Consider the following 54,629-nt stretch of genomic DNA (forward strand, 5'->3'; position numbering starts at 1 on the left):
ATCAGCCCGCGCCGCTTCGTCGATTTGAGCGACGCTTCCCAGGTCGCCGCGCCGACGCCGTCGAGCACAACCTCCACGCCGTCACCGCCGGTGATCTCGCGCACGCTCTCGGCGATGTCATGTTCGCGATACTGGATGACATGATCGGCGCCGGCGCGGCGCGCGCGCTCCGCCTTGTCGGCTGATCCGACGGTGCCGATCACGGTCGCGCCGATCGCCTTGAGCCAGCCGACCGCGAGATGCCCGACCCCGCCCGCTGCGGCATGGACCAGCACGGTCCAGCCGGACTGCACCTTGGCGCAGCGCTCGATCAGGAATTCGGTGGTGCCGCCCTTGAGCAGGATCGCCGCGGCGGTGCGGTCATCGACACTGTCGGGCAATTTGATCAGGTTTTCGGCGAGCAGGTTTCGGTGCGTGGCATAGCTGCCGACGGTCGGCCCAAACGTGCCGACGCGGTCGCCGACTTCGATATCGGTAACGCCCTCGCCCAGCGCCTCCACCACACCGACGCTCTCGGTGCCGAGCCCGCTTGGCAGCTTGAGCTGATAAAGGCCGGTGCGCTGATAGACTTCGATGAAGTTGAGCCCGACCGCGGTCGAGCGGATCCGTACCTCGCCGGGACCGGGATCGGGCAGGTCGACATCGACCCATTGGATCACCTCTGGCCCACCATGCTGCTCGATCCGTGCGACGCGCGCCATGTCCCGTTCTCCCGTTGCGACGAGCCCTCAACTGGGGAGTCTCGTTTCGGGTTGCAACCTACCTCGCCGCGCGCCATCTAGGCGCCAACCATACCCGATATTTGAAAAGTGGAGGCGAGGATGAAGAGCTACCTGAAGCATTATATCGACGGTCAATGGGTCGATAGCGAAGGTGGCGCCCGCCACGAAGTAATCGACCCGTCGACCGAGCAACCGGTCAGCGAGATCACGCTCGGCACCGCGGCCGATGTCGACAAGGCGGTCGCGGCGGCCAAGAAAGCGTTCAAGAGCTATTCGCAGACCAGCGTCGACGAGCGCATCGCACTGCTCGAGCGGATCATCGAGGAATATAAAGCGCGCATCCCAGATCTGGCGGCGGCGACCAGCGAGGAAATGGGCGCGCCGATCGGCTTCGCGCAGATGGCGCAGGCGCCGGCCGGTCTGGGCTATTTCATCGGCACGCTGGCTGCGCTCAAGGAATTCAAGTTCGAGGAGCGCATCGGCAAGAACCGCGTCGTCCACGAGCCCGTCGGCGTGGTCGGCATGATCACGCCGTGGAACTGGCCGCTCAACCAGATCTGCGCCAAGGTCGCGCCTGCTCTGGCGGCCGGCGATACGATGGTGCTCAAGCCGTCGGAAGAAGCACCGGGTAACGCCGTGATCCTGGCCGAGATTCTCGACAAGGCAGGGGTGCCGGCGGGCGTGTTCAACCTGGTCAATGGTGATGGCCCCGGCGTCGGCGCGGCGATTTCGAGCCACAAGGATGTCGACATGGTGAGCTTCACCGGATCGACTCGCGCCGGCATCGCGGTGGCGCAGGCCGCCGCCCCGACGGTCAAGCGCGTCCACCAGGAACTGGGCGGCAAAGCGCCGAACCTGGTGCTCAAGGGCGCCAATCTGCCCGAAGTGCTGCCGCCGACGATCGCCGGCGTGCTGGCGAATAGCGGGCAAAGCTGCATCGCCCCCACCCGCCTGCTGGTCCACGAAAGCCAGGTCGCCGACGCCACCAATGTGGTGAAGGGGATCATGGAAGCGACCCAGGTCGCCGAAGCCTCGACGATGGGCGCGCATATCGGCCCGGTGGTCAACAAGGCGCAATATGAGAAGATCCAGGGGCTGATCCAGTCGGCGATCGACGAAGGCGCGACGCTCGTCACCGGCGGCACCGGACGCACCGATGGCCGCAATGCCGGCTTCTTCGTCAAGCCGACGCTGCTCACCGACGTCACCCCCGACATGCGCATCTATCGCGAGGAAACGTTCGGGCCGGTCGCGACGATCACCAAATATAGCGACGCCGACGAGGCGATCGAAATGGCCAACGATACCGTTTACGGCCTATCGGCGACGATCTCCGGCGACCCCGCCGAGGCCGCCAAGGTCGCGCCGAAACTGCGCGCCGGACTGGTGACGATCAACGCCTGGGCGGGCGGCGGCGGCACGCCATTTGGCGGCTACAAGCAATCCGGCAATGGCCGCGAGGGCGGCAAATACGGCATTGCCGACTTCATGGAATTGAAGACGATCGTCGGCGAACCGGCCTGAGAATTGCGGCGGGCATCCGCTAAAATCTCCCCTCCTCGCTTGCAGGGAGGGGATCAAGGGGTGGGTTGAGCGTTGGGCGAGGCTCGATGCCTCGACCAACGCTGTTTTGCTGAGCGGCTAGTGAGTCTTTGTGGGCGCGCAGACGCGCGCACCCACCCCCAACCCCTCCCTTGCAGGGAGGGGCTTTCCCCTTCCCGCTCAATGCAGCGGCCAGACCATCAGGATCAGCGGCGTGCCGAACAGCACCACCAGCAGCGACAGCGGCGCGCCCAGCCGGGCATAATCGCCGAATTTGTAGCCGCCGGGACCGAACACCAATGTGTTGCACTGGTGGCCGATCGGGGTGAGGAAATCGCATCCCGCGCCCATCGCGGTGGCGATCAAGAAGGCTTCCGGCCGATAGCCGAGATCGTGCGCGAACACCGCGGCGATCGGCGCCATCACCAACACCGTCGCGGCATTGTTGAGGAACGGCGTCACCGCCATCGCCGCGACCAGGATTAGCGCGACCGCGCCCCAGGGCGGCAGGCTGGCGGCAACATGCGCGAGCCAGGTGGCCATGATCTGCGACGCCCCCGTCGTGCGCAGCGTGTCGCTGACCGGGATTAGCGCGCCGAGCATGATCAGGATCGGCCATTCGACGCTGGCATAGGCCTCGGCCAGCGGCAGCGCGCCGATCGCCAGGATCAACGCCGCAGCGGCGAAGAAGGCGACCGCTACCGGCACGTACCCGGTCGCCGTCGCGATCATCGCCACCGCCAGGATCGCCACCGGCAACACCCCCCTGCCCGAATTGCCGAGCCGGAGCGCGCGCTCGGCCAGCGGCAGCGCGCCGAGTTCCGCCAGGCGTTCGGGCAGCAGGCTGAGCGGCCCCTGCAGCACGACGACGTCGCCGGCGCGCAACACGGTGCCGCCCAGCCGATGCGTCAGCCGTTCGCCTTCGCGCGACACCGCGATCAGGTTGATGCCGAGCCGCCGCTGCAATTGCATCCGGCTGGCGGTGCGGCCGATCAATGGCGAGTTGGTCGCGATCACCGCCTCGATCACCCCGATCTCGTCGTCCTTGCGATCCCCGGGCACGTCGCGTTCGGAGCCGGCCAGTGCGAATTTGTTGGTGGCAATCACGCGTTCGAGCACGTCGGGCTCGCCGCCCAGGATCAGCGTGTCGCCGTCGCGCAAGGTCATCCAGGGGCGCGGCTGGCTGCGCATGCCCGCGCGCATCACGCTGGTGACGGTGACGTCGCCATCATGGCGATCGGTGAACTGGTCGACCGTCTCGTCGATCGCCGGCGAGCCCTCGGCGATCGTCACCTCGGTGACATAGTCCTTGATGTCGAGCGCCTCGCCCATGGTCGGTACCCCGCGCCGGTCGCGCGGCAGCAAGCGATAGCCGAAACGCAGAAAGATCAGGCCGACCACCAAGAGGCCAAAGCCGGTCGGGAAATAGTCAAACATGCGGAACGGCTGACCGACCATGTCCTGCCGCACCCGGCTGACGATGATGTTGGGCGAGGTGCCGACCAGCGTCATCAGCCCGCCAAGCAAAGAGGCGAACGACATCGGCATCAGGAAGACCGACGGCGACGCCTTGTTCTTCTTCGCCATCTGGAACGCCGCCGGCATCAGCATCGCCAATGCGCCGACATTCTTGACCAGCGCCGACGTCACGCCGACCGAGGCGGTCAGCACGAACAACTGTGTCCGGATTCGAGTGACACGGCCGGCGATCAGCGCCAGCGCGCGCTCGACCATGCCCGATCGCTGCACCGCGGCCGAAATCACCAGCGCGGATCCGACGATGATCACGATGTCGTCGGAAAAGCCGGTGAACGCTTCCTTGGGTTTGACAATGCCGAGCGCGAGCCCCGCGAGCAGCGCCAGCATCGCGGTGATATCGTAACGGAAGCGGCCCCAGACGAACATCGCCATCATTGCAACGAGCAGGGCGATCGACAGATATTGGGGCGTGGTCATCCGGCCTCGTTCGGTGGCGTCCTGCAAGCAGAAACCAACGAGCCCGAAACAATCTCCCGCTAAAACCGCCTGATTTCGATTAGTGGACGGTACCCACGGCGCGACCCTGCGACATCAGCACGATCAGCCGCTCGATCTGGCGCCAGCGACAGAAATTGACGTGATTGCCAAGGTCGCGGCTCTTGTCCGCGCGCGCGGCCGCCTCGAACCCGGCATCATCGCCAAAGGTTGCCATCAGCTCCTGCGCGGCGTCCACGGATGAGCGATCGGCGAGGTAGAGGTGCATGCGATACTCCGACTGGCAGCACCCGATCGTTACAAGGGCCGTGCCACTCCGAGGTGATCGACGGAAACCGGCGGAACGTAGTGGTAAATCGCCGTGCACCATGGCGTTAGTCACTGCCCCACGCGTGCCATGCCGGGACACTAGCGTCCGATCCTGGAACATGGCAGGCAGCGGACATGAGACCGAATCCGCCGCAATCGACCGCTCCCGCCGCCGGCGGATGCCTGCTCGCGCTCGGGCTGATCGGCGGCGCCATCGCCGGCGTGCTCTATGGCCAGACGACATTGGGCGTGCTGCTCGGCGGCGCCGGCGGCGCGATCGCCGCGACGATCATCTTCCTGATCGACCGGCGGCGCTAGCAAACCGCTGAGGAGTCTATTTTTGCGGTGAAGGCATTATGGCGCCGCGCCTTAGTGCCCGCCTGTATTAGTCGCCCAGACTGGAACTCCTTCCATGTTTACGATCACGACATTGCCATCGTTTTGAATCGACATGTTTGCGCACAAATATGCGCTGGTTCCAGTAGACCATACCGGCACGCCGTCAGAGCGGTACAGGACGAGATTACCATCGGGCTGGAACGAAGCGACCGACGCTCCGCTCCCGACCGTGTTCGATCCCCATAAGGCGCCAGTAGGGCCGTAGTGCACGAGGTTGCCGTCCGTCTGCATGGTAAGATGAAATCTACCGTCGGGTGAAGCTACGCTAGACCCGGCTTGGATCGTCAATGCCGTCTGGATGTGAAGATAGTTTGTCCGATTGCTGGCGGCATCGAATTGATAGTCGGTACGTTCGCCCTGGCTCGCCGAAGCTGTACACGCGTGCGAGAGCCTTCCCAGCGCATCATATTTATATACAACCTGATCCCCGGATACCGGCAGGCCAATGGCAAAGATCGCGAGCAAAACTGAATGGGCTATCAACAATGCGAGTCTCCGATCGTTAGATGTCGGCTGATGCCCATGATTGCGGGGCTCGTCGAGATGATTAACTAGCCGATATGGAACTGTTTTTGCTAAATGATGACGCTGAAGTAAAAGCTTCCGCGAAGATCGCGCCGCACGCTAGTCGTCAGGTAGCAATCCATGACGTCGAACCACAAAGGTGGACAATCCGCTGGCCATCAATTCGGGGTCCGCTTTGCAAAGCAGTTTGAGCTAACACTCCCTATCGAAGAGCGCGCGCCAGCCGCACGACGCGGCCAATGACCGCCACGCGATCGGCGCGGACCGGCGCAATGGCAGGTGTGTCGGGATTGTCGCTGGTCACCTGAACCTCCAAGCCGATCCGGGAGACCCGCTTCACCAGCAGCGCACCGTCGAGCCGGATGACGAAGATGCCGGGGCGCGACGACAAACGGCGATCGGCCATGTCGACGAACAACGCGTCGCCGTCATGGATCAGCGGCTCCATCGAATCGCCATGCGCGGTGATCATCGTCAGCGTCGCGGGCGACACGCCAAGCCGCGCCACCACGCGTGGATCGATCCGTTCCTCCCCGCCATTGCGGTCATCCTCGACCAGCCCGCCGGCGCCAGCATGCGCTTCCGCGTCGATCCGCCGCACCGCCACCATCGTCGCGTCACCGCCAGCGGTCCCGCCCAATGCGCGTTCGTCCACATTGAAATAAGCGGCGAGCCAGCGGCGATCCTCCTCATCGAGCCGCCGGGGCGTTCCGCGCTTCACGAACTGCTGCAGATAAGCGTCGTTGCGCCCGAGCGCGCGCGACAGCCAGGCAAGGCTGGTCCCCGCCTCGTCAGCCAATCCCGCCAGCGTCGATCGCACGTCAACCATGTTTGCCACCATAGTCGTAGGAAATTTCCTAGACAAGTTGGAATTTGGAACAGATCATGAACTTATAGCGAATCGGCAGCAGAAAACAGAGGCCAGACAAATGCATATCGGACGCGAGGTGGAGAAATTTTTGCGGCGGTCGAACATGCCGCCGACGCGGTTCGGCCGGCTGGCCTGCAACGATCCCCGACTGGTCGGTGATCTGCGCAACGGTCGTGAACCCAGGCGCCGGGTCGCCCAGCGCATCGTCGATTTCATCGCCGCGCAGGATGCCGCGCAGTGAGCCGACTCGAGCGCGATCTGATCAAGACGGTGACCGAATCGGCTGCCGCAAGCATGCCCGACGCGGCGGCATCTTTGGTGCGCAGCCGGGATTGGTCGTCGTCGCTATTCAGCGGCGTGCGGCTGACGGTCGAGATCAATGCCGGCGAGGACGAAGCGTTCGAAACCTGGCTGGCGGACCTACCCGAAGCGGAATTCGGTGTCCGTGGCTATTTTGTCGCGAGCGCCGATCTGGTCGAGCGCAGCAACGGGGCGGCGGTTGTCGAGTTCTTGCTGGTCGAGGAAAGCTAGGACTGGCCCGTAAAAGCCCACCCCGGCGAAGGCCGGGGGCCCAGTGTCGATGACGTGGCGATGACATCCCGCCGCCAAGCGATCAGCGCGACAGGGCCCCGGCCTTCGCCGGGGTGGGACTATTTCAATTCTGTTGGATCAAATTCTAGCCGACCCGCGAAGCGAGTTGGCGCAGCACGCCGAGCGTTTCCTCGAGCGATCCCGCGGCGGGAATTTCCACTTGCGGGGCTTCGGGTTCCGGCGCCGGCGCTTCCTTGCGCTTGGCAACACCGCGTTCCAGCCGGTCGAGCAGATCGTGGATCGTCGCCGACGGCAATGGAACCGACGTTTCCGACGAGCGCACCATCGGCGTCAACTCGAACGTCTCGATCCGCTCATGCGACGCGAAACGCGGCGCGGGATCTTCGGCGGGCGGAACAATGGCGGGTGATATTGGATCGATTCGGGCCGGGCGCGGATCGACCGCGATGATTGGCTCCGGAGCGGGCGCTTCCGCGCGGATCGGTGAGGGTGCCGCGACGGGTTCGTCGATCCGGCCGAGCGGCAGCGGATCGGGAGCGGGCAGCGGCGGATCCAGAGGACTGCGATAGGTGGCGAGCGGGGTGTCGAGATCTGCCGGGATGTCACGTTCCTCGATTACCGGCGGCGCGTACGCCACGGCATCGGCGACCGACATCGGCAGCGACGATTCGGCAGTAACTTCGAGGAACGGCGTGCCGAGGTCGCGATTGGCGAAGACCGGACGGCGCGGCGGCGCGTCGGGATGCGCGTCGGCCCGGCGCAAGATGGGAACGCCGTCTTCGCGAGCATTACCGCCGATTGCGACCGCCCGCGTGCCGATCAGCAGGAACAGCCCGAACCAGCTGACACTACCGACCACGAGCGCGACCAGGAAAGCGATGGCGAAATGCGCCGTCATTCCGAGGGGCGGCTGGGCGGCGGTGACCAATGAGGCGATCCCGCTATCGACCACCAGATCCTCGAGCACCGCAGTCGGCATCAGCAGGAACATCAGTCCGCCGAGCGCGGCGAGCACAATGGCGATTGCCGGCGCCAACGGCACGGCGAACCGCATCGCCCCGCCCTCGCCCAGAATCGCGGCGAAGGGCGAGGAGAAATTCAGGCGCTGGCGACCGCGGGTGGCGTCCATTTGAGGTCCGTTTTCCGAGCTTCGATAATTCTTTGGTAAACGGGGGCGTAACGCGAAATGTTTGACGACCAGTTACGATCGCGTTCGACGAACGCCCGTGCCCGGGTCCGCCGCGCTTCCCAGCCGCTGCGATCGGCGAACATCCCGGCCAGCGCATCGGCGATCGCCGCGGGGCTATCGGGCGCGAACAAGGTGCCGGTATCGCCGTCGCGAATCAGTTCGCGATGCCCGCCAACATCCGAGGCGGCGACGAGGCGCCGCTGCGCCATCGCCTCGAGCGGCTTGAGCGGGGTGACCAGGTCGGTCAACCGCATCTTCTTGCGGGGATAAGCGAGCACATCCACCAGGCTATAATAGCGCTCGACGTCATTATGGGGAACGCGCCCGACGAAACGGATCGCGCCGGCAACCGGCGACGCCGCAGCCTGGGCGCGCAGCGCCTGTTCCATCGGCCCGCCGCCGACCAGCAGCAGCTTCGCCGCCGGGCGCTTCGCCACCAGCGCGGGCATCGCCGCGATCAGATCGTCGAGCCCTTCATAATCATAGAAGCTGCCGATGAAGCCGACCACATCGTCATCCGCCGCCAGGCCCAGTTCTGCCGCCAGCGCCGCGTCGCGCGGCAGCGGTTCGCCGAACAGGGTCAGGTCGACGCCGTTGGGCGAGACCATGATCTTGGCCGGATCGATGCCGCGATCGATCAAATCGTCCTTCAGCCCGTCGCAGATCACCGCGACGGCATCGGCCTGACGCACTGCCCGCGTCTCGAGCCAGCGCGTCGCGCGATAGCGCAGCGACCCCTCGCTGCCCGTTCCGTTGCCGACCGCCGCATCCTCCCAGAAGGCGCGGATCTCGTACATCACCGGCACGCCTAGCCTTTTGCCGGCACGCAATGCCGCCACGGCGTCGAGTACCGGCGAATGGGCGTGGATCACATCGGGGCGAAATATCCGCGCCACCTCGGTCACGCGATCGGCGAGCGCGGCGATTTCGCGCCATTCGCGGATCGGACTGCGCGCCGGCGCGGGGACTTCGGTACGGTAGAAATCGAGTCCGTCGACCATCTCCGCAGTGACCTTGGTCTCGCCGTGGCGCGGTCCCGTCACCGCGGCGACGTGCCAGCCACGCGCGATCTGCGCTTTCAGGATGGCGCGGGTGCGAAAGGTGTAGCCGCTCTGCAACGGCAGGCCGTGGTCGAGGACGTGGAGGATATTCATCTCATTTTCCATGCCACGCGACTGTTTAACGGCACGTCAACCCGGCGGCGGTAGGACCAATCCTACACCCGTTCGCCCCGAGCTTGTCGAAGGGCGTGCGCATCGGATGGGCTGGAAGACGGTAGCATGATCGACAATTTCGCGATCGCGATCACGCATGGCCTGATGATGCTCGCCATCTTCCTCCTGCTGCGCCGCCGCGACCTCGACGACGAGCGGCCCGAGCCGCCGAGCAAGATCAAGCGGCGATGATCCACGATCTCGCCTTTGTCGGATTCCTCGGGATGTTCTTCGCGCTGGCGTTTCGCCGGCCGTTTCTGTTCATCCTGAGCTATGTCTATATCGACATCGTCTCGCCGCAGCGGCTGACCTATCTGCTGCTCAATTCGGTGCCGATCTCGCTCATCGCGGTGGCGCTGGCGGTCGGCTCCTGGGCGCTGATCGACGACAAGAAGGACAGCCGGGTCGCGCCGCGCCAGTTCGTCATTGTGCTGCTCCTCGCCTGGTGCGCGATGACCACGATGCGCGCCGATTTCCCGGTCGAGGCGCTGGATAAATGGGATTGGGTCTGGAAGTGCCTGGCGTTTGCCGCCTTCCTGCCGCTGACCCTTCGTACCCGCCTCAGGCTCGAGGCACTGCTGACCTTCATGATCCTGTCGGCGGCCTCGATCATCATCGTCGGCGGGATCAAGACGCTAGCGGGCGGCGGCGGCTATGGCGCGCTCAACCTGATGGTGGATAACAACTCAGGACTGTACGAGGGCTCGACCATCTCGACCGTGGCGATTGCGATCATCCCGGCGATCCTGTGGCTCGAGAAATACGGCACGATCTTCCCCAATGACTGGAAGCGGAAGCTGTTCTGCTACGCGTTGGTATTCGCCTGCCTGCTGATGCCGATCGGCACCTCGACGCGTACCGGACTGCTGTGCATCGGCCTGCTCGGCGTACTGATGCTGCGCGATTCGAAGCGCAAGTTCCTCTATCTCGGCGTCGTCGCCACGCTCGGACTGGTCGCCGTGCCGTTCCTGCCCAAGTCGTTCACCGACCGCATGAGCACGATCAAGTCGTATCAGCAGGACGAGTCCGCCGCGACCCGCGTCGCCGTGTGGAAATGGACCTGGGAATACGTCAAGCAGCATCCGATGGGCGGCGGGTTTGAAATGTACCGCCAGAACCAGATCCGCTACGACATCGTGAAGGCGGAAGGCGACGCCGGCAACGCCAAGCTCGACACCAAGCTGACCGTCGACCGCGCCCGCGCCTATCACTCGGCCTATTTCGAGATGCTCGGCGAACAGGGCTGGCCGGGGCTGATCATGTGGTTGTTCATCAGCCTGAGCGGGCTGATCCGGATGGAAGTGATCCGCCAGCGCTACAAGAAAGCGGGCGAAGACTATGCCTGGGTCGCGCCGCTCGCCGGCGCGCTGCAATCGGGGCAATTGCTCTACATGCTCGGCGCCTGTTTCGTCGCGATCGCGTTCCAGCCGTTCATCTTCATGCTGATCGGCGCGCAGATCGGGCTCGACACCTATCTCAAGCGCCGGCGTGCGGAAGAGAGCTTCCGCCCGATGAAGCGCGCCAAGCCGGCGGCCGACGCACCGCCCAACCCCGCGCTGGCATGACCCGGCCCGAGCTTCGCGCGCTGACCAGCGTGCGCGGCGTGGCCGCGTGGATGGTCGTGCTTTATCATATCCGGCTGACGATCGACGGCCTGCCCGCAGCCTGGGTGCATGTCTTCGCCAAGGGGTATCTGGCGGTCGACTTCTTCTTCCTGCTGTCGGGCTTCGTGATCTGGCTGAGCTGGGGCGAACGCCTCCGCGCCGATGGCTGGGGCGGTGTGCCGGCTTTCCTGCACAAGCGCGTCGCGCGGATCTGGCCGCTGCACCTCGTCGTGCTGGGGGGCGCGGTCGTACTCGCACTGGCGCTGGCCGCTGCCGGACGCCACAATGCAGTGGAATACCCGTTCCGCGAACTGCCGCTGCACGTCTTCCTGCTGCAGAATTGGGGATTCACCGACGCGCTGACCTGGAACGATCCGGCCTGGTCGATCAGCTGCGAGCTTGCCGCTTATCTGCTGTTTCCACTGCTGGTGCGCGCGGTCGACTGGCGCACGCTACCGAGCTGGCTGGTTGTGCTGGCGGCGGCGGCGTTCCTGATCATCCTGGCGGCGGCAACGGCGCATCTGCCGACGCTGGGCCATGATATCGTGCATTATGGTGTGGTTCGCTGCCTGACCGAATTCGCCGCGGGCAGCGCACTTTGTGCGCTGTGGCTGCGATGGCGGGAGGCTCCCGCTTTGCCTGCCGTCCTGGCATTCGCTTTTGCCGGACTGATGCTCATCGGCTGGGCCAGTGGCCTGCCGGAACAGCTCGCCGTGCCATTTGCCTTCGCCGCCTTGCTGCTCGCCCTCGCCCTCAGCTCGGGCGTGCGCGGCAACCCACTCGACTGGGCGCCGCTTCATTATCTCGGCGAGATCAGCTACGCGACCTATCTGTCGCACTTCATGCTGTTCGTGGTGTTCAAGCTCGTGTTCGTGAGTGATGCGCACGCGGTGCCCCCGGTGCTGATCGCGCTCTATCTCGCAATGGTGCTGGCGAGTTCGGTGGCGCTCTATCACCTCGTCGAACGGCCGGCGCAGAAATGGGTGAATGCCGTCAAACTCCCCTCCCGTTTACGGGAGGGGTTGGGGGAGGGCGTGTCGAGCCCGGCCGCGAAGGAACAAGCCCTCCCCTAGCCCCTCCCGCAAGCGGGAGGGGGATCAAGCCTCCGCCAGTTCTTCCGTCAACGCTTCGATAATCGCCTTGTTGAACGCCGGGATGTCGTCCGGCTTGCGGCAGGTGATCAATTTGCCGTCGACCACCACTTCCTCATCGACCGCCTCCGCCCCGGCATTTTCCAGGTCGGTGCGGATCGACGGCCAGCTCGTCACCTTGCGGCCATCGACCACGTCCGCCTCGACCAGCAGCCACGGCCCGTGACAGATCGCCGCGACGATCTTGCCGTCGTCCATGAACTCCTCGACGATCTGCACCGCGCGGCCCTGCATCCGCATCTTGTCGGGGTTGGCGACCCCGCCCGGGATGACCAGCGCGTCGAATTCTTCGGTATCGACATCGCCAAGCGTGATGTCGGGGGCGATCGTGTCGGCCTTCTCGCCGCCTTTCTCGCCCTGGATCGGATCCGTCGAGATCGACGCCAGCGTCACCTTGGCGCCGGCGTCGATCAACGCCTGGCGCGGCTTGAACAATTCGTCATTCTCGAACCCGTCGGTCGCGATCATCAGCACGCGCACGTCGCTCAAATCGGCCATGGCAAATCTCCTTGAAAACCGCACTCCCAACCGACCGCGTGGCCGGGGCGTTCCGGAACGAAGCGATGATCCGCGCATTTCCGACGCCATGCGGAAGGAGGATTGATGCCCCGAATCGTCTATTGCGATGACACCATGCCGGGGATCACTCGGCGCAAGGTACGGCATGGTTGGGGCTATTGGGATCCGCAAGGCAACCGCATCACCGACCGCGGCGAGATCGACCGGTTGAACCGGATCGGTCTGCCGCCGGCCTATCGCGACGCCTGGTTCTCGCCCGACCCCAACGGTCATATCCAGGCGGTCGGATGGGACGAGCGCGGCCGCAAGCAATATCGCTATCACCCCGATTTCCGCGCCGCGCAGGAGAGCGCCAAATATGATCGTTGTGCCGCGTTCGGCCTGGCGCTGCCGAGATTGCGGGCACGGGTCGAGGCCGATCTCAAGACGCGCAGCCACAGCAAGGAGCGCACCGTTGCGGCGATCGTGAGGCTGCTCGACATCGGTTATCTGCGCGTCGGCAACGAAGGATATGCCAGGGCCAACAAGAGCTTCGGTGCGACGACCTTGCGCGATCGCCACGCCGAGATTCGGGGCCAGACGCTGAAGCTGTGCTACCGCGCCAAATCGGGCAAGATGCGAACGCTCGTGATCACCGACCGCAGCCTCGCGCGCTTTGTCAAAAAGTGCCAGGACCTGCCCGGGCAGCAGCTCTTTCAATATATCAATGGCGACGGACAGCCGCACGGCGTCAGCTCGACCGATGTCAACGAGTATATCCGCGAGGCGACCGGCGACGATTTCACTGCCAAGCACTTCCGCACCTGGGGAGCGAGCGCCATCGCGTTCGAGACGCTGGCGAGCGCGGACCATGATATCGGGCTGAAGGCGATGCTCGAGCCGGTCACCGAAGCGCTCGGCAATACCCCGGCGATCGCGCGCAAATCCTATGTCCACCCCGCCCTGATCGAACTTGCCAAGGGCGATCAGACCAGTTTTCGCGAGCATCTCGATCTGCCGCGATCGACCCGCTATCTCGACCGTTACGAGCGCGGTCTGATCGCCTTTCTGACCGGCGAGACGACATCACGCCGCAAGGCAGCCTGAGAGAATCGATGAACAATACCGCCATGCCCAAGGCTGGGACACTGAACGCTCACGACCTGCAGCATCAAGCGCAGGCGATATGGGACACCAGCGTCGCTTGGCTCTCATCGCATTGGCTTCAGGTGATGATTGCGATCGCCGTCGGAATCGTGATCTTCTTCGGCCTGCACTTCATCAAGTCGCTCGGTCATCGCCTGTGTCGCCGCGACACGAGCGGCACCGGTTGGTACACCGTGTTCGGCCGAGCGATCGCCAGGACCGGCAATTTCTTCATCGTCATGACCTCGGCCGAGCTGGTGGCGGGCATCGGCGATGCACCCTACCCGATAGTGGCGATCATCCGCTTCCTGTTCACCCTCGCCGCGGTGTTCCAGGGGGCGATCTGGGCGCGCGAGATTATTCTCGGCGCGATCGAGCATCGCACCGCGGCAAGCGATTACCACGGCGAGACGCTGACGAATGCGATGGGCCTCATCCGCTTGTTCGTGACCTTCGCGCTGTTCGCGATCGCCCTGGTCATGGTGCTCGGCAATCTCGGCGTGAACGTCACCGGGCTGGTTGCCGGTCTGGGTGTTGGCGGCATCGCCATCGGCCTCGCGGCGCAGAGCATTTTTGCCGACCTGTTCGCGGCGATCGCCATCATCTTCGACCGCCCGTTCCGGCGCGGCGATGCAATCACCTACGACAAATCGGCAGGCACGGTCGAATATATCGGCATGCGGTCGACCCGTATCCGCGGCACCAACGGCGAGGAACGCGTCATCGGCAACAAGAAGTTGCTCGATTTCGAGATCATCAACAATTCTCGTCGCGAATATCGCCGTGTCGTCTTCACGCTGGGCATTGCCCAGACCACGCCGATCGCGGTGCTCGAAGACTTGCCACACCTGCTCAAGCAGATCGTGGAGGATCACGGCCAGAAGTTCGTCCGCGCCGGCTTCACCACCTTCACCGCGCAAAGCTATGAATTCGATGTCGAATTCGATTCCCCCACCGCGGTATTCCAGGACATGTACGACGCGCGCCATTCGATCGGTCTCGCGATCATCAGGCGTTTCCAGGAAGAGGGCATCGCACTCGTCTATCCCGCCCAGACCGGCATCCCGGCAGCGGAATCCGGCGTGACCTGGCCGAAGCGCAGGAAGGCCAAGAGTAGCGAGGATACTATCGCGCGACCGCCCTCGTCGGGCGACCGCTCGGTCGCCGATCAAGGGGGCGGCGATTAGTCTCGCCCCGCGGAAGGCGGGCCCTTAGCGAGCATCACCTGCCAAGCCGGGATGGTGAGACCGTCGAGATATTCGCGCTGCATTTCAGGCGTCAGCACCTCGACCATCGATCGACCTTCGATCCACATTTCGAGCACGCCGAATATCCCGCCTCGTTTGCGGTACTTGATCGGCCATCCTTCGCGCGCCGCGATCGCCGTGACCGCTTCGACATCCAGCGCGGTCGCCATCGCGAAATGGGTCGAGGTGAAACGGTCCTTGGGACCGATCCGACCGACCGCGTCGGCATCCCCCGGCGCTTCGTGCAATTCGGCCCCGCGCGGATAGACCTCCACCGTGGTGCCTCGATCATCACCGGCCATCGCAACCCAGCTGCCAGTGAGGACGGGTGGGAATGGAAAGGCCTGGCCACCCCATAGTTCGGCAATCACATTAGCGACATTACGCGGATCGTCGGCATCGATCGATAGGTGGAACAACATCGGAGTCTCCCTGATTCGTGTGTTGCCCGCTCACTACGCATGACACAAAATGTGTCAACCGGAATTTGACACATTTTGTGTCATGCGTATGGGGAAAGCATGCCCGATGCCGCCAAGCCCCGCGAGTCCGTTTCCAGCAACACCCATACGCGCGCGTTGATCGAAGACGCGATGATTGGATTGATGGCCGACGGCGACCGCCTCAACCATGACGCCGTCGCCGAGCGTGCCGGCGTGTCGCGACGTACTGTCTATCGTTATTTTCCCGATCAGGATGCCCTGCGCCACGCGGCCTGGGCGCGGATGAGTCCCGGCGGACGCGTCCCCGACACGCTGGACGACCTGCTGGGCGGACTGGAGGAACGGTTCGCGAAGTTCGACCGCAATGCCGCGGCGATGACGGTGGCGCTGGCCAGCGCGGACGGCCGAGCGATGCGCAACCAGATGAAGGCGGAGCGCGAGACCGCCTATCGCGGCATGTTCGGCCAGGCCGTGAAGGCGCTGGCCGAACCCGACCGCACCTGGGCGATCGCCGCCATCCAGTTGATGTCGAGCGGCTTCGTCTGGAGGGAGATGCGCGACCAATGGGACTTGGACGCGCACGGCATGGCGACCGCCGCCAATTGGGCGATCGACGTGCTGCTGGCGGATCTTCGTCGGCGGGGCGGCAAACCGCTCGCCACCGGCGCCGCCGACCGGGAGGACGCCTCCTGACGATCTGCCGGCTGACCTCGCGCCGGGCACGCGCGAGGTCAGCCGGCAGATTTGCCTCAGATGCCACCCTCGTCGAGGCTGAGTAGCGTGGCGTTGCCGCCTGCCGAAGTCGTGTCGGTGGAGACCGCGCGCTCGGCGACGAAGCGGTAGAGATAGTGCGGACCGCCGGCCTTGGGTCCGGTGCCGGAAAGGCCCTCACCGCCAAATGGCTGTGAGCCGACGATCGCACCGATCATGCTGCGATTGACGTAGAGATTGCCGACACGCGCTTCGGCTTCCATCACGTCGCCGGCGCGCGCGATGCGGCTGTGCAGGCCCATGGTGAGACCATAGCCCTTGGCGTTGACCCGGCGGATTGTCTCGGCGAGCTTGCCCGCTTGCCAGGTGGCGACATGCAGGATCGGGCCGAACCATTCAGCCTGCAGGTCTTCAATCGCGTCCAGCCGGATGAGCGTCGGCGGCACGAACAGGCCCGCGGCCGGGGCGTCGATCGTCTTGACGATGCGCGCCTTCATACTCTCGCGATACGCCATCAATTTGTCATAGGCGGCCTGATCGATCACCGGGCCGATATCGGTCCTGGGATCGGCCGGATCGCCAAGCACGAGCAAGTCCATCGCGCCGTCGAGCATCTTGATGATGTTATCCGCCACATCCGCCTGCACTACCAGCAGCCGCAGCGCCGAGCAGCGCTGCCCCGCCGAGCGGAATGACGAGGTTACGACGTCCATCACCACTTGTTCGGGCAGCGCGGTCGAATCGACGATCATCGCGTTGATCCCGCCGGTCTCGGCGATCAGCGGAACGATCGGACGGGCATCGTCCTCGAGCAGGCTGCGCGCAATCTTCTTCGCGGTCGCGGTCGAACCGGTGAACGCCACGCCCATGATCCGCGGATCGGCGGTCAGCGCCGCGCCGACTTCGGGGCCGCCGGGCGCCAGGATCAGCACGTCCTCGGGCACGCCCGCCTGATGCGCGAGCCTGACCGCGGCGGCGGCGATTTTCGGTGTTTGCGGCGCAGGCTTGGCGACCACGCTATTGCCCGCGACCAGGGCCGCGGCAGTCTGGCCGAGGAAAATCGCCAACGGGAAGTTCCACGGCGCGATCGTCGCCCACACGCCGCGCCCGTCGAGGTGGAGCGTGTTACGCTCGCCGGTCGGTCCGGGGAGCTCAATCGACTTGAGGCCCGACCGCGCCTGCTGGGCATAATAACGACAGAAGTCGGCGGCTTCGCGCACTTCGCCGATCGCGTCGGGGATCGTCTTGAACGCTTCCTTGACGCAGATCGCCATCAGTTCGTCGCGATTGGCTTCGAGCAGATCGGCGAGACGGTCGAGGATCGCCGCGCGTTCGTCGACCGGAGTCGCCGACCAGCCGGGAAAGGCCGCATGGGCGCGGGTGATTACCGCGGCCACATTGATTGTCTCGGCCGTCACCGGCGGCATCGCGGCAACGCTCGCAGCCGTTTTCGCCAGCACGCCCCGATCGCTGAGATCGATCCCGCTCGAATTCTTCCTGTCACCGAACAGGTCGATCGGCAGCGGGATGCTCGGATGCCTGGCCCCGCCAACGGCGGAGATCTTCTCGACCGGATCGGCGAGGATCTCGGCCTCGGTCAGCCGCTCGTCGGCGAGTTGGTGGACGAAGCTCGAATTGGCCCCGTTCTCGAGCAGGCGGCGGACCAGATACGCGAGCAGATCGCGATGCCCGCCGACCGGGGCGTAGATGCGACAATGATAGCCTTGCTCGCGGACCAGCCGCTCGTACAGCCCCTCGCCCATGCCGTGAAGCCGCTGGAACTCGAAGTCGCGATTGTCGCCTGCCCATTCGAGCAAGGTCGCCACCGTCAGCGCGTTGTGGCTGGCGAAGGCCGGGCGGATATTCTTGGCGTCGAGCATGTCGCGCGCCACCGCGAGATACGAAACGTCGGTCGCCGCCTTGCGCGTGAACAAGGGATAGTCCGACAGCCCTTCGACCTGGGTGCGCTTGATCTCGCTATCCCAATAGGCGCCCTTCACCAGCCGCACATTCATCAGCCGATCGAGGTTGTTGGCCCAGTCGACCACCAAGCGGGCGCGCTTGCCATAGGATTGCACCGCCATTCCGAATCCGTCCCAACCCTTCAGGCTGGGCAACGCCGCGACCGCGCCAATGATGTCGAGGCTCATCTCGAGCCGCTCGCTTTCCTCGGCATCGACGGTCAGCGCGATCCCCTTGCCCGCCGCCTGCACCGCCAGCGCTTCGAGCATTGCGGTCAGTTCGGGGACGCAGCGATGATATTGCGTGACTTCGTAGCGCGGGTGGAGCGCCGACAGCTTGACCGAGATGGAATGACCGGCGGCTGGATCGCGCCCTACCGCGTCGATCGCATCGGTATAGGCGTTGAAATAGCGCGCGGCGTCCTCGATGGTCCGGGCGGCCTCGCCCAGCATATCGAAGCTCGCGGTGAAGCCCCGGTTCTCGGGCTTCTTCATCCGATCCATCGCCTCGGCGATGGTGCGGCCCATGACGAAAATCTCGCCCATCATCCGCATCGCTGCGCCGACCGCCTGACGCACGAACGGTTCGCCGGCGCGGCTGATCAGTCGGCGTAGCGGACCGCCCTCGCCTTCGCCGACCAGCGCGCGGCCGACCACCAGCCCCCAGGTCGCGATGTTGACCAAAGACGAATTCGACTCGCCCGTATGCGCGCGCCAATCGGCATCGCCCAATTTGTCGGCGATCAGCAGATCGGCGGTCTCGGGGTCGGGCACGCGCAGGAACGCCTCGGCCAGCGAGAGCAACGCCACGCCTTCTGACGAGTTCAGCCGATATTCCTGCAGGAACTGGTTCACCCAGCCCTTGGTCTGCGCCGCGCGCAAATCCGCGAGCAGTCCGCTGGCATGGCCCAGCACCCGTCTGCGCGATTCGGGAGTCAGCGCGGCGCGGTCCAAAAGCGGTTTTAGAACTTCGGGTTCGGGCGCGCGATACAGCTTTGCCATGGAAGAGCGGGCGGAGGACGTAGCGTCAGCGGTCATTTTCCAGTTTCCGGTCGGGTCGGACTTGCCTCACGGGCCGAGGCGAGCCTAGAGGATGCGGGACGGCCTTAGCGCCAAAACACGCTCAAAGGGAATGTTCTGGCGATGAGCAATGATACAATTTCTATCAACGAGCTGGCGACGCAAATCGGCACGGAGCGCGTTTCCGACTGGGTCGAGGTCAGCCAGGAGATGATCGACAAGTTCGCCGATGCGACCGGCGACCACCAGTTCATCCACGTCAATCCGCAGATGGCGGCGATGACGCCGTTCGGCGGCACGATCGCGCACGGCTTCCTGACGCTGTCGCTGATGCCGCTGCTGTCGTCCAAGGTCCCCGACCAGCCCCAGATCGAGGGCGTGAAGATGGGCGTCAATTACGGCGGCAACAAAGTCCGCTTCATCACCCCGGTGCGCTCGGGCAAGCGCGTGCGCGGCCGGTTCAAGCTGATCGAGCTGGTCGAGAAGCGCCCCGGCCAATGGCAGCAGACCAACGAATTCACCGTCGAGATCGAGGGCGAGGACAAGCCCGCCTTGATCGCCGAATGGATCAGCCAGATTTTCGTCTAGTTTTCTCCCCTCCCTTCCAGGGAGGGGTCGGGGGTGGGTCGCGAGCGCAGCGAGCGTCCCGAACAAGCCCCAAGCGCAGTCGCCGGCGCTGGCGCGCCGGCACCCACCCCCAGCCCCTCCCTTGAAAGGGAGGGGAGATTAAGAGGCCACCCATGCGTTCCGCCGTCATCGTCTCCACCGCCCGTACGCCCATCGGCCGCGCCTATCGCGGCGGGTTCAACAATTTGCCGTCGCCGACGCTCGCCAGCCATTCGATCAGGGCAGCCGTCGAGCGCGCCAAGATCGACCCCGCCGAAGTGCAGGATGTGGTGTTCGGCGCGGCGCTGCAGCAGGGCGTCCAGGCCGGCAATATCGCGCGCCTGGCGCTGCTCCGGGCCGGTCTGCCGGTGACCGTTGCCGGCATGTCGGTCGACCGCCAGTGCGCCTCGGGCCTGATGGCGATCGCGACCGCGGCCAAGGAGATCATCGTCGATAATATGGACATCGCGATCGGCGGCGGCGTCGAGTCGATCTCGATGGTGCAGACCCCGCAGATGCGCGTCGGCCGCGACGACGAGCTGCTGGCGATGCACAAGGACGTCTACATGCCGATGCTGCAGACCGCCGAGGTCGTGGCAAAGCGCTACAATATCAGCCGCGACGCGATGGACGATTATTCGCTCCAGTCGCAGCAGCGCACCGCCGCCGCGCAGCAGGCCGGCTATTTCGACGCCGAGATCGTGCCGGTCACCGCGACGATGGCGATGACCAACAAGGAAACCAAGGAAGTCACCTATCACGAGGTCACCGTCGCCAAGGACGAAGGCAATCGTCCCGAGACGACGATCGAAGGCCTGCGCGGGCTGCAACCGGTGCTCGGTCCCGATTTCACCATCACCGCGGGCAATGCCTCGCAGCTGTCGGACGGATCGTCGGCCAGCGTGCTGATGGAAGAGAAATTGGCCGAGAAGCGCGGCCTGACCCCGCTCGGCCGCTATGTCGGCATGGCGGTCGCGGGCACCGAGCCCGACGAAATGGGCATCGGCCCGGTCTTCGCGATCCCCAAATTGCTCGAGCGTACCGGGCTCAAGATGGACGATATCGGCCTGTGGGAACTCAATGAGGCGTTCGCGGTGCAGGTGCTCTACTGCCGCGACAAGCTCGGCATTCCCAACGAGCTGCTCAACGTCAACGGCGGCTCGATCTCGATTGGCCACCCCTATGGCATGACCGGCGCGCGCTGCACCGGCCACGCGCTGATCGAAGGCAAGCGCCGCGGCGCAAAGTACGTCGTCGTGACGATGTGCATCGGCGGCGGCCAGGGCGCCGCAGGGCTGTTCGAAGTTCTCTGACGCTTGACCGCGGGGATGCCGCAACGGCATCCTCGCGTCATGCGCGTCGATTACGGTCCTAATCGTCTTTCCTTCCGGCTGGCGTTCCGACCCTTCGCCGACGCATTCCAATTCCGCGGGCGGTCGACGCGCACCGAGGTCGTGTCGTTCTGGCTGCTTGGACTTGTCGCCAATGCCAGGACACTGACGGTCGGCGATCCCACCCCGCCAATCTTCTACGCGGCGGCGATTTTGTGGAACCTCGCCTGGGAATGGCCTTGGTTGGCGCTGCTCGTCCGGCGGCTGCACGATCAGGACCGCAGCGGGTGGTGGGCACTCGTTCCGCTATCGATCGCTCCGATATTCCTGCTTGAATGGCTCACCGCGCCGACCGGATCTGGGTCAACCATGGCGTTTCGCCAGGGTCCGTGGGCGATCAGCAGGCATGTGGGGTGGAATGCGTGGACGATCGCTCTTGACCTGATCGCGCTCGGACTCCTCATCGTGAACTTATGTATGTTCCTTTGGTCAGGAACATCAGGTGCCAACCGCTTTGGTCCCGATCCGCGCCTCGGCACGGCGTCCGCTGGCACCAGTGAGGCGGTGCCAGCGGAAACCTGAACCTGATCGGGCGTTCTCTTTTCCACACAGAGGAGAGACGCCATGGCCGACGCCGCCGAGATCAAGCAGCATTTCTGGAAGAAACTGTCCGACAGTCCGTTCGTGATGATCGGCCTGGACGGCGACGGCCAGCATAGCGAACCGCTAACCGCGCAACTCGACAAGGATCAGGTCGACACGATCTACTTCTTCATCGGCAAGGACAATCGCTTGGCCAAGGGGGGTATGGCGATGGCGCAATTCGTCTCCAAGGGGCACGACTTCTTCGCCTGCCTGATGGGCGAGGCGCGGATCGACAACGATTTCGCGATGATCGACAAGCTCTGGAACAAGCAGGTCGAGGCCTGGTTTCCGGGCGGCAAGGACGACCCCAACCTCGCGCTGTTGCGCTTCGACATCGACGATGCCGAGATGTGGGAAACCGACATGTCGATCGCCGGCAAGGTCAAGATGCTGTTCGGTGGCAGCATCAAGGCCAGCGACGAAGGCAGCCATGCGAAGATGGGGACTACGGCCTGAGCGTTTCTCCCCTCCTGCTTGCGGGAGCGGAACCCCGTCTCAACCCCCGTGCGACGAAATCCACTCTTCCAGCACCGGCGCGATCTGGGTGCGCCATTTGCTGCCGTTGAAGATGCCGTAATGGCCCGCATCGGCGACAAGATGCTTCTTCTCCGACGCCGGCAGATTGGTGGCGATGGTCAGCGCCGCCTTGGTCTGGCCGAGCCCTGAAATGTCGTCGCGCTTGCCCTCGATCGCCAGGATCGCGATGTCGGTGATCGCACCCGGATCGACCTTGCGGCCGCGATGCATCATCTCGCCCTTGGGCAAAGCATGCTGCTGGAACACGACCTCGATCGTCTGGAGGTAGAATTCGGCGGTCATGTCGCAGACCGAACGATATTCCTCGTAGAAATCCTTGGTCGCGTCGGCGCCTTCGTCGTCGCCCTGGACGAGATGTTTGAACATCTCCCAATGCGACTTCATGTGGTTGCCGAGATTCATCGTCATGAACCCGGCCAATTGCAGGAAGCCCGGATAGACGCGGCGGCCGGCGCCCGGATAATTGAGCGGAACGGTCGCGATGACATTTTGCTCGAACCAGGCGAACGGGCGCTCGGTCGCCAGCGTGTTGACCGCGGTCGGCGCCTCGCGCGTGTCGATCGGTCCGCCCATCATCGTCAGCGTTTTCGGCCGGCAGGGATTCTTATCCGCGCTCATCACGCAAGCGGCGGCATAGCACGGCACCGACGGCTGACAGACCGCGAGCATGTGCGCACCCTCGCCGATCGTTTCGAGGAATTCGATGATGTAATCGACATAGTCGTCGAGATCGAACGAACCCTCTGCCAGCGGCACTTGCCGCGCGTCGCGCCAGTCGGTGATGTAGACCTCGGCGAACGGCAGCATCCGCTCGACCGTGCCACGCAACAGCGTCGCGTAATGGCCCGACATCGGCGCCACGATCAGTAGCTTGGGGCTGCCGGTCACACCCTTGCGGACGAAGCGCTTGAGCTGGCCGAACGGCTTGCGAAGGACGATCTCCTCGACGACGTCGACGTCCTTGCCGTCGATCGTCGTGCGGTCGAGCCCGAACCCGGGCTTGCCGCGCGGCGCGGAAGCATGCGCGAACACTTCGAGCGCGGAAGCGAGCACTGGCCCGCCGCCGAAATAGGCGAACGGATTGGCGGGGTTGCTCAGCAGCTCGGCGCTGAAATTGGCCCAGGCACTGGCGCCCGCCAGCATGGACCGTTGCATCTCATAGGCGTTGTAGAGCATCTGCTGCCGATACATGTGAAACCGTTTCCCCCGTATGAACCCCTTAGGCCCGTGTTGCACCGCACACAACGTTCTACGCGATGTATTGTTGCGATGGTAGCGGTATCTCCTTGGGACAAGGGCGTTGGCATTGCCGCGCCGCGGCATCGCGCCCCATTGCCGCTGACGCCCATAGGCCTTAGGGCCCGGCAATGGCCGATACCGCCTCAGACGCTCCGACTCCCGGCCGCAGGCTGAGCAGCCTGAAGATGGTCTGGCATTATGCCAGCCGATACAAACTCCAGGCGTTATTCGCGCTGCTCGCCTTGGCGCTGTCCTCGGCCGCGACGCTCTATTTCCCCGTCGCGCTCCGATCAGTGATCGATGGCGGTTTCGTTCGCAACCGCGACATGACGCACGTCAATCGCGTCTTCTATCAACTGTTCGCGGTGGCCGGCGTGTTGGGCGCGGCAACCGCCGTGCGATTCTATTTCGTGTCGTGGCTCGGTGAACGGACAGTGGCCGACGTGCGCATCGCCGTGCAACGCAACCTGCTTCGCCTGGCGCCGCGTTATTTCGAGGAGAACCGGCCATCGGAGATCGCGTCGCGCCTCACGTCGGACACCGCGCAGATCGAAATGGTGGTCGGGACGACCGCGTCGGTCATCCTGCGCAATGCCATTACCGGGTTCGGCGGGATCATCCTGATGCTGGTCTGGGCGCCCAAATTGGCCGGGATGATTCTCCTGGGCATCCCAGTCGTGCTCGGTCCGATCATGCTGATCGGACGGCGGCTGCGCGGCTATTCGCGGACCAGCCAGGATCGCGTCGCGGATATCGGGGCGACGGCCGTCGAAGTCCTGTCGGCAATGAAGGTGGTGCAAGCCTTCGGCCAGGAGCGGCGCGAAGGATCGCGCTTCGCCGCCACCGTCGAGCGCAGCTTCGCGACCGCAAAACGACGCATTCTGCTGCGCGCGCTGTTGACCGCGATGTTCATCACCCTGGTGTTCGGTGCAGTGACGCTGATGTTGTGGAGCACTGCATCGGATGTCGCGGCCGGCCGATTGTCGCCGGGGTCGCTCGGCGGGTTCGTCCTTGCCTCCATCCTCACCACCGGCGCCTTTGCCGCGCTGAGCGACGTCTATAGCGACTTGCTGCGCGCCGCGGGCGCCGCCGAACGGCTGGCCGAACTGCTCGCCGAACAACCCGAAATCGCGGCGCCCGAGCATCCTGCGATCCTGCCCGAGCCGGCACGCGGCGCCATCACCTTCGATCATGTCGTGTTCCATTACCCAACGCGGCCCGATGTCTCGGCGCTAGCCGATTTCTCGCTCGACGTGACACCCGGCGAAACAGTCGCGGTGGTCGGACCCTCAGGCGCCGGCAAGACGACTCTGTTCCAGCTCATCCAGCGCTTTTACGATCCCGCCAGCGGCGAGGTGCGGATCGATGGCGTTCCCCTGCCCCTCGCCGACCCAGCCGACATCCGTCGCCGTATCGCGATGGTGCCGCAGGAAACGGTGATCTTCGGTGCCTCGGCGCGCGACAATATGCGTTACGGCGAATGGGACGCGAGCGACGATGCGATCTGGGCGGCGGCCGAGGCGGCCAATGCCGCCGATTTCCTGCGCAAACTGCCCGACGGACTCGACACATTCCTGGGTGAAGGCGGCGCGCGGCTGTCGGGCGGCCAGCGCCAGCGCGTCGCGATCGCCCGCGCGTTGCTGCGCGACGCGCCAATCCTGCTGCTCGACGAAGCGACCAGCGCGCTCGACGCCGAAAGCGAGCAATTGGTGCAGCAGGCGCTCGAACGGCTGATGGACGGGCGCACTACCTTGGTGATCGCGCACCGTCTCGCCACGGTGCGCGCGGCCGGCCGGATCATCGTGATGGATGATGGCCGCATCGTCGAGCAAGGAACGCACGCCACGCTCAATGCGAAAGGCGGGCTTTATGCGAGGCTGGCCGCGCTGCAGTTCAGCGAGGCGGCGTGAGAATTATCCCTCTCCCCTTGGGGGAGTTCGGGGATCGGCCATGCCCCCGGCATGGCCTAAACAATCCGGGGGATTGTTTATCCCCGTACTGGTTGCGTAGACTTAGGTCGGCGCAGCCGGCCTTAGTCGAAGCTGGGTGAGGGGTAAGCGGTCGCGCAGCGACCGCGCGGAGCTGCGCTCCGCATCACCCTCTCCAACCTCCGCTAGGCAGCAAGCTGCCAAGCTACGGTATCCTCTCCCCTCCAGGGAGAGGAGTTGGAGAGAAACATGGCCCGCGAGTTCGATATCATCGTCTATGGCGCCACCGGCTTCACCGGGCGGCTGGTCGCCGAATATCTCTCCGAAACCTATCCCAACGGCGTCAAATGGGCGATGGCCGGGCGCTCGCTCAGCAAGCTCCAGGAAGTGCGCGACCTGATCGGTGCCCCCGCCGGCGTCACCCTGATCGCGGCGAATTCGGACGATCCCGCCAGCCTGAAGGCGATGTGCGAGCGCGCCAGAGCCGTCATCACTACGGTCGGCCCCTATCAACTCTATGGCAGCGATCTGGTCGCTGCCTGTGCCGAGACCGGCACCGCCTATCTCGATCTTTGCGGCGAACCTGCCTGGATGCGCCACATGATCGATGCGCATCACGAGACCGCCAAACGCAGCGGTGCGCGGATCGTGTTTTCGTGTGGGTTCGATTCGATCCCCTTCGACCTCGGCGTGCTGAGCTTGCAGCAATGCGCGATCGCCAAGCATGGCGGGCCGGCGCCGCGCGTGAAGTGCCGCGTGCGAGTGATGAAGGGCGGTTTTTCGGGCGGCACCGCGGCAAGCCTGAAGGCGACATTGGCCGCCGCCGCGAGGGATCCGCGCATCGTCGCGTTGCTGACCAACCCGTTCGCGCTGACCCCCGGTTTTTCGGGGCCGCACCAGCCGACCGGGCTGCTGCCCGAATATGACAAGGCGGTCGGCGCCTGGGTCGCGCCGTTCATCATGGCGCCGATCAACACCAAGAATGTCCATCGCACCAACTTCCTGCTGGGCGAGAAATACGGCGCCAATTTCGTCTATGACGAGATGATGGTCGCCGGGCTGGGCGATCTCGGCAAGGCCGCCGCCGAGGCGATCGCCAAGGTCAATCCGCTCGCCGGCGACAAGGGCCCCAAGCCGGGTGAAGGCCCCTCCAAGGAAGACCGCGACAGCGGCCATTACGACATATTGTTCATTGGCGAATTCCCCGATGACAGCCGGGTCGAATGCGTCGTCACCGGCGACAAGGATCCGGGCTACGGATCGACCAGCAAGATGATTGCCGAAGCGGCGCTCTGCCTGGTGCAGGATGTGCAAGGCGACGGCGGAATCTGGACGCCCGGCGCGTTGATGGGCGATGCGTTGCGCGACCGGCTGACCGCGAAGGCGGGCCTGACGTTCCGCTCAGGATGAGCCTTCGATTGCACGGTTAAAAATCAGACGCGGCGCCAGGCATCACCCGCGATAAAACAGCACCGCCACCGCCGCGATCACCAGCGAGATGCCGACCGCCCACATCGCGCGGACGCGGCCCGCTTGCTGTTCGCGGTAATGATTGGCTACCAGATCGAGCCAATAATGGCCCGGCAGCGTCTCGCGCACGACGCCGGCTTTCCTCAGCTTCATCAGTTCGGCGACGTCGCCCGGCCCGGGACTGAACGCGATCGCCTGTTCGGGCGCCAGCGCGTGCGCCTGGATCATCGCGCGCGCGATCCGCGAGCGCGTGCGCAACATCGCCGGATGGATCGGCGGCGGCCCCGCCGGTCCCGGCTGCGGCACGATGCCGATCAGGTCGAGCTTGCCGCTCATCCGCCGCCCGCGAGGAAACCAAGCGCAACGCCGATCGCCACGGCGGCGCCGACCGCCAACCCCGCGCGACGGCGACGCGACCTGGTCCAATTGTCAAAGGCCGGAATGTCGAGCCAATAGGTCCCCGCCTTGCCGACATGGACGACGCCTTGCTCGATCAAGCGCTCGAGCAAGCGGCGCTCGATCCCGCGACTCGGGACATAGGAGATGGCCTTGTCGGCTGCGACCGCGTTCTGCGTCATGAAATGCGACATCAGCCTGCGCCGCGCTCGTGCCGCCGCGCCTGCCGCTGCTCCTGCCGCTGCTCCACCCATAAGCCTCACTCCCCCCGGTCTTGTATCCAATATACCATCAACGTCGCCGCCCTTGATGGCGGATGTTGGGCGGACGGCCGCGGCGTTTCAAGACGCGTTCGGGTTTCTTGCACGGCGACGCGGCGTAGCGCCCCTCAGGCAGTTCAAAACGCAGCGCGCCGGAGACCGGATTGGCCTCCGCCAGCCGCAATTGAAGGACCTGGCCGATGGCATATTCGTCGCCCGACGTCTCACCGACCAATTTCCTAGCAGCCTCATCGTAGCGGAAATATTCGCTGCCCAGGTCGCGAACCGGCAGCAAGCCGTCGCCGCCGATCCCGGCGACCGTCGCGAAGATGCCGAAATTCTGCACGCCGGTGATGCGGGTCTCGACGATCTCGCCGACCTTCTCGGCCAGGAAAGCGGCGACATAGCGGTCGATCGTGTCGCGTTCGGCCTCCATCGCGCGGCGCTCGAGCCGGCTGATCGATTCGCCGATCCGCTCCATCCCCGCCGCTTCGTCATCGGTCAGCCCGCCAGGGCCGAGGCCGTAAGCGGCAACCAGCGAGCGATGGACGATGAGATCGGCATAACGGCGGATCGGCGAGGTGAAATGCGCATAGCTGCCGAGCGCGAGCCCGAAATGGCCGTGATTGCCCGGCGCGTAATAGGCTTGGGTCTGCGAGCGCAGCACCTGTTCCATCACTTGCGGGCGGAAGTCGACGTCACCGATCTTGTCGAGGATATGGTTGAAGGTGGCGGGCTGAATCACCTGGCCCAGCGCGAACTTGACGCCCCAGGTTTCGAGATAGTCCTTGAGCGCGACCAGCTTCTCGCGCGCCGGCGGTTCGTGGACGCGGTACATCACCGGCGCCTTCTTCGCCTCGAGCGCTTTGGCCGCCGCGACATTGGCGGCGATCATGTAATCCTCGATCAGCCGGTGCGCGTCGAGCCGCTCGCGCGGCGCGACCGACAGGATGCGGCCCATCTCGTCGAGCACCACCCGGCGCTCGGGCAGATCGAGATCGAGCGGCTCGCGTTTGTCGCGGGCAGTCGCCAGCGCCCGCCAGCAGGACCAGAGGGGCACCAACGCGCCCTCAACCAGCTCGTCATCCCAGCGAAAGCTGGGATCTCGTGTCGCTGTGGCTGACGCCTTCTGAGACCCCAGCTTTCGCTGGGGTGACGACCGCGCATCGATCGCCGCCTGCGCGTCCTCATACGCAATATTCGCCGCGATCCGCACGACCGCGCGAGTGAAGCGCCAAGATTTGAGCGTCCCGTCCCTGGCAATCTGCAAATGACAGGCGAGCGCCGCGCGATCCTCGCCAGTCTTGAGCGAACACACTTCCGCCGACAGGATTTCGGGCAGCATCGGCACGACACGGTCGGGGAAATAGACCGAATTGCCGCGCCGCCGCGCCTCGCGATCGAGCGCCGAGCCGGGACGAACGTAGAAGGACACGTCGGCGATCGCGACCACCGCTTTCCAGCCGTCGGGATTCTTGGGGTCATCGTCGGGCGCCGCCCAGACCGCATCGTCATGGTCGCGCGCATCGGCGGGATCGATCGCGACGATCGGCAGGTCAGTCAGGTCTTCGCGCCCCTCACCCAGCGGCTGCTTCGCGACGCGTTCGGCTTCCTCCAACGCTTCGTCGGCAAAGCGATCGGGAATGTCGTGCTCATGGATCGCGATCAGCGAGAAGCTGCGCGGCGCGAACGGGTCGCCCAATCGTTGCGTGACACGCACGGTGATGCGCGGCGGGCGCCCGGCCTTTTCGGCCAGCACCAAGTCGCCCGGTTCGGCATCGCCGGCATCGGACACCTGATATTGCCGCCGCTCGCGTTTCTCGACACCTTCGAGCCACAATCGATCGCCTTCGCGCCGGAGTACGCCCAGCATCAGCTCCTCGCCCTTGGCGAGATGCTTCATCGGGTGCGCGATCCAGCCCTTTCCGGCCTCTTCGGTGCGGGCGAGAATACGGTCGCCGACGCCGAGCGCGGATCGCTTGCTCCGTTCGCGCACGCGCAGCCGCGGTACCGGCACGCCTTCGGCTTCCCAGCGTTCCGGGACCGCCCAGACATTGCCGCCATCGTCGACATCGGAGATGCGGAGCATGGTCACCTTGGGTAGCCCGCCCATCTTGTGAAAGGCGCGGCCGGGCGCGCTGTCGATCAGGCCTTCGTCGGCCATGTCCTTGAGCAGTGCCTTGAGTGCGATCTTCTCCTGTGCGGTCAGGCCGAAGCCGCGCGCGATTTCGCGCTTGCCCGCCGGCGTATCGGACGAGGCGATGAAATCGAGGATCTGCTGTCGCGTGGGAAGGCCGGGTTTATGCTTTGGTTTTGCCATGTCAGGGCAAGATAGGCCCAAGCGGCCTTCCCGTCACCCCGCCCGCGTCAGCGCGCGAGCAGGTCGATGATGTCGCGTACCAGCCGCGTCTGCGGATCGACGATATAGACGGAATCGTCGCGATAAACGTAGCGGTAGCGCGCATTGTATGGAACGCGGTAGCGATACGCCCGCGGTATCGCGTCGTAGCGCGTCCAGCCGTTATAGCCGGCCGGAATGCGAGCGCCGCGATCCCAATAATATTTGCGCGCCTGCCCCGGCGGCATGCAGCCATTGCCTTTCTTCGCGAGCCCAGGCGGGCATCCCCCGTGCCGGCCCTGGCCGGGATCGGCGCTCGCTGATGTGGCGAGCATGGTCGCGACCGCGACCGCGCTAGCCGCGATGAGGAATTTTCGCATATGGGATGCATCCTGCAGTTGACGTAGACGTGATGAACCGGTGAGACCGGCAACTGTTCCGCCCCCGTGCCGAAACCAGGATTGAACCCGTGACGTACGACCTCCTCATCGCCGGCGGCGGGATCAATGGCTGCGCGATCGCGCGTGAAGCGTCGCTACTCGGGCTGAAAGTCCTGCTGGTCGAGCGCGACGACCTTGCCAGCCACACGTCATCGGCCTCGACCAAGCTGATCCATGGCGGCTTGCGGTATCTCGAATATTACGACTTCCGGCTGGTCGCCGAGGCGTTGCGCGAGCGCGAATTGCTGGTCCACGCCGCGCCGCACATCATCCGCCCATTGCGCTTCGTCCTGCCGCAGGAGAATGCCGTGCGGCCGTGGTGGATGGTCCGGATCGGGCTCTACCTCTACGACATGCTCGGCGGGAAGATGAGCCTACCCCGCTCGCGCGGATTGCGCGCGTCGGACAAGGACTACATCTCGCCGCTCAAGGGCGGCAGTAGCGGGTTCGTCTACTCCGACGCGCAGGTCGACGATTCACGCCTGACCCTGCTCAACGCGGTCGACGCCCATGCCAATGGCGCCGAGATCTGCACCCGGGTCTCGCTCGACAGCGCGCGGCGCGAGGGCGACCATTGGACCGCGACCCTGTCCGATCGCCGCAAGGTCGAGGCGCGCGCGCTGGTCAATGCGGCGGGTCCCTGGGTCCATCTGATGCTCGATCGCCTGGGCCTCGACGGCAAGGCCAAGGTCCGGCTGGTCAAGGGCAGCCATATCGTGGTGCCCAAACTCTATGAGGGCGACCACGCTTATATCCTCCAGCTGCCCGACCGCCGCATCATCTTCGCCATTCCGTGGCAAGGCGGGACCGAGATCGGCACGACCGACGTTCCGGTCGATGCGCCCGAAGACGCCAAGATCACCGACGATGAGATCGCCTATCTGTGCCAGGGCGCGAACCATCATTTCGTCAAGCAGATCACGCCGGCCGACGTGACCTATAAATGGTCGGGCGTGCGTCCGCTGTACGACGATGGCGCGAGCGAGGCCAAGGCGGTGACGCGCGATTATGTGCTCGAACTCGACACTGACGGGCCGCCGCTGTTGAGCGTATTCGGCGGCAAGATCACCACCGGGCGCCATCTGGCCGAGGACGCGATGGGCAAGCTCGGCCCGGAGCTGGGGCTAAAGCGCCGTCCGGTGTCGCGCGCGCGGGTATTTCCAGGTGGCGCGATCGCCGACTTCGACCAGTTCGTCGCCCAGGTCCGCGCGACCTGGCCGTTCCTTGGCGACGATCGGTCGCAGCGAATGGCGCATGCTTATGGCACGATGCTCGGCGACATGCTCGATGGCGTGACTGACGAAGCCGGCATGGGCGCCGATCTGGGCGGCGGCCTGACCGAGATCGAGGCGCGCTGGATGCGCGACCGCGAATGGGCACGGACCGCCGAGGATGCTCTCATGCGGCGCAGCAAGCTCGGGCTGCGCCTGACCACCGCCGAGCGTGATCGCGTCGACCATTGGTGGCAGGAAAACGGCGTTTAGTCAGTCATTAACCGGCCTTGTTGCATAGCCGCTCCAAGGGCAGACGGGGGCCGGACGATGGCTACGACATTTTCGCATTTTCGCCGCCGGGCGACTGACGCCAAGTACGATCTGAAACCGGTCCTTTCGGTCGCGCATGCCAGCGTGAAACGCCACCGAAAAGCCGCGCTTCACCAGCTGTCGATCTACGGCTGCCGCCTCTCAAGCCGTATCGAAGCCGAGCAGGGCGAATCGCTGACGCTCCGGTTCGATCGCAGCGCGCCGATCGCCGCCACCGTGATCTGGTGTGCCGACGGGTTGATCGGCGCGCGCTTCGACGAGCCGATCGAGCGCGAGATGATGCGTTCGCTGACGCTGCGCATCGCCTGAATCGCGCCTGTCGCGTCAGCGCCGGTGCGCGGCGAAGAACTCCCACATCAACGCGGTACCGTCGACCTTGCCGGTATTGCGAGTCACCCCCGGCCTTCCCAGACCGCGTCCCGGCCAGCCATGTTCGGCGCCCTTCATGATGTAGAAGTCGACATCCGCACCGGCGGCGCAGCCGGTCCATGTTTCGCGAACAAAATCGCTCGTCTCGCTCCGCACCGGGCCCTTGGTGCAACGGTTGGCGGCCGCCCAATAAGTCGCGGCGTAGCGCGAGGGCTTGTACGGCATGCCCTGCGACCGCCGAACGATGCCTGTCGTGCTGGTCCCGCCGGCGACGGGCACCTGCTCGTCCTTCTCGGCGTTGACGATCAGCACCGGCACCGCGGCTACAGGCCGCGGCTCGTTGCCGAACAACGCGCCGACAAAGATCGCCGCGCCGGCAATACGATCGCCCAGCTCGATCGCCACGCGCTCGGCCATCATCCCGCCGTTCGACATGCCGACGACATAGACGCGCTTCGGATCGACCGGCTGCGTGCGGTCGAGTTCGTCGATCATCGACCGGATGAAGCCGATATCGTCGATCTTCTCGCGCATCGCATAAGCGCAGCAGCCACCAGCGTTCCAGGTTTCGAGCTTGCCCAGGCGCGACGATCCCTCAGGCAACGCGAGGATGAAGCCTTCCTTCGCCGCCTTGTCGATCAGCCCGGCCGATTTGGCGACCTGCGCGCCATTGCCGCCGCCGCCATGGAGCGCGATGACCAGGGGCCGACGCCCGCTACCGGGCGGAACGAACAATTGATATGTGCGATTGCCGATCCGATGCGACACCAGCGGCCCATCGGCGGCTGGCGCGCTAGTCGGCAGCTGCAGCACGATGCCGGCGATCCCCATCAATACCAAGATCCAACGCATGGTGGCCCTCCTTGCCCTCATGCGCGTTCAACGCGCGAGGGGCCGGCCACCCTTCGCGTCAGGCGACCGCGATCACCGCCAGCGTGATGCGCGACAGGCAGATCAGCTTGCCGGCATCGTCGGTGATGCGGATCGTCCAGATCTGCGTCGTGCGGCCGAGCGATTCGGCCTTGGCGACCGCGGTGACGTAACCCGACATTGCCGGACGGATATGGTTGGCATTGATCTCCATCCCGACCGTGACCTGTTTGGCCGGGTCGAGCGTCATCGCCCCGCCCATCGAGGCGACCGTCTCCGCTAGCGCGACCGAAGCGCCGCCATGCAACCGCCCGAACGGCTGATGCGTGCGATGATCGACCGGCATGCGAGCCGACACCCAATCGTCACCTGCTTCCAGGAATTCGACCCCGAGCAAGCCGGGCATCGATTTTCCGCCCATCGCCGTCATCGCTGCGAGGTCGGGTTTTTGGCCGCCGAACCAGATCATGCTGCCGGCGCTCCTGCGAAAGCAGACGCACCGCGAACGTGAGCGTCCATGTTCAGTAAGCCCGCGCAATCAGCACGCGCTCGACCGCCGGCGCGCCGGTGAAGATGCACGGACCGTCAGCCGGCGCCGAATCGCGCGGCGTATTGCGCAGGGTCAGCTTGAGCGCCTTCAATTGCTCCTCGACCTTGTCGAGATCGGCACCACTCGGCTTCGACCATTGCGCCAGCACCCAACCCGGCCTTTCGACGCCCTCCGCGAAGAACGCCTTCAGCCCGTCCATGTCGGTCACGTCGGTCGCGATATTGCCGTCCAGCCGCAGCTTCGCCTGTATGTAGAGACCGTGCTGGATCTCGGTCAGCAAGGCGGCCGCCTGCGCCACGCAGCCGTTCTTCGTCACGACAGCGCTGTCGAGCTTGCCGTCCTCGCGATAGAGCGCGTCGCGGCGGATCAGCGAGACGTTGCCCCCCGCCATGTCGCGCCCGCCAACCTCGATCACGATCGGCGCGCCTTTCTTGATCCAGCTCCAGCGCTTGGTGGTCGACTTGGTCGCCTTGAGGTCGAGCAGCACGCGCAGCGGCTCGCCGAACGCACTTTCCTTGACCAATGCCTCCCGGATGCCCTGGCAATAATCGATCAGCGCGGCATCCTCGTCATTGTCGCGCAGCATCGGCACGATCACGATCTGCCACGGCGCGACCTGCGGCGGCACGCGCAGCCCGTCGTCATCGCCATGCGTCATGATCAGGCCGCCGACCATGCGCGTCGACATGCCCCAGCTGATCGTGTTGGCCGGCTCGAACTGCCCCTCGGTGTTTTGGAAGCGGATGTTCTGCGCCTCGGCGAAATGGGTGCCAAGGAAGTGGCTGGTGCCCGCCTGGAGCGCCTTTCCGTCCTGCATCATCGCCTCGATCGACCAGGTCTCGACCGCGCCGGGGAAACGCTCATTTTCGGGCTTCTCGCCGGCGATCACCGGCATCGCGACGCATTCCTCGGCGAACGAGCGATAGAGTTCGAGCGCTTTGGCCGTCTCCGCTTTCGCCTGCTTGGCCGAGGCATAGGCCGCGTGCCCTTCTTGCCACAGGAATTCCGACGTGCGCAGGAACATGCGCGTGCGCATTTCCCAACGGACGACATTGGCCCATTGGTTGATCTGCACCGGCAAATCGCGCCATGACTGGATCCAGCGCGCGAACGCGGCGCCGATCACGGTTTCGGAGGTCGGCCGGACGATCAGCGGCTCTTCGAGCTTGGCGGCGGGATCGGGCACCAGCCCGCCCTTGCCGTCGGGAATCAGGCGGTGGTGCGTGACGACCGCCATTTCCTTGGCAAAGCCTTCGACATGCTCCGCTTCCTTTTCGAAATAGGAAAGCGGAATGAACAGCGGGAAGTAGGTGTTGTCGTAACCGAGCGCGCGGATGCGGTCGTCGATCAGGCGCTGCATGCGTTCCCAGATGCCGTAGCCCCATGGCCGCATGACCATGCACCCGCGGACCCCGCTTTCCTCGGCCATATCGGCCTCGGCGATGACGGTCTGATACCATTCCGCGAAGTTCTCGGCGCGGGTGACGGATAAAGCGTGCTTGATCATGACGGGGGCGGATAGCGGGAAAGTCTGCCCGGTCCAAGCGCCTGCTCTTGCCGAAAGGCCAGTGCGTCCCTTACGCTGTTGCGGGGCAAGGGGGGACTCTATGAGCTATAACGAGCGGTCTGACGGCTATCAGGGCGTCAAATACGGTGCCGTGGCGATGATCCTTATCGGCGGCGCCTTCGTCCTGAAGATGTGCGGTGGACTGGCTGGGATTTTTGGCGGCCTGCCACCGATGACGCCGTTGGCGGCACAGTCACAGCTGCTGAACGATCCGCAGAGTGGTCCGCTCTTCAAGACGCTACAGAAAACCTATCCGAGCGAATTCGACGGTCTGACCAATGAGCTCGCGCGGCGCGGCGCCGAATTCCAGAGCAAACAGGATATCGTCAGCGGCGGACGCGCCTATCTGCTCGCGGCGATGAAGCGGCACCTTGGCGAAATCGGAGAGGCCCCGCATGCGTCGCTGTCCGACTATCGCAAATCGGAAATCGCGGCGCTGCAGGCGTTGCAGATCGACGATGCCGCCTCGTGCGCTGCCTATTTCACCACTGGCGTCATCAACCTGCCCAAAGCCACGTCGGCGGTTAAGACGGCGATGACGGAGTTTCAGATCAAGACCTGGACGACCGCGGCAGCCGGACGGGACCAATCGGTAAAGCGCACCGTGGCCAAGCCGGGCGTAGAGGACGTCAAGGCGATCATGTCGAGAGCGGCGCAGGTTAGGTCGAATCAGGACGACGTCGATAAGCTGCTGGCAGGAACATCACTGCCCGACAAAGCCGAGTGTGGCGCAGGTCTCGCGTTGCTGCAGGGAATCGACGCATTGCCCGACGCCCGAGCAGATAATTTCACCGCTTTCATGGTCCAAACCGTCGCAGCCAAGCCCTGACCGCCGCCTTGTGCTGCGCGACGGCGCGGCGCATGGCAATGATATGGGGGCAGCGGCGCAGGAAAATAACGATCGCGTGATGCTGGGCATCGCGATGCGGCTGCTCGCGGTGTTCCTGCTGTCCAGCCTGTCCGCGCTGATCAAGGTCGCCGAGACGCGTGGCGCCAACCTCGCCGAGATCATGTTCTTCCGTCAGGGCGCCGCCGTGCCGGTAGTGCTCGCCTATATGATGGTCGCGGGCCCGGGCCCGGGCCTGGGCGCGGTGCAGTCGCGCGCGGTGCGCGGTCAGGTGATCCGCGCCACGGTCGGACTGACCGGCATGGTATTCAACTTCGGCGCGATACTGTTGCTGCCGCTGGCCGAGGCAACCACCCTGGCCTTCACCGTCCCGATCTTCGCGACAATATTGGGCGCGCTGGTGCTCAAGGAACCGACCGGCTGGCATCGCTGGGGCGCGGTGGCCGCCGGGTTCCTCGGCGTGCTGATCGTCACCCAACCGGGCAGCGGGCATTTCCCGATCGGCGGCGCACTGGTCGGGCTCACCTCGGCGGTGTTCGTCGCGCTGGTCGCGATCCAGCTCCGCCAGATCGGCAAGGTCGACGCGCCGGTCACGACGGTGTTCTGGTTCTCGTCGCTGTCGATGGTGCCGCTGACGCTGATCTATCCGTTCTACGCGCATGGCCACGACGCCACGACCTTCGCGGTATTGATCGCGATGGGCCTGGTCGGCGGGCTCGGCCAGATCGCCTTCACCGCCGCGCTCAAATACGCGCCGGTCTCCGCGGTGATGCCGATGGACTATTCGAGCCTGATCTGGGCGACACTCTATGGCTGGGTATTGTTCGGCATGCTGCCGACCCCATGGACCTGGGTCGGCGCGCCGGTGATCGTCGCCAGCGGCCTGTACATCGTCTGGCGCGAGCACCGCGTCGCACGCCACCCGCAGGTGCGCGAGGCGATCGCGGACTAGGCGCGGCTTAGGCCCGAGCCCCGCGCACCTCGTCGAGCATCTGGCGGGCACGCACGAACATCTCCAGCCGCGTGGCCGCGAACAGCCCCAGGGCCAAGGCGATCAGCACATCGGTGACCAGCATCGCGCTGATGTGAAAGCCGTTCCCCACCCCGCTCGCCAGAATGGTCTTGGCGCTCATGCGCACCGCGATCAGGACGACGATGAAGATCATCGCCGCAGGTGACGCCTTCTGGTTGAGCACATGCGTTTCGGGATCGACGTGGATCTGCATCATCTTGCCGCGCTGCCAGCCGATCGCGGCGCCGGCGAGCAAGGCCGCGGCGCTGATTGCCCAGCCGATCGCCGTCGGCGGAAACTGATAGAACATCACCCCGGCGAAGATCAGATAGATCGCCGGAACGATCCAGAGCGTCTCCAGCCGCAATCGGCGCAATTGGCTCATCCGCCGCAAGCGGAATGCCAGCAATGCTACAACGACGACTGTGGTGACGGCGTAACTGATAAGCTGTTGCTGCTGCATGACAGTCCCCGAGAAACCCCGGAGACTGTCATAGCAACCTAACTCACTCTCGCGCTAGCCCTATTCGGCCGCTTGCGCCAGCTCCGGATCCTTCCACACCAGCACCGGCTTGCGCGCCGCGAGCGTCTCGTCGAGGCGGCGGCGCGGGGCGAAATGCGGCGCCGAACGTAGCGACTCGTCACCCGCCTTGGCCCGCTCCGCCACCGAGCGCAGCGCGCCGATGAACTGATCGAGCGCCGCCTTCGATTCGGTCTCGGTCGGTTCGACCAGCATCGCGCCATGGACGACGAGCGGGAAGTACATCGTCATCGGATGATAGCCCTCGTCGATCAGCCCCTTGGCGATGTCGATCGTCGAGAACCCCTCGGGCAGGCCGTCGTCGGAGAAGATCGCCTCGTGCATGCACGGGCCGGAGGCTGCGAACGGCGCGTCGAGCGTGTCTTCCAGGCTGCGCAGGATGTAATTGGCGTTGAGCACCGAATCCTCGGCGACCTGGCGCAGGCCGTCGGCACCGTGGCTGAGGATATAGGTCAGCGCGCGGGTGAACATCCCCATCTGGCCATTGAACGCGCACATCCGTCCGAAGCTGTGCGGATGGCGGTCGCCGACGGTTTCCTCCTCGACCAGCGTGATGTGCCCGTCGGCATGGCGCTCGGTGAACGGCAAGGGCCCGTAAGGCGACAATGCCTCCGACAACACCACCGGCCCGGAGCCCGGTCCACCGCCGCCATGCGGGGTCGAGAAGGTCTTGTGCAGGTTGATATGCATCGCATCGATGCCGAGGTCGCCCGGACGCACCCGCCCGACGATCGCGTTGAAATTGGCGCCGTCGCAATAGACGAACCCGCCGGCCGCGTGAACCGCGTCCGAGATCGTCTTCATCTCGCGCTCGAACAAGCCGCAGGTATTGGGGTTGGTGATCATCACGCCAGCGACATCGGGGCCCAGCCGCGCCTTGAGCGCCTCGACATCGACGCGGCCTTCGGCGGTCGCGGGAATGTCCTCGACGGCATAGCCGGCGAACGCGGCGGTGGCCGGGTTGGTACCGTGCGCCGATTCGGGAACCAGGATGACCTTGCGGTGCCCCTCGCCCTTCGCTTCGAGCGCGGCCTTGATGCACAGGATGCCGCACAATTCGCCATGCGCGCCCGCCTTGGGAGTCATTGCGACGCCGTGCATGCCGGTGAGCTCGATCAGCCATACCGCGAGTTCGTTGATCACGCCTAGCGCGCCCTGCACGGTATCGACCGGCTGGAGCGGATGGACGTCAGCGAAACCGGGCAGCCGCGCCATCTTCTCGTTCAAGCGCGGATTGTGCTTCATCGTGCACGATCCGAGCGGAAACAGGCCGAGATCGATCGCGTAATTCTGGCGACTGAGCCGGGTATAATGCCGCACCGCTTCGGGCTCGGACAGGCCCGGCAGGCCGATCGGCGCGCTGCGCTCAAGTCCGCCCAGCCGCGAGGCGACCTTGGCCGGCTCGGCGACTTCGACACCGGTCGTCTCGGTCGAGCCGATCTCGAAGATCAGCGCCTCTTCGAGCATCAGCGCGCGGTTGCCGGTGAAGGTCCCGCTCGATCCTTGACCAGCTTCAGGCGTGGTCGGGCGCCAGCCGCTCTGGTTGATATTGCTCATGCCAGCGCCTCCTCGAGCGCGGAGGCAAGCGTCTCGACGTCCTCCGTAGTGGTGGTTTCGGTGACCGCAACGACCAGCCCGTTGGCGAGATCGGCGACGTCCGGGTAGAGCCGCCCGAGCGACACGCCGGCCAGGATGCCGTTGTCGGCCAACGCGCGAACGATCGGTCGGGCTTCCTTGGACAGCTTGAGCGTGAATTCGTTGAAGAAACCGTCATTGACCAGCTCGACCCCCGGCACCTTGGCCAGCCGCTCCGCCGCGGCGACCGCGCCGGCATGGTTGGTCACAGCGAGTGCGCGCAAACCCGCTTCGCCGAGCAAGGTCATGTGGATCGAGAAAGCCAGCGCGCAGAGCCCGCTATTGGTGCAGATGTTCGACGTCGCCTTCTCGCGGCGAATATGCTGCTCGCGGGTCGAGAGCGTCAGCACGAAACCGCGCTTGCCCTCGGCATCGACGGTCTCGCCGCAGAAGCGCCCCGGCATCTGGCGGATATATTTGTCCTTGCAGCCCATCAGGCCGACATAAGGGCCGCCGAATTGCAGTCCGACGCCGATCGACTGGCCTTCGCCCACGACGATGTCGGCATCCATCTCGCCCGGCGACTTGAGCGCGCCGAGCGCGACCGGCTCGGTCACCACCGCAATCAGCAGCGCCTTCTTGGCGTGCGCCGCATCGGCCAGCGGGCGGAGGTCGGCGATGCGGCCGAGAATGTCGGGATATTGCACTACGACGCACGACGTATCGTCGTCGATTGCCGCGATCAGGCTATCGATATCGGTGTCCGCGGACAGCGTCGGCAACGATGTTTCGAGATGATCGCCGGTATATTTGGCCATCGTCTTGGCGACCGAGACGTAATGCGGGTGGAGCCCGCCCGACAGGATCGCCTTGCCGCGCTTGGTGATGCGCCGCGCCATGCCGATCGCTTCCCAGCACGCGGTCGAGCCGTCGTACATCGAGGCATTGGCGACATCGGTCCCGAGCAGGCGCGCGACCTGCGTCTGGAACTCGAACAGCATCTGCAGCGTGCCCTGCGCGATCTCGGGCTGGTACGGCGTATAGGCGGTCAGGAACTCGCCGCGCTGGATCAGGTGATCGACCGAGGCCGGCACGTGATGGCGATACGCCCCGCAGCCGAGGAAGAACGGCGCGTCGCCCGCCGCGAGATTCTTCTTCGCCAACCTGGTCATGTGGCGTTCGACCGCCAGTTCCGAGGCATGCATCGGCAGATCGCGGATCGGCCCGTCGAGCTGGGCGATCGCAGGCACGTCGACGAACAGGTCATCGATCGTCTTGGCGCCGATCGTGGCGAGCATCGCCTCTCGATCGGGCTGGGTCAGGGGCAGGTAGCGCATTCAGTTTCCCGTCGCCCCGGCGGAGGCCGGGGCCGCTAGGTTTTGGCCGGCGCGCTCCATCACGAAGCGGCCCCGGCCTCCGCCGGGGCGACGCCTGAAATCACAGCTTCGCGACGAACGCGTCGTACTTCGCTTCGTCCATCAGGCCTTCGAGTTCGCTCGGATCGCTCAGGGTCAGCTTGAAGAACCAGCCCTCGCCATCGGCGTCCTCGTTGACCAGCCCGGGATTGTCGGCGAGCTCGGCATTGCCCTCGATGACCGTTCCGGAAACCGGCGAATAGACGTCCGACGCGGCCTTGACCGATTCGACCACCGCGGCCTCGTCGCCCTTGGTGACGGCCTTGCCCTCTTCGGGGACGTCGACGAACACGATGTCGCCCAGCTGGCCCTGGGCATAATCGGTGATACCGACGGTGCCGATATCGCCATCGACATCGACCCATTCATGATCTTCGGTGAAGTAGCGCATTATTTGCTTCCTCTGACGTAGCGGTGGGGAACGAAGGGCATCGCGGCGACGGTCGCTTCATGGACCTTGCCGCGCTGGTTGAGTTGGATGCGGGTGCCGACTTCCGCCATCGCGGCGGGCACATAGGCCATCGCGATCGGCGCGCCGAGCGTGGGGGCGAAGCCGCCCGAGGTGACCTTGCCGACTTCCGAACCGTCGGCGTCGAGCACCGCGGCGCCTTCGCGGACCGGCTGGCGCCCCTCGACCAGCAGGCCGACGCGCTTCACTACCGGCCCCTGCTCGCGTTCGAGCAGGATGCGCGCGGCGCCGGGGTAATTGGCTTCCTCGCGGCGGCGCTTGCTGGCGACCGCGAAGCCGAGCGCCGCCATCAGTGGCGTCGTCTCGGGATCGAGGTCGTGGCCGTAGAGCGGCAGATCGGCTTCGAGCCGCAGCGAATCACGCGCGCCCAGGCCGATCGGCTTCACCTCGGGTTCGCCGCAGAGCAGATCGGCGATCTTTTCCGCCGCATCGGCCGGGATCGAGATTTCGAACCCGTCCTCGCCGGTATAGCCCGAGCGGCTGATATAAGCGTCGACGCCCGCGATCTCGAACCGGCCGCCTTTCATGAACACCAGGACGTCGAGCGGATAGTCGCCGGTCGTGTGGCGCTTGAGGACGTCGAACGCCTTGGGTCCCTGCAACGCGAGCAGCGCACGGTCGTCGAGATGGTTGATGGTGATCTCGTCGGGCAGATGCTCGCGCAGATGGGCGATATCCTCGTATTTCACCGCGCCGTTGACGACCATGTAGATGCCGCCCGGCCAGCGGCTGAACATCAGATCGTCGAGGATGCCGCCATTTTCGGCGAGCAGCAGCGAATATTTCTGCTGGCCGAGCGTCACGCCCTTCACGTCGGCGGGGATCAGCTTCTCCAGCTCGTCGTCGAGATTGTCGCCCGACAGCAGCAGCTGGCCCATATGGCTGACGTCGAACAGCCCGGCTGATTCGCGCACCCACAGATGCTCGGCCATGATGCCTTCATACTGGACCGGCATGTGATAGCCGGCGAACGGCACCATCCGCCCGCCGCGGGCGCGATGCCAGGCATCGAGCGGGAGCGTCTGCAGTTCGATCTCGGTTTCGGCTTCGTCGCTCACCCCAGGTCTCCCGATAACAGATGACGGCGCGACAACGGCCCGTGAGGACCGAATATCCGCCGCCCCCTCTGTCACGGAACCTGAGAGCTTTCACCACGCCTGACGGCGCAGCTTACCCCTTCGGTGGCACGGATGCATCGCCCCCGCACGCTTTCCAGAGCGTCGCTGTCGACAAACGCGGTCCGTTTGCCTGAGAGATTCCGGGGCGGTTGCTCCTTCGGCGGCAGGTCTCCCTGCGCTCTCCCGCGTCGTCAGCGACTAGAGCAATGCTGTGACGCGGTGCAGCAACCGAGTCAATCGCGCGTTTTTGTTCGCGCTGCCGCGCGGKAGCGGGCTGGCACCGCGATACGAATTAGCGCGTCGCGTTGTACTTCAGTTGGTCGTCGGTCAGCTGGAAACCGACCAGCGCCTCGAACGTCGCGCGCAATACGGCGTTGCGGACGTCGGGCGCGCTCAGCGGATCGACCGCGGCGGATTCCTTGCCGGCCTTGCGCTTTTCGGTGATGCGGCGCTTGACCTCATCCGGCAGCGTCGCCGCCGAGCGGTCGACGCTGGCGGTGGCCGATCCATTGACGCTTGCCCGCGTCTGGCCGGCATCGAAATGGACGACGACGCGGCCGACATGCTTGGCCACGACGGCATTGCCGCCCTGAACCACGGTGACGAAATAGGGCAGGGTCACGTCGCGCGCGCCATCGGCGCGGGCCCGCCGCGCGAGTACGGTGAAGGTGATGTTGGTGACGACCTGAGTGCTCTCACCGTCATTGTTGCAGGTCGAGCGCACGTCGGTCATCGCCGCGACCACGTCGATCGCGGTGGCGTCGCGGCTGGTCGCGGGGTCGAACGTGGTGAGATCACCGGTCCCCCCCGGCACGCCGACCGTCGGGCACGGCGTGCGGACCGCGGTAACACCTGCACCCGATTCGGAAATGTCGAGTTCGCCACGGCTGGCACAGCCGCCGAGCACCAGCATTAGAGCGATCGGAGCGGCAAGAAAGCGGGGTGACACGAACGGCAGACCTTTTCGACACGGGAAGGGGCCGCGGCACGCGCCATGGCCCCTGACCCTCACATAAAGCAGCCGTCACCATAGGGTCGCAACCCGAGCGCGGCAACAGGCGCGCGCGCGTTTCGTCGACGACCCGCGACAGGGCGAGAAGTCGCGCCTATTTGCTGGCGATGTCGCTGGACTCGACGCGATAGGTTTCGCGGACGAACGTGCGCGCGGCGGTCTGCGTCTTGAACGCATCCTGCAGCACTTCGCTCGAGACGAGCGGATAGCCCTGCGAATTGAACCGCGTCGTCCGCACGGTCACGCGGAACACACCCTCCTCGTCTTTGGCCACAAGGAAGGGGCGAACGGGGGTTCTCGACATGACTATACTCCTGAGGGACCTCGCGGGCGCCAGATTGCGGGCCCGTGCGATCGATAAACGTCGCGTGAAAATCGCCCGGCCGGCGATGCCGATCGCGCCAAGCCCCGAAGGCGGCACGGATCGAACGCAACGGAAAACGCTATGCCGCCGGAGCGATAGGATCGCGCCGGCGGCACAAGCAGGTAACCTTCGAGCGGCGCGCAAGACTGGCCGAACAGGTCTCAGCGATCTGTCCCGCCGGAGTCACCCGCGCAGCCCGGTCAGGTCAGACCGCCTGAAGGTTCACGGCCGACGACTTGCCGCGCTGGTCGTTCTCGATGTCGTATGACACGCGCTGGTCGGCCTGGAGCGTCGTCATGCCGGCGCGTTCGACCGCGCTGATATGGACGAAGCTGTCATTGCCGCCGCCTTCCGGCGAAATGAAGCCATAGCCTTTGTCGGTATTGAAGAATTTTACTTTGCCGATCGGCATGAGATATCCCTTTCAAGGACAGTAGATTGTCCGCACGCTCGTGCACGCGGAGCTAGAAGCGAGAAAGGGAAGAGTCGGCTCGGAAGCGTCGGTTTCCGTCGCCTGCGACGATAGCCCTCACTATATGGGCGTCGTGGGCGAAAAAAGCAATGATGGGTTTGCCGTCCGGCCATTTCGACAACGGATCGCTCCTCAAACCGCCTTTGCCTCAGCCGAGCAATCGCGTAGAGCGCCGGCCATGGCTTCCGCCCCGAAAAAAGCTCTCGAGCTGCTGATCGCGGCGCCGCGCGGTTTCTGCGCGGGCGTCGATCGTGCGATCCGCATCGTCGAACTGGCGATCGAGAAATACGGCGCCCCCGTCTATGTCCGGCACGAGATCGTCCACAACAAGTTCGTCGTCGACACCCTGCGGGCCAAGGGCGCAATCTTCGTCGAGGAGCTCGACGAGGTTCCCGATGGCGTCCCCGTGGTGTTCAGCGCGCATGGCGTACCCAAGGCGGTACCGGCCAAGGCGGCCGAGCGCGGCTTGTCCTATCTCGATGCGACCTGCCCTTTGGTCAGCAAAGTACACCGCCAGGCCGAACGGCTGGTCGCCTCGGGCCGGCACATCGTGTTCATCGGCCATGCCGGCCATCCCGAAGTGATCGGCACGTTCGGCCAGGTGCCCGCAGGATCGATGACGTTGATCGAGACGGTCGCCGATGTGGCGACGTTCGAGCCGCACGATCCCGCGACGCTGTCGTTCCTGACCCAGACGACCCTGTCGGTCGACGACACTGCCGAAGTGGTCGCCGCGCTCCAGGCCAAATTCCCCGCTATCCTGGCGCCGCGCGGCGAGGATATCTGTTACGCGACCTCCAACCGTCAGGCCGCGATCAAGGCGATCGCCAATGCGTGCGACGCGGTGTTGGTGCTCGGCGCGCCCAATTCGTCCAACTCGTTGCGGCTGGTCGAGGTGGCGGAGCGCCAGGGCATCCCGGCTCGATTGATCCAGCGCGCGAGCGATCTCGACTGGGCATTTCTCGACGGCATCGGCACGTTGGGCATCACCGCCGGCGCGTCGGCGCCCGAGCAGTTAGTGCGCGAACTGATCGATCTGCTCGCCGAACGGTTCGATGTAACCGAGCGCGAAGTCGAGACGATGCAGGAGACGATCTCGTTCAAGCTCCCGCGCGGGCTAGAGGCGGCCGCGTGATCGCCATCGTCACCCCAGCGCGAGCTGGGGTCTCGCGCAGTCTGTCACTTCATGAGATCCCAGCTTTCGCTGGCATGACGGCGTAGGATGGCGGTCTACACGCATGTTTCGGCCGAGGCGCTGGAGGAATTCCTCCTGCGCTACGATGTCGGCGAGCTCGTCTCGGCGAAAGGCATCGCCGAGGGTGTCGAGAATTCCAACTATCTGGTCGACACGACCAACGGCCGCTTCATCCTGACACTCTACGAAAAGCGCGTCGAGGCCGGCGATCTGCCCTATTTCATGGCCTTGCTCGACCATCTCGCCGATCGCGGCAACCCTGTGCCGCCGGCGATCAAGGATCGCCATGGCGAAGCGCTGCAAACGCTCGAAGGGCGTCCGGCGTGTCTGATCAGGTTTCTGCCCGGCGTTTCGGTCAGCCATCCGACTGCGGCGCAGGCCGAGGCTGCGGGCGCGGCGATGGGGCGGATGCATGCCAGCCTGACCGACTTTGCCCAGGTCCGCGACAATTCGATGGGCGTTCGCACCTGGCAGCCTTTGTTCGATCACTGCGGACGATCGCTCGACGACATGGCGGCCAATCTCCATGCCGAGGCCGGCGCCATGGTCGATCGCGTCGTGAGCGGCTGGCAAGGCGACCGTTTTCCGCAAGGCACGATCCACGCCGATTTGTTCCCCGATAACGTCCTGATGCGCGGCAGCGACGTCACGGGACTGATCGACTTCTATTTCGCGTGCAGCGATGCGCGCATCTATGATCTCGCGGTCATGCACACCGCCTGGTCGTTCGACGCCAGCGGGATGACACATCATCCGGCGATCGGCGAGGCGCTGATCCGCGGCTATCACCGCACGCTGCCGCTGAGCGACGGGGAGCGTTCGGCGCTGCCCGGCTTTGCCGCCGGGGCCTGCATCCGCTTCTTCCTCAGCCGGGCGTGGGACTGGCTCAACACGCCGGCCGATGCGATGGTGACGCGCAAGGATCCGCTCGCTTACTGGCGCCGGCTCAAGGTCTACGATCCCGGTTTCGTGCGCGATTTCAAGTCGCTGGCATGACCGAATTAAGCCATGTCGAAATCGCCACCGATGGCGCGTGCAAAGGTAATCCCGGGCCGGGCGGCTGGGGCGTGCTGATCCGCATGGGTGTCCGTGAAAAGGAATTGTCGGGCGGCGAGAAGCTCACCACCAACAATCGCATGGAGCTGATGGCGGCGATCGAGGGGCTCAACGCGCTCAAACGCCCGTGCCGCGTGACGCTGTCGACCGACAGCCGCTACGTGATGGACGGGCTGACCAAATGGATCCACGGCTGGCGCAAGAACGGCTGGAAGACCTCCGACAAGAAACCGGTCAAGAACGCCGATCTATGGCAGGCGCTGATCGACGCCGCCGCACCCCACCGCGTCGAATGGATGTGGGTGAAGGGTCATGCCGGACACCCCGACAATGAACGCGCCGATAAGCTGGCCAGCGACGCCGCTTACGCCGCCGCCAAAGCTTAGTACCGGTTCAGTGTGGCTGAACCGGTACCCGAAAATCAGCTATTGTCCACGACCTCGGCGTCCGGTCCGTTCTTCTTGATCGAGTCGATAGCGTTCTTGGCGTCAGCCTTGTTCGCATACCCTTCAGTCGAGAACATGATCTCGCTGTTGTACTTGAATCGCACGCGGAATTCGTCGGCCTTGTCTTTGTAGATCTCGAACGTGTGAGCCATCGCGACTTCCTCCTTTGATTGATCCAGATTAGTCGGAGGCGACGCGCCGCGCTAGCGGAACCGCGCGGGGGTGTAACGATCCCGGTCTATTTCCGCGACGAGCGGATCGGGCGCGGCGCCGAGCAGCAAAGATGCCGCGACCAAGGAAGCCGCCGGCGCGGTCTGGATGCCGAAGCCACCCTGCCCTGCGCACCAGAAAAAGCCGGGCACGTGATTGTCGAACCCGTAGACCGGCAGGCGATCGGGCGCGAAGCTGCGCAAGCCCGCCCAGCTGCGCTCGACCCGCTCGATCCTCCAATCGACCACCTGTTCCAACCGGTCGATCGCGATCGCGATGTCGATCTCCTCGGGCTGAACGTCGCCGGGCTCGCTCGGCACCTCGTCATGCGGACTCAACCATAGCCGCCCGCCCGATTCCGGCTTGAAATAGAAGTCCCCGCCGATGTGCGCGACGTGCGGCGTATCGTCCGGCACCGGCGGATCGACGCGGAGCTGCACGAGCGCGCGTCGCAGCGGCTGGATCCCGATCGGCGCGACTCCGGCGACCGCCGCGACACGATCGACCCAGGCCCCGGCGGCATTGACCAGAATCCTGGCGGCGAACGGGCCGGCCTTCGTCTCGAGCTGCCACACATCGCTGCCCCGCGACGCCCCGGTCAGTCCGGCGTCGAGCACCAATTCAGCCCCAGCCTTCTTCGCGCGCGACAGCGCGGCGGCGTGGAGCCCGGCGACGTCGATATAGGCACAGCTCGGCTCCCACACCGCGAGAGCCCATTCGGGGCGCAGGCCGGGAATGCGGTCACGCGGGTCGACCAATGTCAGATCGACGCCGGTATCGGCGAATTCGGCCAGCATCGCTTCGATCTGATCGCGTTCCTCTTCGCGGCCGATGTGCAGCCCCCCCAATGGCTGGAGAAAGCCGCCGGCGTCGAGCACCGCGCGTGACGCGGCGGTCAACGGCTGAATCGCCGGTCCGCCATAAGTCTCTTCCCAAAAGGCCGCGGATCGTCCGGTCGCGTGATAGCCCGCGACGTCCTCGGCCTCGAGGATCAGGACGCTGGCATGGGGCGCGACCTCGGCCGCGAGCGCGGCGCCGGCGATCCCGGCACCGATGATGGCGATGTCCCAAATCTTATCACCGCTCATTGCTGCGCTCGTGCCGAAAGGAAGATGTCGATTTCCCCCAAGGCGCGATCGCGGACCGGGTCAACCTCGCGCAGGATTTCGTGTGCGCTTTCGTTGCCGAAGCGGACGAGGCGGGCATCGGGCAGCAGTCCCGCGACCTTGATCGCGTCGGCCGCGCGGACCAATTTGTCGGCTTCGGCCACCAGCACGAGCATTGGCGTCCTGACCAGCTTCACACGCCGGCTGGCGCGCAGCCGCCGAGTCGATTCGAACGCGCGCACGACCCAGCGCCAACTCGGCGGGCCCAATTTGATCTCCGGCTTCTGGTCCCACCACCACGGTTCGTCCGAATATCGGTCGGGATCGTGGGTGAGCAGCGACAGCCGCGAATCGGTGGTGCCCGGCTTCTCGTTCGACTTCCAGGCGCGGCGCTGGGGATTGCCGAGTTTCATGGCGATCTCGGCGATCCGCTCGCCGAACCCGGCGCTGATCGGCGCATGCAGTCCCATCATCGGCGCGATCAGTACCGCCGCATCGGGCTCGGCCAGCACCTTGGCCAGCGCACGGCAGACCAGATGTCCGCCCATCGAATGTCCCATGGCGACATGCGGCCCCGGCGTCGCGGCCGCCCACTCCTTCCAGAACGCGCCATAATCAGCGAGATAGGTCCCGAACCGGTCGATATCGCCGACATGGGGATCGTCGGTCAGCCGACCCGATCCGCCCTGCCCGCGCCAGTCGACCGACGTGATCGTCCAGCCCTGGTCATGCCAGTGACGGAAGGTCTCGAGATACTTCTCGAAGATGTCGCCGCGGCCGCCCTGGAACAGGATCGATCCGCGCGGCGCGGCCACGGCGGAGGGCCAGTCGAAGCGGCGCAATTGCCAGCCGTCGGGGGCAGTCCAGAACGAGATCGAGCTGCCGTCGGGATAGGTTCGGCGCGCTGTTTCGGAAGATACCATCCATGCTGGTTACTTTTTAGAAAGCCATGCCGTCTAGGTCTGTGATCCGATGGGCTGGGGAATTCTGTCTTACGTGCTCGGGGGAGCACTCGTTCTGATCCTGCTTTCGGCGGGCATCGAGGATGCTCGTACCCGAGAGATCGCCAATTGGAAGAATGCCGCGATCGCGCTGATGGCGCCTGCCTGGTGGTGGATGCAAGGCTATGGCTGGGCCGATGTGGCGTGGCAAATCGGCATCGCGATCGGCGTGTTCGCGCTGTTCGTCGGCGCCTTCCATTTCGGTTGGATGGGCGGCGGCGACGTCAAGATGATCGGCGCGCTCGCGCTATGGCTTCCCGGCCCAACTCTCTTCTTCATGCTGATGGTCATGTCGATCATCGGCGGCGTGCTGACGCTGATCATGATGTTCGACCATTGGCGCCGCAAAGCGCCGGGTGCGGTCGAGACGCCGTACGGCGTCGCGATCGCCATGGCATCGATGCTCGCGCTCGGTGAACCGATATTTAACCACTTTGCGTAGATTAACGGCGATCAAGTCGGGGTCATCGCCACAACGGGGCACGAAGCGTCATGGATAGTCGGAAGATCATTTTGCTGGTTGGCGCGCTTTTCGTCGCAGCCATCACCGCGTTCATGGCGCGCAGCCTGATCGTCGGATCGAGCGCCCCTATGGCCTCGGCCCAGGCGCCGATGGCGCCGGTCCAGACAGGCACCGAAGTGCTCGTCGCGACCAAGGCGCTGCCGATCGGCACGATCCTGGATGCGACCAGCTTCAAGTACCAGCCCTGGCCGAAAGAGCTGGTCGAGAACGCCTATTATATCCGCAAAGACGGATTCGACCCCAAGAGCCTGCAAGGCACGGTCGTGCGCTCGGTGATCACCGCCGGGCAACCGCTGACCCAGGGGTCGCTGGTTAAGCCTGGCGACCGTGGCTTCCTCGCCGCGGCGCTGACGCCGGGCATGCGCGCGGTCACCTTTCCGGTCCGCAACGAGAATTCAGTCGCGGGCTTCGTCTTTCCGGGCGACCGTGTCGACCTGACCCTGTCTCAGACCGTTGCCGGCGGCGGCGATGGCCCGCCGCTGAAGGTGGCGGAGACGATCATGAAGAACCTGCGCGTGCTGGCGACCGACCAGCGCACCACCAGCGATGTCGACGACCAGGGCAAGACCGTGGTCCGCAACATCTCGATGGTGACGATCGAGGCGACGCCCGCAATCGCCGAGAAGATTTCGGTGGCGCGCTCCTTGGGCGACCTTTCGCTCGTGCTGCGTCCGCTCGCCGACTCGGCGTCCGAACTCGATCAGGCGATCGCCGATGGATCCGTGAAGGTGCCTGACGGCAAGGATCCGAAAGCCGAAAAGGCGATGCTCGCAACTGCCGACGTGCAGCCGAGCGCGGGCAAGACCAGCTTCGCCACCGGTGCCGACGTCTCGCGCTTCCAGCGCCGCACCGTGCCGGGCAAGGCCGGAGATGCGACGGCAGGCGGAACTGCAGGTGCTATTCCGGGCGGCGCCCCGGCCATTACCGGCCCCATGGTGCGTGTCGTCCGTGGGAACAACGTGACCGAAGTACCAATCGGTCGTGGGGGGAAGAACTGATGCAAGCGACAATCGTTTTGAACCGGATCGTTGCGGCTACCGTCGCGACGGCGCTGGTAGCGAGCATGCCGGTCGAGGCCGCCGGCGGTGGTCGGCAGACCACTCGCCGGGCGCCGGCCAAGCCCGTTCGTGTCGGCGCCTTGCCGCAGGGCACGCAACGCCCGACGACCGAAGTGATGCTTTCGGTGGGCCAGGGTGAGGTCATCACCCTGCCCGCCGACGCCGCCGATGTCTGGGTCGCGAATCCGAATGTCGCCGATGTCGACGTGAGCAACCCACGCCAGATCCGCCTGTTCGGCAAGGATTACGGGGAGACCACGGTGTTCGTCACCGCCGCCAGTGGCCGGGTGATTTATTCGACCAATGTTCGCGTCGCCCAGAACCTGACGTCGATCGATCGCATGATGAAAGCGGCCATGCCAGACGCCGACATCAGGGTGATGACCGTCGGTCAGATCGCCGTGTTGACGGGTACCGTGGCGGCGCCGGCCGATGTCGTGCAGGCGCAGCAGATCGTCGCCGCCTTGCTCAACCCCGGCATCGACATCTCCAATCCGTCGACGCCGTTGAAGATCGCGGTGATCAACCGCCTCCGCACCGCGACGCCGTTGCAGGTCAATTTGCAGGTCAAGATCGCCGAGGTCAGCAAGGCATTCGCCAAGGACATCGGCAACAACATGTTGACCAAGGACAATACCGGCGGGTTCAACTTCGGCGTCGCCACAGGACGGTCGCCCGGATCGCTCACGCCAACACAGCTTTCCACCTATCCCACGGCCCACGTTCCGCTACCCGGTGGCGGCTATATCGATGGCCCGTACAACCCTGCGACGGGCCAGTTCATCAATCCGAGCAGCACCTCGGTCGCGACGATCACCAAGGGTGCCGGAAATACCACCCTGGGTCTCGCCGGGCGCCTGTTCGGCCTCGACATCCTGTCGGCGCTCGACCTCGGCGAGACCGACGGCCAGGTGACGACGCTCGCCAATCCGAACCTGACCGCGCTGTCGGGTGAGACCGGCTCGTTCCTCGCCGGCGGCGAAATCCCGATCCCGGTCAGCCAGGGGCTGGGCGCGGTGTCGGTCGAATTCAAGCAATATGGTGTCAGCCTGTCCTACACCCCGACTGTGCTCGCGGACGGCCGCATCTCGATGCGCGTCCGCCCCGAAGTGTCGGAATTGTCCGCGGCCGGCGCCGTGACCCTCAATGGCGTCACGATCCCGGCGCTGACGACGCGACGCGCGGAAACGACGGTCGAGCTCGGCTCGGGCCAGTCCATGGTGATCGGCGGACTGCTGCAGAACAGCACCAACAACCAGATCGACAAGGCCCCGGGCATCGGCGACGTGCCGGTGCTCGGCGCGCTCTTCCGGTCGACCAGCTGGAAGCGCAACGAGAGCGAGCTGATGATCGTCATCACGCCGTATCTGGTGAAGCCGGTCAACGCGAACGAGATCGTCCTGCCGACCGACGGCTACAAGGCGCCGACCGATCTCGGCCGCGTCTTCCTTGGCCGCTTGGGCGAAGGCACCAACGGCGGCGATCGTCCCAAGCCGACGATGGCCGTACCGATGGTTGCGGGCCCCGCGATCGGCGCCAACGCGCCCGTGCCCGCGGCGCCGACGACGCCACAGCCGAGCTCCGACCCGGCGACCGCCGACAAGAAGGCGCTCCTGCCCAAGAAGTCGAAAAAGGGCGATCAGCCCGCCACTCCCGGCTTCAGCCTGTAACGCGCGAGGAACAGTCAGACATGCGTACGATCCTCATCGCCTCCCTCGCCGTTCCCGCTTTGATGCTGGGCGGCTGCGGCACGCTCAATCGCGGCGTCGACTCGATCAAACAGCCGGTCGTCAGCCGCACCGATTATGTGTTCGACGCGCAATCGACCACGGCCGGCCTGGCGCCGGGCGAGACCGAACGGGTCGCCGGCTGGCTCGCCTCGATGCGGTTGCATTATGGCGACCGGATTTCGGTCGACGATCCCAATCCTTACGACTCGCGCGCTCGCGCGCAAATCGCGGCGATCGTCTCCAGCTATGGCATGCGTCTTGCCGACCGGGCGCCGATCACCAATGCGCCGCTAGCGGCCGGCATGGTCCGCGTCGTCGTCAGCCGATCCACCGCCACGGTCCCGGGCTGCCCCGATTTCACGCGCAGCGGATCGAGCGAATTCGAAGGCAGCTCGACCTCGAATTTCGGCTGCGCGAGCAACGCCAGCCTGGCCGCGATGGTCGCCGATCCGCTCGATCTGGTCCGAGGCCAGGCGGGTGACGGCACAGCCGACCCGATCACCGCGGGTCGGGCCATCGGCACGTATCGCAAAGCCGCCCCGACCGGGGCCGGCGGCACCACAGTCAAATCCGAATCGACGGGAGGCAAATAAGATGAACGCGCCGTGGAAACCCGCTGGCGTCGCGCATCGCGAGCCATTCGTCGCCTATGTCTGCGACGAGACGACCGCCGAAGCGCTGCGTCCGATCGTCAGCGAGATGGGCTGGTCGGCCGAGAAAGTGAACAAGGGCGGGTTGCGTAACGCGGTCCAGTCATTGTCGGTCTCGGCGAGTCCGCAGGTGCTGTTCGTCGACCTCAGCGAATCGGGCGATCCGCTTAACGACATCAATGCGCTGGCGGAAGTCTGCGAACCCGGCACCGTCGTCATCGCGGCGGGCCAGGTCAACGACGTCCGCCTGTATCGCGACCTGACCGCGAGCGGGATCCAGGATTATCTGCTCAAACCGCTCAATGCCGACATGTTGCGTGAGACTTTCGGCAGCGCGCAGGCCGTGTTGAACGCGCCGCGGCTGAATGAGGTCTCGCCGGATCGTCCGCATTCCGCGACGGCGGTGATCGGTACGCGCGGCGGCACCGGTGCCTCGACCATCGCGACCTCGGTCGCGTGGCTGATGAGCGAGAAGGGCGGCCGCACCACGGCGTTGCTCGATCTCGACGTGCATTTCGGCACCGGCGCGCTGGCGCTCGACCTCGAGCCGGGCCGCGGCCTGACCGATGCGATCGAGAATCCCAGCCGCATCGACGGACTGTTCATCGAACGCGCGATGGTCAAGGCCAGCGAGCGTCTCGCCGTGCTGTCGGCCGAAGCGCCGATCAACTCGCCGATGATGACCGACGGCTCCGCTTTCTACCAATTGCAGGAAGAGATGCGCGCCGCGTTCGAATGCACGGTGGTCGACCTGCCGCGCGCGCAGCTGATCCAGCATCCACATCTGATCAGCGACATCCAGACGACGGTGGTCGTCACCGAGCTGACGCTGGCCGCGGCGCGCGACACGATCCGCATCCTGTCATGGTTGAAGTCGAACGCGCCCGGAAGCCAGGTCCTGGTGGTCGCCAATAAGGTGCCCGCCGGTGGGCAGCTGGAGATCAATCGCAAGGATTTCGAGGGCTCGATCGAGCGCCGCATCGATTTCGTCATCCCTTATGACCAGAAACTGGCGGCACAGGCAGCCAAGCTGGGCAAGACGCTGGCCGAGGCCGGCAAGGGATCGAAGACGGTTGCACCGATCGGCGAACTCGCCAGCCGCCTGTTGGCGGCGGGCGATTCGGCCGAGGCCGCGGGCGCCGCTGCGGGCAAAAAAGGCGCGGGGAAATCGGCGGGTCAGTCTCTGATGGGCAAGTTCGCCGATCTCAAGTCGCTGATGCCGAGCAAGAAAGCCGCGAAGTCGAGTTGACCATGGCCGGTCCATCCGGGCCGGCACCAACAAGTGGAGCGTTTGAGCGATGCCATTGGTGCCGCTGATCACGGTGATTGCAGGGGCGGCGACCATGCTGTTGCTGCTGGCGTTCGCCTTTGCCGGCCCGTCGGTGGCAAAGGCGCAGACTCGCCGGCTGGGCGCGCTCCGCGAACGCCATAGCGGCGCCGCCAGCGACGTGGCGATGGCTGCGCAAATGCGCCGCATCACCGGTAAGCGCGACAGCAACATGGACACGGCGATGATGCGGTTCCTGCCGCGTCCGGCCGTACTCAAGAAGCGCCTCGCCATGACCGGCAAGAACTGGACCGTCGGTCAATACGGTATGGCGACGTTCGGCATCATGCTGATCGTCGCATCGCTGATGATGATACGCGGCGCGCCAATCGCG

57 protein-coding genes and 2 riboswitches (2 of these 59 running past the window's edge) are annotated in these 54,629 nt (G+C 65.1%); of the genes, 29 read left to right on the forward strand and 28 right to left on the reverse strand.

Annotated features, from left to right (window positions below; genetic code table 11):
- Positions 1-701: the 5' portion of a quinone oxidoreductase family protein gene (locus tag AC1DRD_RS09185; RefSeq protein ID WP_478041152.1), read on the reverse strand. The gene continues 274 nt to the left of window position 1, outside the view; the window shows 701 of its 975 coding nt (coding positions 1-701); the start codon lies at positions 699-701; the stop codon falls past the left edge of the window.
- A gap of 120 nt (positions 702-821) precedes the next feature.
- Between AC1DRD_RS09185 and AC1DRD_RS09190 the strand changes: the two genes are divergently transcribed.
- Positions 822-2,246, forward strand: coding sequence for an aldehyde dehydrogenase family protein (locus AC1DRD_RS09190; RefSeq protein WP_478041153.1), 1,425 nt, complete (start codon positions 822-824; stop codon positions 2,244-2,246).
- Between the two features lie 198 nt (positions 2,247-2,444).
- Here AC1DRD_RS09190 and AC1DRD_RS09195 read toward each other — a convergent pair whose 3' ends face one another.
- Both AC1DRD_RS09195 and AC1DRD_RS09200 read right to left on the reverse strand, forming a co-directional pair.
- Positions 2,445-4,220 (reverse strand): SLC13 family permease, encoded by a 1,776-nt coding sequence (locus AC1DRD_RS09195; RefSeq protein WP_478041154.1) that lies wholly within the window; start codon positions 4,218-4,220, stop codon positions 2,445-2,447.
- Between the two features lie 79 nt (positions 4,221-4,299).
- Positions 4,300-4,506 (reverse strand): hypothetical protein, encoded by a 207-nt coding sequence (locus AC1DRD_RS09200; RefSeq protein ID WP_066820322.1) that lies wholly within the window; start codon positions 4,504-4,506, stop codon positions 4,300-4,302.
- A gap of 176 nt (positions 4,507-4,682) precedes the next feature.
- Here AC1DRD_RS09200 and AC1DRD_RS09205 point away from each other — a divergent pair, with 176 nt between their 5' ends.
- Complete coding sequence (locus AC1DRD_RS09205; RefSeq protein ID WP_478041155.1) at positions 4,683-4,865, forward strand: hypothetical protein; 183 nt, start codon at positions 4,683-4,685, stop codon at positions 4,863-4,865.
- 808 nt (positions 4,866-5,673) lie between these two features.
- On the opposite strand, the gene AC1DRD_RS09210 is transcribed toward AC1DRD_RS09205, so the two are convergent.
- Positions 5,674-6,300: a S24 family peptidase gene (locus tag AC1DRD_RS09210; protein ID WP_478031427.1), complete on the reverse strand. Its 627-nt coding sequence runs from the start codon at positions 6,298-6,300 to the stop codon at positions 5,674-5,676.
- Between the two features lie 100 nt (positions 6,301-6,400).
- Between AC1DRD_RS09210 and AC1DRD_RS09215 the strand changes: the two genes are divergently transcribed.
- Positions 6,401-6,583, forward strand: a complete 183-nt coding sequence (locus tag AC1DRD_RS09215; RefSeq protein ID WP_066820318.1) for a hypothetical protein — start codon at positions 6,401-6,403, stop codon at positions 6,581-6,583.
- Positions 6,580-6,873, forward strand: a complete 294-nt coding sequence (locus AC1DRD_RS09220) for a hypothetical protein (RefSeq protein ID WP_478041156.1) — start codon at positions 6,580-6,582, stop codon at positions 6,871-6,873. The genes AC1DRD_RS09215 and AC1DRD_RS09220 overlap by 4 nt, the downstream gene beginning before the upstream one ends.
- Before the next feature lie 145 nt (positions 6,874-7,018).
- On the opposite strand, the gene AC1DRD_RS09225 is transcribed toward AC1DRD_RS09220, so the two are convergent.
- Together AC1DRD_RS09225 and AC1DRD_RS09230 are read right to left on the reverse strand one after the other, a co-directional pair.
- Positions 7,019-8,023 carry a hypothetical protein gene (locus AC1DRD_RS09225; protein WP_478041157.1) on the reverse strand — a complete coding sequence of 335 codons (1,005 nt, stop codon included), beginning with the start codon at positions 8,021-8,023 and terminating at the stop codon, positions 7,019-7,021.
- Positions 7,993-9,237, reverse strand: coding sequence for a TIGR04063 family PEP-CTERM/XrtA system glycosyltransferase (locus AC1DRD_RS09230; RefSeq protein WP_478041158.1), 1,245 nt, complete (start codon positions 9,235-9,237; stop codon positions 7,993-7,995). The genes AC1DRD_RS09225 and AC1DRD_RS09230 overlap by 31 nt, the downstream gene beginning before the upstream one ends.
- A 126-nt stretch (positions 9,238-9,363) precedes the next feature.
- Between AC1DRD_RS09230 and AC1DRD_RS09235 the strand changes: the two genes are divergently transcribed.
- Genes AC1DRD_RS09235 through AC1DRD_RS09245 form a run of 3 tightly spaced genes read left to right on the forward strand, consistent with a single transcriptional unit; the run spans position 9,364 to position 11,974 of the window.
- Positions 9,364-9,489 (forward strand): hypothetical protein, encoded by a 126-nt coding sequence (locus tag AC1DRD_RS09235; RefSeq protein WP_281178807.1) that lies wholly within the window; start codon positions 9,364-9,366, stop codon positions 9,487-9,489.
- The gene (locus AC1DRD_RS09240; protein ID WP_478031544.1) at positions 9,489-10,862 is read left to right on the forward strand and encodes a putative O-glycosylation ligase, exosortase A system-associated; all 1,374 of its coding nucleotides are present in this window, start codon (positions 9,489-9,491) and stop codon (positions 10,860-10,862) included. Before AC1DRD_RS09235 ends, AC1DRD_RS09240 begins: the two co-directional genes overlap by 1 nt.
- Entirely contained in the window at positions 10,859-11,974 is a 1,116-nt protein-coding gene (locus tag AC1DRD_RS09245; RefSeq protein ID WP_478031422.1) for an acyltransferase family protein, read from the forward strand. The genes AC1DRD_RS09240 and AC1DRD_RS09245 overlap by 4 nt, the downstream gene beginning before the upstream one ends.
- Positions 11,975-11,998: 24 nt before the next feature.
- Here the strand turns inward: AC1DRD_RS09245 and AC1DRD_RS09250 are convergent, their stop codons facing one another.
- The gene (locus tag AC1DRD_RS09250) at positions 11,999-12,550 is read right to left on the reverse strand and encodes a type 1 glutamine amidotransferase domain-containing protein (RefSeq protein WP_478041159.1); all 552 of its coding nucleotides are present in this window, start codon (positions 12,548-12,550) and stop codon (positions 11,999-12,001) included.
- A gap of 105 nt (positions 12,551-12,655) precedes the next feature.
- Here AC1DRD_RS09250 and AC1DRD_RS09255 point away from each other — a divergent pair, with 105 nt between their 5' ends.
- Positions 12,656-13,657 (forward strand): DNA topoisomerase IB, encoded by a 1,002-nt coding sequence (locus AC1DRD_RS09255; protein WP_478041160.1) that lies wholly within the window; start codon positions 12,656-12,658, stop codon positions 13,655-13,657.
- 8 nt (positions 13,658-13,665) lie between these two features.
- A complete protein-coding gene (locus AC1DRD_RS09260; protein ID WP_478041161.1) occupies positions 13,666-14,883 on the forward strand; it encodes a mechanosensitive ion channel family protein in 1,218 nt (405 codons plus the stop codon).
- Here AC1DRD_RS09260 and AC1DRD_RS09265 read toward each other — a convergent pair.
- Entirely contained in the window at positions 14,880-15,365 is a 486-nt protein-coding gene (locus AC1DRD_RS09265; RefSeq protein ID WP_478031416.1) for a hypothetical protein, read from the reverse strand. The two genes, AC1DRD_RS09260 and AC1DRD_RS09265, sit on opposite strands and share 4 nt — an antisense overlap.
- A gap of 99 nt (positions 15,366-15,464) precedes the next feature.
- On the opposite strand from AC1DRD_RS09265, the gene AC1DRD_RS09270 reads away from it, so the two are divergent.
- Positions 15,465-16,079: a TetR/AcrR family transcriptional regulator gene (locus AC1DRD_RS09270; protein WP_478041162.1), complete on the forward strand. Its 615-nt coding sequence runs from the start codon at positions 15,465-15,467 to the stop codon at positions 16,077-16,079.
- Between the two features lie 56 nt (positions 16,080-16,135).
- Here the strand turns inward: AC1DRD_RS09270 and AC1DRD_RS09275 are convergent, their stop codons facing one another.
- Positions 16,136-19,060 carry an L-glutamate gamma-semialdehyde dehydrogenase gene (locus tag AC1DRD_RS09275; RefSeq protein ID WP_478041163.1) on the reverse strand — a complete coding sequence of 975 codons (2,925 nt, stop codon included), beginning with the start codon at positions 19,058-19,060 and terminating at the stop codon, positions 16,136-16,138.
- Positions 19,061-19,201: 141 nt separating this feature from the next.
- On the opposite strand from AC1DRD_RS09275, the gene AC1DRD_RS09280 reads away from it, so the two are divergent.
- From AC1DRD_RS09280 to AC1DRD_RS09295, 4 genes are all read left to right on the forward strand, one after another.
- The gene (locus AC1DRD_RS09280; protein ID WP_478041164.1) at positions 19,202-19,666 is read left to right on the forward strand and encodes a MaoC family dehydratase; all 465 of its coding nucleotides are present in this window, start codon (positions 19,202-19,204) and stop codon (positions 19,664-19,666) included.
- Positions 19,667-19,818: 152 nt separating this feature from the next.
- A complete protein-coding gene (locus AC1DRD_RS09285) occupies positions 19,819-20,997 on the forward strand; it encodes an acetyl-CoA C-acyltransferase (RefSeq protein WP_478041165.1) in 1,179 nt (392 codons plus the stop codon).
- Positions 20,998-21,036: 39 nt separating this feature from the next.
- Positions 21,037-21,597: a DUF805 domain-containing protein gene (locus AC1DRD_RS09290; RefSeq protein WP_478041166.1), complete on the forward strand. Its 561-nt coding sequence runs from the start codon at positions 21,037-21,039 to the stop codon at positions 21,595-21,597.
- A gap of 42 nt (positions 21,598-21,639) precedes the next feature.
- Positions 21,640-22,116 (forward strand): pyridoxamine 5'-phosphate oxidase family protein, encoded by a 477-nt coding sequence (locus AC1DRD_RS09295; RefSeq protein ID WP_478041167.1) that lies wholly within the window; start codon positions 21,640-21,642, stop codon positions 22,114-22,116.
- Positions 22,117-22,155: 39 nt separating this feature from the next.
- Here AC1DRD_RS09295 and AC1DRD_RS09300 read toward each other — a convergent pair whose 3' ends face one another.
- The gene (locus AC1DRD_RS09300; protein WP_478041216.1) at positions 22,156-23,373 is read right to left on the reverse strand and encodes a polyhydroxyalkanoate depolymerase; all 1,218 of its coding nucleotides are present in this window, start codon (positions 23,371-23,373) and stop codon (positions 22,156-22,158) included.
- A gap of 191 nt (positions 23,374-23,564) precedes the next feature.
- On the opposite strand from AC1DRD_RS09300, the gene AC1DRD_RS09305 reads away from it, so the two are divergent.
- A complete protein-coding gene (locus tag AC1DRD_RS09305; protein WP_478041168.1) occupies positions 23,565-25,346 on the forward strand; it encodes an ABC transporter transmembrane domain-containing protein in 1,782 nt (593 codons plus the stop codon).
- A gap of 267 nt (positions 25,347-25,613) precedes the next feature.
- Complete coding sequence (locus AC1DRD_RS09310) at positions 25,614-26,774, forward strand: saccharopine dehydrogenase family protein (protein ID WP_478041169.1); 1,161 nt, start codon at positions 25,614-25,616, stop codon at positions 26,772-26,774.
- A 42-nt stretch (positions 26,775-26,816) separates the two neighbouring features.
- Here the strand turns inward: AC1DRD_RS09310 and AC1DRD_RS09315 are convergent, their stop codons facing one another.
- From AC1DRD_RS09315 to AC1DRD_RS09330, 4 genes are all read right to left on the reverse strand, one after another.
- Positions 26,817-27,170: a hypothetical protein gene (locus tag AC1DRD_RS09315; RefSeq protein WP_478031405.1), complete on the reverse strand. Its 354-nt coding sequence runs from the start codon at positions 27,168-27,170 to the stop codon at positions 26,817-26,819.
- Complete coding sequence (locus tag AC1DRD_RS09320) at positions 27,167-27,424, reverse strand: hypothetical protein (RefSeq protein WP_478031404.1); 258 nt, start codon at positions 27,422-27,424, stop codon at positions 27,167-27,169. Before AC1DRD_RS09320 ends, AC1DRD_RS09315 begins: the two co-directional genes overlap by 4 nt.
- A gap of 97 nt (positions 27,425-27,521) precedes the next feature.
- Positions 27,522-29,810, reverse strand: coding sequence for a ribonuclease R family protein (locus tag AC1DRD_RS09325; protein ID WP_478041170.1), 2,289 nt, complete (start codon positions 29,808-29,810; stop codon positions 27,522-27,524).
- Between the two features lie 47 nt (positions 29,811-29,857).
- Positions 29,858-30,208: a hypothetical protein gene (locus AC1DRD_RS09330; protein WP_478031401.1), complete on the reverse strand. Its 351-nt coding sequence runs from the start codon at positions 30,206-30,208 to the stop codon at positions 29,858-29,860.
- An 89-nt stretch (positions 30,209-30,297) separates the two neighbouring features.
- Between AC1DRD_RS09330 and glpD the strand changes: the two genes are divergently transcribed.
- A complete protein-coding gene (gene glpD, locus AC1DRD_RS09335; RefSeq protein ID WP_478041171.1) occupies positions 30,298-31,752 on the forward strand; it encodes a glycerol-3-phosphate dehydrogenase in 1,455 nt (484 codons plus the stop codon).
- 57 nt (positions 31,753-31,809) lie between these two features.
- Positions 31,810-32,121 (forward strand): PilZ domain-containing protein, encoded by a 312-nt coding sequence (locus AC1DRD_RS09340; RefSeq protein ID WP_478031398.1) that lies wholly within the window; start codon positions 31,810-31,812, stop codon positions 32,119-32,121.
- A 15-nt stretch (positions 32,122-32,136) separates the two neighbouring features.
- On the opposite strand, the gene AC1DRD_RS09345 is transcribed toward AC1DRD_RS09340, so the two are convergent.
- The 3 genes from AC1DRD_RS09345 to AC1DRD_RS09355 are packed head-to-tail and all read right to left on the reverse strand — an operon-like array spanning position 32,137 to position 35,108.
- On the reverse strand, positions 32,137-33,033 hold the full coding sequence (locus AC1DRD_RS09345) for an extracellular catalytic domain type 1 short-chain-length polyhydroxyalkanoate depolymerase (RefSeq protein ID WP_478041172.1): 897 nt from the start codon (positions 33,031-33,033) through the stop codon (positions 32,137-32,139).
- 58 nt (positions 33,034-33,091) lie between these two features.
- A complete protein-coding gene (locus AC1DRD_RS09350) occupies positions 33,092-33,520 on the reverse strand; it encodes a hotdog fold thioesterase (RefSeq protein ID WP_478031395.1) in 429 nt (142 codons plus the stop codon).
- A gap of 52 nt (positions 33,521-33,572) precedes the next feature.
- Positions 33,573-35,108 (reverse strand): aminoacyl--tRNA ligase-related protein, encoded by a 1,536-nt coding sequence (locus AC1DRD_RS09355; RefSeq protein WP_478031394.1) that lies wholly within the window; start codon positions 35,106-35,108, stop codon positions 33,573-33,575.
- A 100-nt stretch (positions 35,109-35,208) separates the two neighbouring features.
- Between AC1DRD_RS09355 and AC1DRD_RS09360 the strand changes: the two genes are divergently transcribed.
- Both AC1DRD_RS09360 and AC1DRD_RS09365 read left to right on the forward strand, forming a co-directional pair.
- Positions 35,209-35,997: a hypothetical protein gene (locus tag AC1DRD_RS09360; RefSeq protein ID WP_478031392.1), complete on the forward strand. Its 789-nt coding sequence runs from the start codon at positions 35,209-35,211 to the stop codon at positions 35,995-35,997.
- A 10-nt stretch (positions 35,998-36,007) separates the two neighbouring features.
- Positions 36,008-36,967: a DMT family transporter gene (locus AC1DRD_RS09365; protein ID WP_478031391.1), complete on the forward strand. Its 960-nt coding sequence runs from the start codon at positions 36,008-36,010 to the stop codon at positions 36,965-36,967.
- 7 nt (positions 36,968-36,974) lie between these two features.
- Here AC1DRD_RS09365 and AC1DRD_RS09370 read toward each other — a convergent pair whose 3' ends face one another.
- From AC1DRD_RS09370 to AC1DRD_RS09405, 8 genes are all read right to left on the reverse strand, one after another.
- Positions 36,975-37,490, reverse strand: coding sequence for a CcdC protein domain-containing protein (locus tag AC1DRD_RS09370; protein ID WP_478031389.1), 516 nt, complete (start codon positions 37,488-37,490; stop codon positions 36,975-36,977).
- Positions 37,491-37,550: 60 nt separating this feature from the next.
- The gene (gcvPB, locus tag AC1DRD_RS09375) at positions 37,551-39,125 is read right to left on the reverse strand and encodes an aminomethyl-transferring glycine dehydrogenase subunit GcvPB (RefSeq protein ID WP_478031388.1); all 1,575 of its coding nucleotides are present in this window, start codon (positions 39,123-39,125) and stop codon (positions 37,551-37,553) included.
- A complete protein-coding gene (gcvPA, locus tag AC1DRD_RS09380) occupies positions 39,122-40,480 on the reverse strand; it encodes an aminomethyl-transferring glycine dehydrogenase subunit GcvPA (protein WP_478031387.1) in 1,359 nt (452 codons plus the stop codon). Before gcvPA ends, gcvPB begins: the two co-directional genes overlap by 4 nt.
- Before the next feature lie 100 nt (positions 40,481-40,580).
- On the reverse strand, positions 40,581-40,952 hold the full coding sequence (gcvH, locus tag AC1DRD_RS09385; protein ID WP_478031541.1) for a glycine cleavage system protein GcvH: 372 nt from the start codon (positions 40,950-40,952) through the stop codon (positions 40,581-40,583).
- Positions 40,949-42,085 (reverse strand): glycine cleavage system aminomethyltransferase GcvT, encoded by a 1,137-nt coding sequence (gene gcvT / locus AC1DRD_RS09390; RefSeq protein WP_478041173.1) that lies wholly within the window; start codon positions 42,083-42,085, stop codon positions 40,949-40,951. The genes gcvH and gcvT overlap by 4 nt, the downstream gene beginning before the upstream one ends.
- 58 nt (positions 42,086-42,143) lie before the next feature.
- Positions 42,144-42,253, reverse strand: a riboswitch (glycine riboswitch).
- A riboswitch (glycine riboswitch) is annotated at positions 42,254-42,341 on the reverse strand.
- A 96-nt stretch (positions 42,342-42,437) separates the two neighbouring features.
- The gene (locus AC1DRD_RS09395; protein ID WP_478041217.1) at positions 42,438-43,058 is read right to left on the reverse strand and encodes a hypothetical protein; all 621 of its coding nucleotides are present in this window, start codon (positions 43,056-43,058) and stop codon (positions 42,438-42,440) included.
- 193 nt (positions 43,059-43,251) lie between these two features.
- On the reverse strand, positions 43,252-43,461 hold the full coding sequence (locus AC1DRD_RS09400) for a hypothetical protein (RefSeq protein WP_066809068.1): 210 nt from the start codon (positions 43,459-43,461) through the stop codon (positions 43,252-43,254).
- 265 nt (positions 43,462-43,726) lie between these two features.
- A complete protein-coding gene (locus AC1DRD_RS09405; RefSeq protein WP_478033017.1) occupies positions 43,727-43,933 on the reverse strand; it encodes a cold-shock protein in 207 nt (68 codons plus the stop codon).
- A gap of 238 nt (positions 43,934-44,171) precedes the next feature.
- Here AC1DRD_RS09405 and ispH point away from each other — a divergent pair, with 238 nt between their 5' ends.
- From ispH to rnhA, 3 genes are all read left to right on the forward strand, one after another.
- A complete protein-coding gene (ispH, locus tag AC1DRD_RS09410; RefSeq protein ID WP_478041174.1) occupies positions 44,172-45,128 on the forward strand; it encodes a 4-hydroxy-3-methylbut-2-enyl diphosphate reductase in 957 nt (318 codons plus the stop codon).
- Between the two features lie 87 nt (positions 45,129-45,215).
- Positions 45,216-46,184, forward strand: a complete 969-nt coding sequence (gene thrB, locus AC1DRD_RS09415; RefSeq protein WP_478041175.1) for a homoserine kinase — start codon at positions 45,216-45,218, stop codon at positions 46,182-46,184.
- A complete protein-coding gene (gene rnhA / locus AC1DRD_RS09420; protein ID WP_478041176.1) occupies positions 46,181-46,630 on the forward strand; it encodes a ribonuclease HI in 450 nt (149 codons plus the stop codon). Before thrB ends, rnhA begins: the two co-directional genes overlap by 4 nt.
- A gap of 35 nt (positions 46,631-46,665) precedes the next feature.
- On the opposite strand, the gene AC1DRD_RS09425 is transcribed toward rnhA, so the two are convergent.
- The 3 genes from AC1DRD_RS09425 to AC1DRD_RS09435 are packed head-to-tail and all read right to left on the reverse strand — an operon-like array spanning position 46,666 to position 48,929.
- Positions 46,666-46,842: a YegP family protein gene (locus AC1DRD_RS09425; protein WP_478033022.1), complete on the reverse strand. Its 177-nt coding sequence runs from the start codon at positions 46,840-46,842 to the stop codon at positions 46,666-46,668.
- Positions 46,843-46,893: 51 nt separating this feature from the next.
- Positions 46,894-47,988 carry an NAD(P)/FAD-dependent oxidoreductase gene (locus AC1DRD_RS09430; RefSeq protein WP_478041177.1) on the reverse strand — a complete coding sequence of 365 codons (1,095 nt, stop codon included), beginning with the start codon at positions 47,986-47,988 and terminating at the stop codon, positions 46,894-46,896.
- Positions 47,985-48,929 carry an alpha/beta fold hydrolase gene (locus AC1DRD_RS09435; RefSeq protein ID WP_478041178.1) on the reverse strand — a complete coding sequence of 315 codons (945 nt, stop codon included), beginning with the start codon at positions 48,927-48,929 and terminating at the stop codon, positions 47,985-47,987. The genes AC1DRD_RS09430 and AC1DRD_RS09435 overlap by 4 nt, the downstream gene beginning before the upstream one ends.
- A 49-nt stretch (positions 48,930-48,978) precedes the next feature.
- Here AC1DRD_RS09435 and AC1DRD_RS09440 point away from each other — a divergent pair, with 49 nt between their 5' ends.
- The 6 genes in view from AC1DRD_RS09440 to AC1DRD_RS09465 are tightly spaced (at most 50 nt apart) and all read left to right on the forward strand, a layout consistent with a single transcriptional unit that may run on beyond the window.
- A complete protein-coding gene (locus tag AC1DRD_RS09440) occupies positions 48,979-49,449 on the forward strand; it encodes an A24 family peptidase (RefSeq protein WP_478033025.1) in 471 nt (156 codons plus the stop codon).
- A 50-nt stretch (positions 49,450-49,499) separates the two neighbouring features.
- Entirely contained in the window at positions 49,500-50,528 is a 1,029-nt protein-coding gene (gene cpaB, locus AC1DRD_RS09445) for a Flp pilus assembly protein CpaB (RefSeq protein ID WP_478041179.1), read from the forward strand.
- Positions 50,528-52,258 carry a type II and III secretion system protein family protein gene (locus AC1DRD_RS09450; RefSeq protein WP_478033028.1) on the forward strand — a complete coding sequence of 577 codons (1,731 nt, stop codon included), beginning with the start codon at positions 50,528-50,530 and terminating at the stop codon, positions 52,256-52,258. Before cpaB ends, AC1DRD_RS09450 begins: the two co-directional genes overlap by 1 nt.
- Before the next feature lie 20 nt (positions 52,259-52,278).
- Positions 52,279-52,911 (forward strand): CpaD family pilus assembly protein, encoded by a 633-nt coding sequence (locus AC1DRD_RS09455; RefSeq protein WP_478033030.1) that lies wholly within the window; start codon positions 52,279-52,281, stop codon positions 52,909-52,911.
- A 1-nt stretch (position 52,912) separates the two neighbouring features.
- The gene (locus tag AC1DRD_RS09460) at positions 52,913-54,217 is read left to right on the forward strand and encodes a CpaE/TadZ family protein (RefSeq protein ID WP_478033032.1); all 1,305 of its coding nucleotides are present in this window, start codon (positions 52,913-52,915) and stop codon (positions 54,215-54,217) included.
- A gap of 49 nt (positions 54,218-54,266) precedes the next feature.
- Positions 54,267-54,629 carry the beginning of a type II secretion system F family protein gene (locus AC1DRD_RS09465; RefSeq protein ID WP_478041180.1) on the forward strand. Its footprint extends 615 nt past the window's final position, so the window shows 363 of its 978 coding nt (coding positions 1-363); the start codon lies at positions 54,267-54,269; its stop codon lies off the right edge, out of view.

The sequence above is a fragment of the Sphingomonas sp. P4_G2 genome (assembly GCF_056401155.1).

Bases quoted from the DNA above. Each gene is read 5' to 3' on its own strand.
- AC1DRD_RS09190 (WP_478041153.1), top strand. From the start codon at position 822: ATGAAGAGCTACCTGAAGCATTATATCGACGGTCAATGGGTCGATAGC.
- AC1DRD_RS09195 (WP_478041154.1), bottom strand. From the start codon at position 4,220: ATGACCACGCCCCAATATCTGTCGATCGCCCTGCTCGTTGCAATGATG.
- AC1DRD_RS09200 (WP_066820322.1), bottom strand. From the start codon at position 4,506: ATGCACCTCTACCTCGCCGATCGCTCATCCGTGGACGCCGCGCAGGAG.
- AC1DRD_RS09205 (WP_478041155.1), top strand. From the start codon at position 4,683: ATGAGACCGAATCCGCCGCAATCGACCGCTCCCGCCGCCGGCGGATGC.
- AC1DRD_RS09210 (WP_478031427.1), bottom strand. From the start codon at position 6,300: ATGGTTGACGTGCGATCGACGCTGGCGGGATTGGCTGACGAGGCGGGG.
- AC1DRD_RS09215 (WP_066820318.1), top strand. From the start codon at position 6,401: ATGCATATCGGACGCGAGGTGGAGAAATTTTTGCGGCGGTCGAACATG.
- AC1DRD_RS09225 (WP_478041157.1), bottom strand. From the start codon at position 8,023: ATGGACGCCACCCGCGGTCGCCAGCGCCTGAATTTCTCCTCGCCCTTC.
- AC1DRD_RS09230 (WP_478041158.1), bottom strand. From the start codon at position 9,237: ATGAATATCCTCCACGTCCTCGACCACGGCCTGCCGTTGCAGAGCGGC.
- AC1DRD_RS09235 (WP_281178807.1), top strand. From the start codon at position 9,364: ATGATCGACAATTTCGCGATCGCGATCACGCATGGCCTGATGATGCTC.
- AC1DRD_RS09245 (WP_478031422.1), top strand. From the start codon at position 10,859: ATGACCCGGCCCGAGCTTCGCGCGCTGACCAGCGTGCGCGGCGTGGCC.
- AC1DRD_RS09250 (WP_478041159.1), bottom strand. From the start codon at position 12,550: ATGGCCGATTTGAGCGACGTGCGCGTGCTGATGATCGCGACCGACGGG.
- AC1DRD_RS09255 (WP_478041160.1), top strand. From the start codon at position 12,656: ATGCCCCGAATCGTCTATTGCGATGACACCATGCCGGGGATCACTCGG.
- AC1DRD_RS09260 (WP_478041161.1), top strand. From the start codon at position 13,666: ATGAACAATACCGCCATGCCCAAGGCTGGGACACTGAACGCTCACGAC.
- AC1DRD_RS09265 (WP_478031416.1), bottom strand. From the start codon at position 15,365: ATGTTGTTCCACCTATCGATCGATGCCGACGATCCGCGTAATGTCGCT.
- AC1DRD_RS09270 (WP_478041162.1), top strand. From the start codon at position 15,465: ATGCCCGATGCCGCCAAGCCCCGCGAGTCCGTTTCCAGCAACACCCAT.
- AC1DRD_RS09275 (WP_478041163.1), bottom strand. From the start codon at position 19,060: ATGGCAAAGCTGTATCGCGCGCCCGAACCCGAAGTTCTAAAACCGCTT.
- AC1DRD_RS09280 (WP_478041164.1), top strand. From the start codon at position 19,202: ATGAGCAATGATACAATTTCTATCAACGAGCTGGCGACGCAAATCGGC.
- AC1DRD_RS09285 (WP_478041165.1), top strand. From the start codon at position 19,819: ATGCGTTCCGCCGTCATCGTCTCCACCGCCCGTACGCCCATCGGCCGC.
- AC1DRD_RS09290 (WP_478041166.1), top strand. From the start codon at position 21,037: ATGCGCGTCGATTACGGTCCTAATCGTCTTTCCTTCCGGCTGGCGTTC.
- AC1DRD_RS09295 (WP_478041167.1), top strand. From the start codon at position 21,640: ATGGCCGACGCCGCCGAGATCAAGCAGCATTTCTGGAAGAAACTGTCC.
- AC1DRD_RS09300 (WP_478041216.1), bottom strand. From the start codon at position 23,373: ATGCTCTACAACGCCTATGAGATGCAACGGTCCATGCTGGCGGGCGCC.
- AC1DRD_RS09305 (WP_478041168.1), top strand. From the start codon at position 23,565: ATGGCCGATACCGCCTCAGACGCTCCGACTCCCGGCCGCAGGCTGAGC.
- AC1DRD_RS09310 (WP_478041169.1), top strand. From the start codon at position 25,614: ATGGCCCGCGAGTTCGATATCATCGTCTATGGCGCCACCGGCTTCACC.
- AC1DRD_RS09315 (WP_478031405.1), bottom strand. From the start codon at position 27,170: ATGAGCGGCAAGCTCGACCTGATCGGCATCGTGCCGCAGCCGGGACCG.
- AC1DRD_RS09320 (WP_478031404.1), bottom strand. From the start codon at position 27,424: ATGTCGCATTTCATGACGCAGAACGCGGTCGCAGCCGACAAGGCCATC.
- AC1DRD_RS09325 (WP_478041170.1), bottom strand. From the start codon at position 29,810: ATGGCAAAACCAAAGCATAAACCCGGCCTTCCCACGCGACAGCAGATC.
- AC1DRD_RS09330 (WP_478031401.1), bottom strand. From the start codon at position 30,208: ATGCGAAAATTCCTCATCGCGGCTAGCGCGGTCGCGGTCGCGACCATG.
- AC1DRD_RS09340 (WP_478031398.1), top strand. From the start codon at position 31,810: ATGGCTACGACATTTTCGCATTTTCGCCGCCGGGCGACTGACGCCAAG.
- AC1DRD_RS09345 (WP_478041172.1), bottom strand. From the start codon at position 33,033: ATGCGTTGGATCTTGGTATTGATGGGGATCGCCGGCATCGTGCTGCAG.
- AC1DRD_RS09350 (WP_478031395.1), bottom strand. From the start codon at position 33,520: ATGATCTGGTTCGGCGGCCAAAAACCCGACCTCGCAGCGATGACGGCG.
- AC1DRD_RS09355 (WP_478031394.1), bottom strand. From the start codon at position 35,108: ATGATCAAGCACGCTTTATCCGTCACCCGCGCCGAGAACTTCGCGGAA.
- AC1DRD_RS09360 (WP_478031392.1), top strand. From the start codon at position 35,209: ATGAGCTATAACGAGCGGTCTGACGGCTATCAGGGCGTCAAATACGGT.
- AC1DRD_RS09370 (WP_478031389.1), bottom strand. From the start codon at position 37,490: ATGCAGCAGCAACAGCTTATCAGTTACGCCGTCACCACAGTCGTCGTT.
- gcvPB (WP_478031388.1), bottom strand. From the start codon at position 39,125: ATGAGCAATATCAACCAGAGCGGCTGGCGCCCGACCACGCCTGAAGCT.
- gcvPA (WP_478031387.1), bottom strand. From the start codon at position 40,480: ATGCGCTACCTGCCCCTGACCCAGCCCGATCGAGAGGCGATGCTCGCC.
- AC1DRD_RS09395 (WP_478041217.1), bottom strand. From the start codon at position 43,058: ATGCTGGTGCTCGGCGGCTGTGCCAGCCGTGGCGAACTCGACATTTCC.
- AC1DRD_RS09400 (WP_066809068.1), bottom strand. From the start codon at position 43,461: ATGTCGAGAACCCCCGTTCGCCCCTTCCTTGTGGCCAAAGACGAGGAG.
- AC1DRD_RS09405 (WP_478033017.1), bottom strand. From the start codon at position 43,933: ATGCCGATCGGCAAAGTAAAATTCTTCAATACCGACAAAGGCTATGGC.
- ispH (WP_478041174.1), top strand. From the start codon at position 44,172: ATGGCTTCCGCCCCGAAAAAAGCTCTCGAGCTGCTGATCGCGGCGCCG.
- thrB (WP_478041175.1), top strand. From the start codon at position 45,216: ATGGCGGTCTACACGCATGTTTCGGCCGAGGCGCTGGAGGAATTCCTC.
- rnhA (WP_478041176.1), top strand. From the start codon at position 46,181: ATGACCGAATTAAGCCATGTCGAAATCGCCACCGATGGCGCGTGCAAA.
- AC1DRD_RS09425 (WP_478033022.1), bottom strand. From the start codon at position 46,842: ATGGCTCACACGTTCGAGATCTACAAAGACAAGGCCGACGAATTCCGC.
- AC1DRD_RS09430 (WP_478041177.1), bottom strand. From the start codon at position 47,988: ATGAGCGGTGATAAGATTTGGGACATCGCCATCATCGGTGCCGGGATC.
- AC1DRD_RS09435 (WP_478041178.1), bottom strand. From the start codon at position 48,929: ATGGTATCTTCCGAAACAGCGCGCCGAACCTATCCCGACGGCAGCTCG.
- AC1DRD_RS09440 (WP_478033025.1), top strand. From the start codon at position 48,979: ATGGGCTGGGGAATTCTGTCTTACGTGCTCGGGGGAGCACTCGTTCTG.
- cpaB (WP_478041179.1), top strand. From the start codon at position 49,500: ATGGATAGTCGGAAGATCATTTTGCTGGTTGGCGCGCTTTTCGTCGCA.
- AC1DRD_RS09450 (WP_478033028.1), top strand. From the start codon at position 50,528: ATGCAAGCGACAATCGTTTTGAACCGGATCGTTGCGGCTACCGTCGCG.
- AC1DRD_RS09455 (WP_478033030.1), top strand. From the start codon at position 52,279: ATGCGTACGATCCTCATCGCCTCCCTCGCCGTTCCCGCTTTGATGCTG.
- AC1DRD_RS09460 (WP_478033032.1), top strand. From the start codon at position 52,913: ATGAACGCGCCGTGGAAACCCGCTGGCGTCGCGCATCGCGAGCCATTC.